The 55,257-nt window shown below is 72.3% G+C and carries 60 protein-coding genes and 2 pseudogenes; 30 read left to right on the plus strand and 32 right to left on the minus strand.

Annotated elements, in window-relative coordinates:
- Positions 1–305: 305 nt before the first annotated feature.
- A complete protein-coding gene (locus AB0K15_RS19650; RefSeq protein WP_364052008.1) occupies positions 306–1,346 on the minus strand; it encodes a bile acid:sodium symporter family protein in 1,041 nt (346 codons plus the stop codon).
- Positions 1,347–1,444: 98 nt separating this feature from the next.
- Between AB0K15_RS19650 and AB0K15_RS19655 the strand changes: the two genes are divergently transcribed.
- Positions 1,445–2,293, plus strand: coding sequence for a LysR substrate-binding domain-containing protein (locus tag AB0K15_RS19655; protein ID WP_364052011.1), 849 nt, complete (start codon positions 1,445–1,447; stop codon positions 2,291–2,293).
- Between the two features lie 120 nt (positions 2,294–2,413).
- Here AB0K15_RS19655 and AB0K15_RS19660 read toward each other — a convergent pair whose 3' ends face one another.
- From AB0K15_RS19660 to AB0K15_RS19670, 3 genes and pseudogenes are all read right to left on the minus strand, one after another.
- Complete coding sequence (locus tag AB0K15_RS19660; protein ID WP_364052014.1) at positions 2,414–2,659, minus strand: hypothetical protein; 246 nt, start codon at positions 2,657–2,659, stop codon at positions 2,414–2,416.
- Between the two features lie 31 nt (positions 2,660–2,690).
- Entirely contained in the window at positions 2,691–3,284 is a 594-nt protein-coding gene (gene shbA / locus AB0K15_RS19665; protein ID WP_364052902.1) for an RNA polymerase sigma factor ShbA, read from the minus strand.
- 153 nt (positions 3,285–3,437) lie between these two features.
- A pseudogene (locus AB0K15_RS19670) lies at positions 3,438–3,824 on the minus strand (sigma factor-like helix-turn-helix DNA-binding protein); the annotation flags it as partial.
- 349 nt (positions 3,825–4,173) lie between these two features.
- Between AB0K15_RS19670 and AB0K15_RS19675 the strand changes: the two are divergent.
- Complete coding sequence (locus AB0K15_RS19675) at positions 4,174–4,443, plus strand: WhiB family transcriptional regulator (protein WP_285974314.1); 270 nt, start codon at positions 4,174–4,176, stop codon at positions 4,441–4,443.
- Between the two features lie 130 nt (positions 4,444–4,573).
- Here AB0K15_RS19675 and AB0K15_RS19680 read toward each other — a convergent pair whose 3' ends face one another.
- From AB0K15_RS19680 to AB0K15_RS19690, 3 genes are read right to left on the minus strand one after another with little or no spacing between them, the layout of a single operon-like run.
- Complete coding sequence (locus AB0K15_RS19680) at positions 4,574–5,560, minus strand: RNA polymerase subunit sigma-70 (RefSeq protein WP_364052905.1); 987 nt, start codon at positions 5,558–5,560, stop codon at positions 4,574–4,576.
- Between the two features lie 9 nt (positions 5,561–5,569).
- Positions 5,570–7,126, minus strand: a complete 1,557-nt coding sequence (locus AB0K15_RS19685) for an MDR family MFS transporter (RefSeq protein ID WP_364052017.1) — start codon at positions 7,124–7,126, stop codon at positions 5,570–5,572.
- Positions 7,127–7,169: 43 nt separating this feature from the next.
- On the minus strand, positions 7,170–7,778 hold the full coding sequence (locus AB0K15_RS19690) for a TetR family transcriptional regulator (RefSeq protein ID WP_364052020.1): 609 nt from the start codon (positions 7,776–7,778) through the stop codon (positions 7,170–7,172).
- Between the two features lie 101 nt (positions 7,779–7,879).
- On the opposite strand from AB0K15_RS19690, the gene AB0K15_RS19695 reads away from it, so the two are divergent.
- Together AB0K15_RS19695 and AB0K15_RS19700 are read left to right on the plus strand one after the other, a co-directional pair.
- Positions 7,880–8,623, plus strand: a complete 744-nt coding sequence (locus tag AB0K15_RS19695) for an SDR family NAD(P)-dependent oxidoreductase (protein WP_364052023.1) — start codon at positions 7,880–7,882, stop codon at positions 8,621–8,623.
- 194 nt (positions 8,624–8,817) lie between these two features.
- Entirely contained in the window at positions 8,818–10,056 is a 1,239-nt protein-coding gene (locus AB0K15_RS19700; protein ID WP_364052026.1) for an LCP family protein, read from the plus strand.
- Between the two features lie 20 nt (positions 10,057–10,076).
- Here AB0K15_RS19700 and AB0K15_RS19705 read toward each other — a convergent pair whose 3' ends face one another.
- From AB0K15_RS19705 to AB0K15_RS19735, 7 genes are all read right to left on the minus strand, one after another.
- Complete coding sequence (locus AB0K15_RS19705; protein ID WP_364052029.1) at positions 10,077–11,282, minus strand: acyl-CoA dehydrogenase family protein; 1,206 nt, start codon at positions 11,280–11,282, stop codon at positions 10,077–10,079.
- A gap of 1 nt (position 11,283) precedes the next feature.
- Complete coding sequence (locus AB0K15_RS19710; RefSeq protein WP_364052032.1) at positions 11,284–12,291, minus strand: 3-hydroxyacyl-CoA dehydrogenase NAD-binding domain-containing protein; 1,008 nt, start codon at positions 12,289–12,291, stop codon at positions 11,284–11,286.
- On the minus strand, positions 12,288–13,034 hold the full coding sequence (locus tag AB0K15_RS19715) for an acetoacetate decarboxylase (protein WP_364052035.1): 747 nt from the start codon (positions 13,032–13,034) through the stop codon (positions 12,288–12,290). Before AB0K15_RS19715 ends, AB0K15_RS19710 begins: the two co-directional genes overlap by 4 nt.
- Positions 13,035–13,039: 5 nt before the next feature.
- Entirely contained in the window at positions 13,040–13,804 is a 765-nt protein-coding gene (locus tag AB0K15_RS19720; RefSeq protein WP_364052038.1) for a crotonase/enoyl-CoA hydratase family protein, read from the minus strand.
- Between the two features lie 29 nt (positions 13,805–13,833).
- Positions 13,834–14,994 (minus strand): CoA transferase, encoded by a 1,161-nt coding sequence (locus AB0K15_RS19725; protein ID WP_364052041.1) that lies wholly within the window; start codon positions 14,992–14,994, stop codon positions 13,834–13,836.
- 125 nt (positions 14,995–15,119) lie between these two features.
- On the minus strand, positions 15,120–16,028 hold the full coding sequence (locus AB0K15_RS19730; protein WP_364052044.1) for a LysR family transcriptional regulator: 909 nt from the start codon (positions 16,026–16,028) through the stop codon (positions 15,120–15,122).
- A gap of 9 nt (positions 16,029–16,037) precedes the next feature.
- On the minus strand, positions 16,038–16,604 hold the full coding sequence (locus AB0K15_RS19735; RefSeq protein WP_364052047.1) for a TetR/AcrR family transcriptional regulator: 567 nt from the start codon (positions 16,602–16,604) through the stop codon (positions 16,038–16,040).
- A gap of 56 nt (positions 16,605–16,660) precedes the next feature.
- Between AB0K15_RS19735 and AB0K15_RS19740 the strand changes: the two genes are divergently transcribed.
- Positions 16,661–17,062 carry an ester cyclase gene (locus AB0K15_RS19740; protein ID WP_364052050.1) on the plus strand — a complete coding sequence of 134 codons (402 nt, stop codon included), beginning with the start codon at positions 16,661–16,663 and terminating at the stop codon, positions 17,060–17,062.
- On the opposite strand, the gene AB0K15_RS19745 is transcribed toward AB0K15_RS19740, so the two are convergent.
- The 11 genes from AB0K15_RS19745 to AB0K15_RS19795 all read right to left on the minus strand — a co-directional run bounded on the left by AB0K15_RS19745 (position 17,016) and on the right by AB0K15_RS19795 (position 26,778).
- Positions 17,016–18,398, minus strand: coding sequence for a HAMP domain-containing sensor histidine kinase (locus AB0K15_RS19745; RefSeq protein ID WP_364052053.1), 1,383 nt, complete (start codon positions 18,396–18,398; stop codon positions 17,016–17,018). The genes AB0K15_RS19740 and AB0K15_RS19745 overlap by 47 nt on opposite strands.
- Positions 18,395–19,081: a response regulator transcription factor gene (locus AB0K15_RS19750; RefSeq protein ID WP_364052056.1), complete on the minus strand. Its 687-nt coding sequence runs from the start codon at positions 19,079–19,081 to the stop codon at positions 18,395–18,397. Before AB0K15_RS19750 ends, AB0K15_RS19745 begins: the two co-directional genes overlap by 4 nt.
- 241 nt (positions 19,082–19,322) lie before the next feature.
- Positions 19,323–19,511, minus strand: coding sequence for a hypothetical protein (locus AB0K15_RS19755; RefSeq protein WP_364052059.1), 189 nt, complete (start codon positions 19,509–19,511; stop codon positions 19,323–19,325).
- Positions 19,508–19,942 (minus strand): hypothetical protein, encoded by a 435-nt coding sequence (locus tag AB0K15_RS19760; protein ID WP_364052062.1) that lies wholly within the window; start codon positions 19,940–19,942, stop codon positions 19,508–19,510. The genes AB0K15_RS19755 and AB0K15_RS19760 overlap by 4 nt, the downstream gene beginning before the upstream one ends.
- Before the next feature lie 107 nt (positions 19,943–20,049).
- Positions 20,050–21,201 carry a M20 family metallopeptidase gene (locus AB0K15_RS19765; protein ID WP_364052065.1) on the minus strand — a complete coding sequence of 384 codons (1,152 nt, stop codon included), beginning with the start codon at positions 21,199–21,201 and terminating at the stop codon, positions 20,050–20,052.
- Positions 21,198–22,196: a 2-dehydropantoate 2-reductase gene (locus AB0K15_RS19770; protein ID WP_364052068.1), complete on the minus strand. Its 999-nt coding sequence runs from the start codon at positions 22,194–22,196 to the stop codon at positions 21,198–21,200. Before AB0K15_RS19770 ends, AB0K15_RS19765 begins: the two co-directional genes overlap by 4 nt.
- Positions 22,189–22,980, minus strand: coding sequence for an SDR family oxidoreductase (locus AB0K15_RS19775; RefSeq protein ID WP_364052071.1), 792 nt, complete (start codon positions 22,978–22,980; stop codon positions 22,189–22,191). Before AB0K15_RS19775 ends, AB0K15_RS19770 begins: the two co-directional genes overlap by 8 nt.
- Positions 22,980–24,281: an MFS transporter gene (locus AB0K15_RS19780; protein WP_364052074.1), complete on the minus strand. Its 1,302-nt coding sequence runs from the start codon at positions 24,279–24,281 to the stop codon at positions 22,980–22,982. The genes AB0K15_RS19775 and AB0K15_RS19780 overlap by 1 nt, the downstream gene beginning before the upstream one ends.
- Positions 24,278–25,174: a polysaccharide deacetylase gene (locus AB0K15_RS19785; RefSeq protein WP_364052077.1), complete on the minus strand. Its 897-nt coding sequence runs from the start codon at positions 25,172–25,174 to the stop codon at positions 24,278–24,280. Before AB0K15_RS19785 ends, AB0K15_RS19780 begins: the two co-directional genes overlap by 4 nt.
- On the minus strand, positions 25,171–26,181 hold the full coding sequence (locus AB0K15_RS19790; protein ID WP_364052080.1) for an Lrp/AsnC family transcriptional regulator: 1,011 nt from the start codon (positions 26,179–26,181) through the stop codon (positions 25,171–25,173). Before AB0K15_RS19790 ends, AB0K15_RS19785 begins: the two co-directional genes overlap by 4 nt.
- A gap of 39 nt (positions 26,182–26,220) precedes the next feature.
- The gene (locus tag AB0K15_RS19795) at positions 26,221–26,778 is read right to left on the minus strand and encodes a TetR/AcrR family transcriptional regulator (protein ID WP_364052083.1); all 558 of its coding nucleotides are present in this window, start codon (positions 26,776–26,778) and stop codon (positions 26,221–26,223) included.
- 50 nt (positions 26,779–26,828) lie between these two features.
- On the opposite strand from AB0K15_RS19795, the gene AB0K15_RS19800 reads away from it, so the two are divergent.
- The 3 genes from AB0K15_RS19800 to AB0K15_RS19810 all read left to right on the plus strand — a co-directional run bounded on the left by AB0K15_RS19800 (position 26,829) and on the right by AB0K15_RS19810 (position 28,140).
- Positions 26,829–27,263, plus strand: a complete 435-nt coding sequence (locus AB0K15_RS19800; protein ID WP_364052086.1) for an SRPBCC family protein — start codon at positions 26,829–26,831, stop codon at positions 27,261–27,263.
- 129 nt (positions 27,264–27,392) lie between these two features.
- Positions 27,393–27,764 carry a helix-turn-helix domain-containing protein gene (locus tag AB0K15_RS19805; protein ID WP_364052089.1) on the plus strand — a complete coding sequence of 124 codons (372 nt, stop codon included), beginning with the start codon at positions 27,393–27,395 and terminating at the stop codon, positions 27,762–27,764.
- Positions 27,765–27,786: 22 nt separating this feature from the next.
- Positions 27,787–28,140, plus strand: a complete 354-nt coding sequence (locus AB0K15_RS19810; RefSeq protein ID WP_364052092.1) for a VOC family protein — start codon at positions 27,787–27,789, stop codon at positions 28,138–28,140.
- A gap of 292 nt (positions 28,141–28,432) precedes the next feature.
- Here AB0K15_RS19810 and AB0K15_RS19815 read toward each other — a convergent pair.
- The 3 genes and pseudogenes from AB0K15_RS19815 to AB0K15_RS19825 form a co-directional block, all read right to left on the minus strand.
- Positions 28,433–28,744: pseudogene (locus tag AB0K15_RS19815) on the minus strand (alcohol dehydrogenase catalytic domain-containing protein); the annotation flags it as partial.
- 70 nt (positions 28,745–28,814) lie between these two features.
- Positions 28,815–29,465 carry a response regulator transcription factor gene (locus AB0K15_RS19820; protein WP_364052095.1) on the minus strand — a complete coding sequence of 217 codons (651 nt, stop codon included), beginning with the start codon at positions 29,463–29,465 and terminating at the stop codon, positions 28,815–28,817.
- On the minus strand, positions 29,462–30,673 hold the full coding sequence (locus AB0K15_RS19825) for a histidine kinase (RefSeq protein WP_364052098.1): 1,212 nt from the start codon (positions 30,671–30,673) through the stop codon (positions 29,462–29,464). Before AB0K15_RS19825 ends, AB0K15_RS19820 begins: the two co-directional genes overlap by 4 nt.
- Before the next feature lie 157 nt (positions 30,674–30,830).
- Here AB0K15_RS19825 and AB0K15_RS19830 point away from each other — a divergent pair, with 157 nt between their 5' ends.
- The 5 genes from AB0K15_RS19830 (at position 30,831) to AB0K15_RS19850 (ending at position 36,057) form a co-directional block, all read left to right on the plus strand.
- Complete coding sequence (locus AB0K15_RS19830) at positions 30,831–32,297, plus strand: glycosyltransferase family 39 protein (protein WP_364052101.1); 1,467 nt, start codon at positions 30,831–30,833, stop codon at positions 32,295–32,297.
- Positions 32,294–32,908 carry a GPP34 family phosphoprotein gene (locus tag AB0K15_RS19835; protein ID WP_364052104.1) on the plus strand — a complete coding sequence of 205 codons (615 nt, stop codon included), beginning with the start codon at positions 32,294–32,296 and terminating at the stop codon, positions 32,906–32,908. The genes AB0K15_RS19830 and AB0K15_RS19835 overlap by 4 nt, the downstream gene beginning before the upstream one ends.
- Positions 32,909–33,117: 209 nt before the next feature.
- A complete protein-coding gene (locus AB0K15_RS19840; protein ID WP_364052107.1) occupies positions 33,118–33,894 on the plus strand; it encodes an isocitrate lyase/phosphoenolpyruvate mutase family protein in 777 nt (258 codons plus the stop codon).
- Positions 33,895–34,337: 443 nt separating this feature from the next.
- Positions 34,338–35,351 carry an aminotransferase class V-fold PLP-dependent enzyme gene (locus tag AB0K15_RS19845; protein WP_364052110.1) on the plus strand — a complete coding sequence of 338 codons (1,014 nt, stop codon included), beginning with the start codon at positions 34,338–34,340 and terminating at the stop codon, positions 35,349–35,351.
- An 88-nt stretch (positions 35,352–35,439) separates the two neighbouring features.
- Positions 35,440–36,057 carry a hypothetical protein gene (locus tag AB0K15_RS19850; RefSeq protein ID WP_364052908.1) on the plus strand — a complete coding sequence of 206 codons (618 nt, stop codon included), beginning with the start codon at positions 35,440–35,442 and terminating at the stop codon, positions 36,055–36,057.
- Between the two features lie 65 nt (positions 36,058–36,122).
- On the opposite strand, the gene AB0K15_RS19855 is transcribed toward AB0K15_RS19850, so the two are convergent.
- Positions 36,123–37,040 (minus strand): ferritin-like domain-containing protein, encoded by a 918-nt coding sequence (locus tag AB0K15_RS19855; RefSeq protein WP_364052911.1) that lies wholly within the window; start codon positions 37,038–37,040, stop codon positions 36,123–36,125.
- Between the two features lie 134 nt (positions 37,041–37,174).
- On the opposite strand from AB0K15_RS19855, the gene rimP reads away from it, so the two are divergent.
- The 6 genes from rimP to rbfA all read left to right on the plus strand — a co-directional run bounded on the left by rimP (position 37,175) and on the right by rbfA (position 43,172).
- Positions 37,175–37,723: a ribosome maturation factor RimP gene (gene rimP, locus AB0K15_RS19860; RefSeq protein ID WP_364052113.1), complete on the plus strand. Its 549-nt coding sequence runs from the start codon at positions 37,175–37,177 to the stop codon at positions 37,721–37,723.
- Complete coding sequence (nusA, locus tag AB0K15_RS19865; RefSeq protein ID WP_364052116.1) at positions 37,720–38,766, plus strand: transcription termination factor NusA; 1,047 nt, start codon at positions 37,720–37,722, stop codon at positions 38,764–38,766. Before rimP ends, nusA begins: the two co-directional genes overlap by 4 nt.
- The gene (locus AB0K15_RS19870) at positions 38,763–39,140 is read left to right on the plus strand and encodes a YlxR family protein (protein ID WP_364052118.1); all 378 of its coding nucleotides are present in this window, start codon (positions 38,763–38,765) and stop codon (positions 39,138–39,140) included. Before nusA ends, AB0K15_RS19870 begins: the two co-directional genes overlap by 4 nt.
- Positions 39,141–39,261: 121 nt before the next feature.
- The gene (gene infB, locus AB0K15_RS19875) at positions 39,262–42,294 is read left to right on the plus strand and encodes a translation initiation factor IF-2 (RefSeq protein WP_364052120.1); all 3,033 of its coding nucleotides are present in this window, start codon (positions 39,262–39,264) and stop codon (positions 42,292–42,294) included.
- Between the two features lie 69 nt (positions 42,295–42,363).
- Positions 42,364–42,657 carry a DUF503 domain-containing protein gene (locus AB0K15_RS19880; RefSeq protein WP_220242307.1) on the plus strand — a complete coding sequence of 98 codons (294 nt, stop codon included), beginning with the start codon at positions 42,364–42,366 and terminating at the stop codon, positions 42,655–42,657.
- A 32-nt stretch (positions 42,658–42,689) separates the two neighbouring features.
- Complete coding sequence (gene rbfA, locus AB0K15_RS19885) at positions 42,690–43,172, plus strand: 30S ribosome-binding factor RbfA (protein ID WP_364052122.1); 483 nt, start codon at positions 42,690–42,692, stop codon at positions 43,170–43,172.
- A gap of 179 nt (positions 43,173–43,351) precedes the next feature.
- Here rbfA and AB0K15_RS19890 read toward each other — a convergent pair whose 3' ends face one another.
- On the minus strand, positions 43,352–43,834 hold the full coding sequence (locus AB0K15_RS19890) for a MarR family transcriptional regulator (RefSeq protein WP_364052124.1): 483 nt from the start codon (positions 43,832–43,834) through the stop codon (positions 43,352–43,354).
- Between the two features lie 41 nt (positions 43,835–43,875).
- Positions 43,876–44,172, minus strand: coding sequence for a hypothetical protein (locus AB0K15_RS19895; protein WP_364052127.1), 297 nt, complete (start codon positions 44,170–44,172; stop codon positions 43,876–43,878).
- A 40-nt stretch (positions 44,173–44,212) separates the two neighbouring features.
- Here AB0K15_RS19895 and AB0K15_RS19900 point away from each other — a divergent pair, with 40 nt between their 5' ends.
- Positions 44,213–44,878, plus strand: a complete 666-nt coding sequence (locus AB0K15_RS19900; protein ID WP_364052130.1) for an amidohydrolase family protein — start codon at positions 44,213–44,215, stop codon at positions 44,876–44,878.
- 13 nt (positions 44,879–44,891) lie between these two features.
- Here AB0K15_RS19900 and AB0K15_RS19905 read toward each other — a convergent pair whose 3' ends face one another.
- On the minus strand, positions 44,892–45,935 hold the full coding sequence (locus tag AB0K15_RS19905; protein WP_364052133.1) for an SAM-dependent methyltransferase: 1,044 nt from the start codon (positions 45,933–45,935) through the stop codon (positions 44,892–44,894).
- Positions 45,936–45,960: 25 nt separating this feature from the next.
- Here AB0K15_RS19905 and AB0K15_RS19910 point away from each other — a divergent pair, with 25 nt between their 5' ends.
- The 10 genes from AB0K15_RS19910 to rpsO all read left to right on the plus strand — a co-directional run bounded on the left by AB0K15_RS19910 (position 45,961) and on the right by rpsO (position 55,132).
- Entirely contained in the window at positions 45,961–46,986 is a 1,026-nt protein-coding gene (locus AB0K15_RS19910; RefSeq protein ID WP_364052136.1) for a bifunctional oligoribonuclease/PAP phosphatase NrnA, read from the plus strand.
- 280 nt (positions 46,987–47,266) lie between these two features.
- The gene (locus AB0K15_RS19915; RefSeq protein WP_364052139.1) at positions 47,267–47,923 is read left to right on the plus strand and encodes a cytochrome P450; all 657 of its coding nucleotides are present in this window, start codon (positions 47,267–47,269) and stop codon (positions 47,921–47,923) included.
- Positions 47,924–48,004: 81 nt separating this feature from the next.
- The gene (locus AB0K15_RS19920; protein ID WP_364052914.1) at positions 48,005–49,318 is read left to right on the plus strand and encodes an MATE family efflux transporter; all 1,314 of its coding nucleotides are present in this window, start codon (positions 48,005–48,007) and stop codon (positions 49,316–49,318) included.
- 21 nt (positions 49,319–49,339) lie between these two features.
- The gene (locus AB0K15_RS19925) at positions 49,340–50,158 is read left to right on the plus strand and encodes a PhzF family phenazine biosynthesis protein (RefSeq protein WP_364052142.1); all 819 of its coding nucleotides are present in this window, start codon (positions 49,340–49,342) and stop codon (positions 50,156–50,158) included.
- 122 nt (positions 50,159–50,280) lie between these two features.
- Positions 50,281–51,603 carry an MFS transporter gene (locus tag AB0K15_RS19930; protein ID WP_364052917.1) on the plus strand — a complete coding sequence of 441 codons (1,323 nt, stop codon included), beginning with the start codon at positions 50,281–50,283 and terminating at the stop codon, positions 51,601–51,603.
- Positions 51,604–51,649: 46 nt separating this feature from the next.
- Positions 51,650–52,564 carry a tRNA pseudouridine(55) synthase TruB gene (gene truB / locus AB0K15_RS19935; protein ID WP_364052145.1) on the plus strand — a complete coding sequence of 305 codons (915 nt, stop codon included), beginning with the start codon at positions 51,650–51,652 and terminating at the stop codon, positions 52,562–52,564.
- Positions 52,565–52,611: 47 nt separating this feature from the next.
- Positions 52,612–53,577 (plus strand): bifunctional riboflavin kinase/FAD synthetase, encoded by a 966-nt coding sequence (locus AB0K15_RS19940; protein ID WP_364052148.1) that lies wholly within the window; start codon positions 52,612–52,614, stop codon positions 53,575–53,577.
- 150 nt (positions 53,578–53,727) lie between these two features.
- Positions 53,728–54,201: a helix-turn-helix transcriptional regulator gene (locus AB0K15_RS19945; RefSeq protein ID WP_285965649.1), complete on the plus strand. Its 474-nt coding sequence runs from the start codon at positions 53,728–53,730 to the stop codon at positions 54,199–54,201.
- Between the two features lie 4 nt (positions 54,202–54,205).
- Complete coding sequence (thpR, locus tag AB0K15_RS19950; RefSeq protein ID WP_364052152.1) at positions 54,206–54,721, plus strand: RNA 2',3'-cyclic phosphodiesterase; 516 nt, start codon at positions 54,206–54,208, stop codon at positions 54,719–54,721.
- Positions 54,722–54,862: 141 nt separating this feature from the next.
- A complete protein-coding gene (gene rpsO / locus AB0K15_RS19955; protein WP_360602627.1) occupies positions 54,863–55,132 on the plus strand; it encodes a 30S ribosomal protein S15 in 270 nt (89 codons plus the stop codon).
- Positions 55,133–55,257 lie beyond the last annotated feature (125 nt).

The raw sequence follows: 55,257 nt of genomic DNA on the forward strand, positions 1-55,257 counted from the left end.
AACGGGTCCATCGCCATCGACAGCGCGTCCAGTGCCGTGCCGACCGCGCCCATCGCCACCGACGCCCAGTCACCCGACTCGATGGCCGTCGACAGGTCGTTCGCGGTCTCCAGGAGCGAAATACCCGAATACGCCTTGGTGGAGTCCTGCGTCTGCGCGATCAACGGATTACTCACATTGGCACGCTAGCAGCGCCGAGCCGTCCGTCCGGGCCCGAACTGCGGGGTTGCCTGATAGTCCCGCGTCCCCGAGCCCACCGTGCACAATCGTCCGGAAACGGCACCATCGGGTGAACCGTTCCGGGGTCAGCCGACTTCGGCGGGAACGAGCTCATCCGGCTCGCCGGCCGCGGCCTGGCGGGCGTAGCGGCGGGCCATCGCGGCGCACACGATCAGCTGGATCTGGTGGAACAGCATCAGCGGGAGCACGATCAGGCCCACCTGCCCGTGGCCGAAGAGCACGGTGGCCATCGGCAGGCCGCTGGCCAAGCTCTTCTTGGAGCCGCAGAACACGATCGTGATCCGGTCGGCGCGGTCGAAGCCGAGCAGCCGCGCGCCGACGCTCGTGGTGGTGAGCACGGCGGCGAGCAGCACCACGCACACGCCCAGCAGCACGAACAGCGGGCCGATGTCGAGCTGGTGCCAGATGCCTTCGGTCATGCCCTCGCTGAAGGCGGTGTAGACGACGAGCAGGATCGAGCCGCGGTCCACGAGCTTCAGTGGTGCCGAGTGGCGGCTGACCCAGCCGCCGATCCAGCGGCGGGCGAGCTGGCCCGCCACGAACGGCACGAGCAGCTGCAGCACGATGTCCAGCACCGCCTGACCGCTCACGCCCGGGCCGCCGGTCGAGAGCAGCAGCGCGACGAGCAGCGGCGTCAGCACGATGCCGAGCAGGTTCGACACCGAGGCGCTGCAGATGGCGGCCGCGACGTTGCCCTTCGCGATCGACGTGAACGCGATCGACGACTGCACCGTGGACGGCAGCAGGCACAGGAACAGCACGCCGGTGTAGAGCGGCGACGTGAGCAGCCCGGGGGAGAGGAACGACGCGGCGAGGCCCAGCAAAGGGAACAGCACGAATGTGGCGGACAGCACAGTGACGTGCAGGCGCCAGTGCTTCAGGCCGTCCACGGCCTCCTTGCTCGAAAGCCTTGCGCCGTAGAGGAAGAACAACAGCCCCACCGCGATGTTCGCCGCGATCCCGAAGCCGGTGGCGGTGCCACCCGAGGCGGGCAGGAGCGAAGCGATGCCCACCGTCAGCAGGATGGCGGCGATGAACGGGTCGATCCGCAGCTTGGCCAGCAGTGCGGAAACGGGGCGGGTCAGCGGGGCGAACACGGTCGTCATGGAACTCCTTTCCCACCCGATTCTCCGGTGCGGCACGGTCATTCGGAACCCCGATCACCGTACTCACTGTCATTGTCGGCGCCGATAAGATGTGACGCATGCTGGATTCGCGCCTGTGCCGCTCCTTCCTCGCGGTGGCGGAAACCCGCAGCTTCACCGCGGCGGCCCGGCGGCTGGGTGTGGGCCAGCCCACAGTCAGCCAGCACATCCGGCGCCTCGAAAGGGAAGCCGGCGGGCTGCTGTTCCAACGCGACACCCACGCGGTCGACCTCACCGCGCGCGGGCAGGCGATGCTGGGCTTCGCCCAGACCATTGTGGACACCGAAGAACGTGCTGCCCGCCACTTCCGCGGCACCCAGGTGCGCGGGCGCGTTCGCTTCGGAGTGTCCGAGGACTTCGTGCTCGACGAGGTGCCCGAGATCCTGCACCGGCTGCGGCGCAGCCACCCGCTCGTGGACGTGGAGCTCCACGTCGAACTGTCCGATGTGCTCGCCCGCCGCCTCGCCGAGGGCCGCCTCGACGTCGTGCTCGGCAAACGCCGCCCCGGCGACCCCGGCCCTGCCCGCGTCCTGCGGCGCGAACCCCTGGTGTGGATCGGCTCCACGGCCACCGTGCTCGAGCCAGGGCAGCCCGTGCCGCTCGTGCAGTACCCCATGCCCTCGGTCACGCGCCGGCTCGCCGTCGAGGCGCTCGAACGGGCGGGTCTCGAATGGCGCGCCGCGTGCCTCACCTCCAGCCTCACCGGCCTGCGCGCCGCGGCGGCCGCCGGCCTCGGCATCACCGTCCACGCCCGCAGCCTCCTCCCGGACGGCCTCCTCGAGCTCCCGGCCCACCTCGGCCTCCCGGACCCGGGCGCCGTGGAGTTCATGCTCCTCCTGCGCGACGCGACGGAAGGCCCGGCAGCGGCGCTGGCGGATTTCGTGGTGGCGAAGCTCGGGGAGGAATGATCGATTCGTCCGAACGGGCCTGCGGGACCCCTCGTGCCGGAGATCGACTCAAGGTCACCGTGGAGGTCACCTATATGGGTGAAGCACCGGCTGCCAGCGCGCCGGAGGACCGGTCGACGGTCACTGCCACCGCGTTCGGTCTGTTCGCCGACCAGGGTGCGAGCCGGACGCGACTTTCACCGCGACGACCGGTCCCGACAGGTCGCTCGCGACCACCGACGCGACCGGGTCCGTGACCGTCACCGCGGTACCCACCGGCACGTACCGCGCTTCGGTGCTCGGCGTGTGGAAGATCGCGCCCGGCTTCGAGCAGGCGTGGGTGACGGCGCCGCCGCATTCGCTCGGCACGTGGGAGTTCCAGGTCATCCCCAAGCAGTCCGCCGTTGCGGCGGGCCGGTCACCTCTGCCCGCCGTTCAGCAGGTTGCGCAGCCGCAGCAGGGCGCGGTGCTGGGACACGCGCACCGCGACCGGTGAGGAGCCCACCGCTTCCGCCGTTTCCTCGGCCGTCAGGCCGACCACCACGCGCAGCAGGACGATCTCGCGCTGCCGGTCCGGCAGAACGTCCAGCAGCCGCGCCAGGCGGGTGGTGAGCTCGGTGCGCAGGGCGTGTTGCTCGGGGCCGTCCGCGGGGTCCGCGCGGTCGGGTGGGTCGGCGACCGGGTCGGAGCGGTTGCGGGCGGCCGCGCGGTGGGCGTCGGCGACCTTGTGCTGCGCGATGCCGTACACGAAGGCCAGGAAGGGACGGCCCTGGTCGCGGTAGGTCGGCAGGGCGGCGAGCAGCGCGACGCACACGTCCTGGGCCACGTCGTCGGCGGAGGCGTAGGTGCGGTCGGAGCCGCCGAGGCGCCCGCGGCAGTAGCGGACGACCAGCGGGCGGACGGTCTCCAGCAGCCGCGCCGCGGCGAGGCGGTCGCCGGCCGCGGCGGCGGCGACGGGGCCGTCGAGGTGGTGCCAGTGGTCGGGGAAGCGCGGGGCGGTGCGGGACTTCACGTGCCGCAGCGCCGCGTCGACGTCGAGGCCGCGGCGCAGCGCTCCGGTCAGCGTCGCGTCGGCTTCCCGCAGCAGGGTCACCACGGCGTCCTCCCCGTTCGGCGAACCCGGCGAGCCAGGCAGCGGAGCCAGCCGGCGGTTGAGCCGTTCCCGCGCGTGGCGCAGGTTCGAGCGCACCGTGCTGGCCGGCATCCCGAGGGCGGTCCCGATGGCGGCCGGGGCGAAGCCGTCGAGCGACCACGCCAGCACGGTGCGCTGCGTGTCCGGCAGCGTCGCGAGCAGCTCGACCCCCAGGGCGTTCCGCTCGACGAGCGCGGTCAGGCCGTCGTCCGCCGGGACGCGCTCCCCGGCGAACCCCCGCACGCTCAGGCGCAACCGCGCGCGCGGATCGTCCGGCGGCGGCCACACCTGCGCCTCCTGCCGCAGCGCGTCGGCGGCGGCCTCGCGCGCCGCCGGCGGGTCCAGGCCCAGCTTGCAGCCGAAGGCCACGAGGGGCGGGAACTCGGCGCGGAAGAACCCGTCGAACTCGTCCACGCCCACCCCCGTCGTCCGCTCTGCCGAAGGAACAGGTGCGGTGAGGGCGGCGCCAGGTGTAACGATTCGATGTCGGCACCACGTGTGACGACGTGATCGCGCGGGTACCTCTGGTGGAACAACAAAAGATCAGTGTGAGCTGGGCCCGTAACTCTTAGGAACAACCGCCATCGGTGGTAAGTTGGAACTTCGGTTGTCCGCGGGCCGCCCTCATGGGGGCGCCGGCGGGGTCGGCCGAAAGTCCACCGAGCGTCACCCGAGCTGTACAGCTCCTTGTGAGTTGTGCTGCGCCGTGCGCCCGGAGAAGTCGGTTGACCGAGAAAAGACAATGTTCGACAGGAGGTGAAACGCAACAATGGAACTCACGAGCACCGGCTGGCTGTCCCGCGCAGCCTGCCAGGACGAGGATCCGGAACTGTTCTTCCCGATTTCGGACGTCGGCCCCGGAGCCCGTCAGGTCGGCGAGGCCAAGGCGGTCTGCGCGCGCTGCCCGGTTCGCGAAGCGTGCCTTTCCTACGCCCTGGACAACGGGCTGGACAACGGCATCTTCGGCGGAACCACGGAGCTGGAGCGCCGCAAGCTGGTCCGCACCCGCTCCGCCGCCGAACGGCATCAAGCCGCCTGACCGCGTACCGGTGACCATTCCCGGAGGCGAAGGCGAGACTTTCCCGGAAAACCCCACGGGGACCGGCTTGTGCCCGGGTGGGTGACCTGATCGAGGTCACCCACCCGGGCTCTTTTTTGCCCTGCGTGGCTCATTCCGAGAGCGTCTCCGGTAATCCGTACGGTGCGAACGATGCCGTTTCGAACGCCGCCACCGCCGTGACCAATCCGTGCTCGACCGTGAGCACGCTGATCCCGAACCGGCGGAACCCGCTCTCGCCGGGCCGGCGCACCCACGTGGCGACGGCGGGCTGCCGATTCGCACGCACGGCGACCATCCGGAACCAGCCCGTGAAATACGGCGACCGTGCGTCCATGCTCGTGCGCAGCGCGGCGACGATGCGCTCCCGGCTGTCGAACCAGAGCGAGTACGGCGGCATCACGGCCCGCGCGTCCTCGCGCAGCAGTTCCGCCACCGCGTTCGGATCGCCCGCTTCGTACGCGGCGATGAACCGGCGCAGCAACTCGGCTTCCTCCGCCGTGGTCGCGCCGGCGGAAGCCCACTCGGCACGCCGCGCGGGCAAGCGCGCACGCAGGGTTTCGCGGGCGCGCTGCAACGCGCTGTTCGCGGACGCCACCGAGGTCTCCAGCACCGCCGCGGTGTCCTTGGCGGACCAGTCCAGCACGTCGCGCAGGACGAGCGCCGCGCGCTGCCGGGGCGGCAGGTGCTGGATGGCGGCGAGGAACGCGAGCTCGATCGTCTCGCGTTCGACCACCGCGGCGCCGGTGTCGTCGGGCGCAGCGGGGTCGAGCTCCGCGTCGGGGATCGGGCCGAGCCACGGCACGTCGAGCGCGGCCGGGATACCGGCCGGGTCGGCGGCCGCGCCCAGCTCGTCCGGCAGGACGCGGCGGGGCCGGCGGGCCAGGGCGTCGAGGCACACGTTGGTGGCGATGCGGTACAGCCACGTCCGCACGCTCGCCCGGCCCTCGAACCCGCCCCGGCCCTTCCACGCCCGCAGGAACGCCTCCTGCGTGAGGTCCTCGGCTTCCTCGAACGAACCGCTCATCCGGTAGCAGTGCACTCGGATCTCGCGGCGGTGCCGTTCGAGGAGCGTGCCGAAGTCGTCGTCCACGCGCAGAACCGTAGCTCAGGCGCCTTCCTGCGCGAGGCGCTCGAGACCGCTCTGGGTCTTCAGCGGCAGGTGCTTGAGGAACACCACCGCCACCACCACGAGCAGCGCGATCGGGGCGGCGATGAGGAACAGGTCGCTCGTCGCGGTGCCGTAGGCCTCGCGGATCACGTTCGCGATCGGCGCGGGCAGGTCGGCGAGGTTCGGCACCTTCTCGCTGCCACCGCTGCTCATCCCCGGCATCGGGCCGAGGCCCTCGGTGATCAGCGCCGTGACCCGGTTGGCCAGCACCGCGCCCAGCGCGCTCACGCCGATCGAGCCGCCGAGGCTACGGAAAAACGACAGCGTGGAGGTCGCCGCGCCGAGGTCTTGGGCCGGCACGTCGTTCTGCGTCACCAGCACCAGGTTCTGCATCAGCATGCCGACGCCGACACCCAGCACGAGCATGAACAGGCTCAGCTCCAGCACGCTGGTGTGCGCGTCGATGAGCCCGAGCAGCCCGAGACCGGCGGTCAGCAGCACGGCACCCAGGATCAGGTGGCCCTTCCACCGCCCGGTCCGGCTGATCAGCTGGCCCGACACGGTCGAGGACACGAGCAGCCCGAAGATCATCGGCAGGCTCATCAGGCCGGCGACCGTGGGCGACTTGCCGAGCGAGAGCTGGAAGTACTGCGACAGGAACACCGTGCCGCCGAACATCGCGACACCCACGAAGAAGCTCGCGATCGTGGTCAGCGAAACCGTGCGGTTGCGGAACAGGCGCAGTGGGATGATCGGCTCGCGCACCTTCGTCTCCACGAACACCGCGACCGCCAGGACCACGACGCCGACCGGCACGAGCACGCCGGTCTGCCAGGAACCCCACGCGAACGACGAGCCGGCGAGCGACGACCAGACGAGCAAAGTGGACACTCCGAGCATGATCAGGAACGCCCCGAGGTAGTCCACGTGCGCCTCGCGCCGGACCGTCGGCAGCTTCAGAGTGCGCTGCAGCAGCAGGATCGCGGCGAGCGCGAACGGCACGCCGAGGAAGAAGCACCAGCGCCAGCCGAGCCACGAGGTGTCCACGAGCACGCCGCCGATCAGCGGCCCGGCCACCGTGCCCACGGCGAACACGGCGCCGAAGATGCCGGAGAACTTGCCGAGCTCACGCGGCGACACGATCGCCGCCATGATCACCTGCGCCAGCGCCGTGAGGCCACCACCGCCGATGCCCTGCGCCACGCGGCTGACGATGAGCAGCTCGATGTTCGGCGCGAAGCCGGCCACCAGCGAGCCCACCACGAACAGCCCGAGCGACAGCTGGATCAGCAGCTTCTTGTTGTACAGGTCGGAAAGCTTGCCCCACAGCGGAACCGTCGCCGTCATCGCGAGCAGCTCCGTGGTCACCACCCAGGTGTAGGACGACTGCGAGCCGCCCAGCTCGGACACGATCCGCGGCAGCGCGTTGGCCACCACGGTGGAGGCGAGGATGGCGACGAAGATGCCCATCATCAGCCCCGACATCGCCTGCAGCACCTGCTGCCGGCTCATCGCGCCCGAGGCGGCGGGCGCCTCGGTTTCGGACACGGTCATGAACGGATCCCCTTGGAGTGCGCGGGTGGGTGAGACGGGATTTTCAGTGCGGGTCGGTGAACCCGGCGGCCAGCGTGGCCACCGCTTCGTCGACCAGGTCCAGCAGCGGGCGCGACCCCCCGAGGTCGCGCCAGAGCATCAGGGAGGCGTTGAGCGCGCTGCCGAACGCCGAAAGCAGCAGGGACGGGTACAGGTCCTTGGCTCGGTCGGTGCCGGTGCGCTTCGCGATGGCGGCGATCGTCGGCTCGACGGCGTCGGAGTTGAGCGCCATGGCCCGCAGCGTCAGGCCGGGGTTCTCCTTGATGATCCGGATGCGGGTGAGCCACTCGTCGCGGTTCTCGTCGATCTCCGCCAGCTCCTCGCGCACGCTCGCGAGCAGGGCTTCGAGCGTGCCCATCGACGGCGGCAGCGCGGTCAGCCGCTCGGCCATCCGCAGGCTGCGTTCGGTGTGGTCGGCGTGTGCGATCACCACCGAGTCCTCTTTGGACGCGAAGTAGTTGAAGAAGGTGCGCGCCGAGACCCCCGCCTCCGCGGCGATGTCCTCCACGGTCACGTGGTCCAGACCGCGTTCGCCGACGAGCCGCACCGCGGCGGCCGTGAGCGTGCGGTGGGTTTCGAGCTTCTTGCGCTCGCGCAGGCCGGAGGAGGACACGGCGAGGAGCGTAACGCGAAACTTTCATAATCTGCAAAGTTGCAGTTTGTGAAACGGGCCACCTCGGGCGGGCGGTCGGCGGGGCTGGCAGACTGCCGCGCGTGAGCGGAACGGTGCTGGTGCTGGGCGGACGCAGCGAGATCGGGACGGCGGTCGCGCAGCGGCTCGCCGTGGGCGGGGCGAAGCGGTTCGTGCTGGCCGCGCGTCCGGGCGCCGACCTCAGTGAGCAGGTCACGACGCTGCGAGCCGCCGGCGCCGAGGTGGTCGAGACCGCCGGGTTCGACGCCGACGACCTGGCCGGGCACCGCCCGTTCCTCGACCGCGTCGTCGCCGAGCACGGTCCGCTGGAGGTCGTCGTGCTCGCCTTCGGCATCCTCGGCGACCAGGCCCGCGCGGAGACCGACGCCGAGCACGCGACGGCGATCGTGCACATCGACTACGTCGCCCAGGTCGCCGTGCTCACCCACACGGCCGAACTCCTGCGCGCGCAGGGCTCGGGCAGCCTCGTGGTGTTCTCCTCGGTCGCCGGCGTCCGCGTGCGGCGCGCCAACTACGTGTACGGCTCGGCCAAGGCCGGGCTCGACGGCTTCGCCTGCGGGCTGGCCGACGCGCTGCACGGCACCGGCGTGCACCTGCTGCTCGTGCGGCCCGGCTTCGTGATCGGCCGGATGACCGAGGGCATGTCGCCGGCGCCGTTCTCCAGCACCCCCGATCAGGTGGCCGACGCGACGGTGGCGGCGCTGCGGCGACGGCGCGCAGTCGTCTGGGTGCCGGGAGTACTCCGTCCGGTCTTCGCGGTGATGCGCCTGCTGCCGCGCGCGGTGTGGCGGCGCATGCCGCGCTGAGCGCTCCGCGTGCTCGGAATGCCACGCGGTGTCGCGGAACTCCGTGGCACAGCTCACTTTCGGCCCAGTGCAGGTCGGCCGAACGGGCATCATCACATCTTTGCGACAGGATTCTCAGGCTATTCCCAGCTAACGCGGTGATCCTCGAAGGCAGGCCCGCTCGGGCCCTTTCGGGGAAGCAAGGGGATTCTGTCGTGCTGCTCACGTCCCGGGGCCGCCGGATCGGCGGCCGTGTCGTGCTGGGGGTGGTGTCGACGCTGGTGCTGGGTGCCACCGGGTACGCGTGGTCGCAGCTGCACCGGCTCGACACCGGGATCGTCACGGCCGACGTCATCCCGCCCGCCGCCCAGATCCCCGAGGCGCCGACCGGGCAACCGCTGCAGGTGGCGCAGAACATCCTCCTGGTCGGGCTCGACTCGCGCACCGACGCCAACGGGAACCCGTTGCCACAGAACGTGCTCGACTCGTTGCACGCCGGCAGCAGTGACGACGGCGGCAGCACCACCGACACGATGATCGTGGTCCACGTGCCGGCGGGCGGCGCGGCCGCCACGGCGATCTCCATCCCGCGTGACTCCTATGTGGACGTCCCGGGCTACGGCAAGCACAAGATCAACTCGGCCTACAGCCGCGCGCGGGCGTCCGCGCGCTCGCACCTGTCGGGGCAGGGCCTCAGCGGCCCGCAGCTCGAGGTGGCCGCCGACGCCGAGGGCGCGAAGTCCGCGATCGCCACGGTCGAGGAGCTCACCGGGCTCACGATCAACCACTACGCGGCGGTGAACCTCGCCGGGTTCGCGGCGCTGAGCCAGGCCGTCGGTGGCGTGCAGGTGTGCCTCAACAACCCGGTGCACGACTCGTACTCCGGCGCGAACTTCCCGGCCGGCCCGCAGACGCTGTCCGGTGCTCAGGCCCTCGCGTTCGTGCGGCAGCGCCACGGCCTGGCAGGCGGCGACCTCGATCGCATCGCTCGCCAGCAGGCGTTCCTCGCCGGCATGGCGAAGAACGTGCTCGGGGCGGGCACGCTGACCAGCCCGGACAAGCTGTCTGCCCTCGTCGACGCGTTGCAGGGCTCGGTCGTGCTCGACAAGGGCTGGGACGTGCTGAGCTTCGCGCAGCAGCTGCACGGCATCAGCTCCGGCGCCATCGCGTTCGTCACGATCCCGGTGCAGAGCCTGTCGCTGGCCACGCCGGCCGACGGCGACGCGGTGAAGGTCAGCCCGCAGCAGGTCAAGACGTTCGTGCAGAACCAGTTGAGCTCGTCGTCGGTGTCGGCCTCCGGCGGATCCGGCGAGACCAGCTCACCGCCCGGCACCAACGCCGGCCGGGTGAAGCCGATCGCCGTCACCAAGTCCGTGAACCCGCCTTCGGACACGCCCGCCGGGGGAACGCCACAACAGCCGGTGGCGACGAACGCCACCGGCTGCGTGAACTGACCGGAGATCACACCGCGGCATCAGACGAAGGCGCTCTGCCCCGTGATCGCCTTGCCCACGATGAGCGTGTTCATCTCGCGGGTGCCCTCGAACGAGTAGATGGCCTCCGCGTCGGCGAAGAACCGCGCGATGTCGTGGTCGAGCACGATGCCGTTGCCGCCGAAGATCTCGCGGCCCCAGGCCACGACCTCACGCATCCGCGAGGTGACGAACGCCTTGGCGAGCGAGGAGTGCTCGTCCTTGAAGATCCCGGCGTCCTGCAGGCGGGCCAGCTGCACGAGCATGCCCCACGACGCGGTGATGTTGCCGAGGCTCTTCACGAGCAGGTCCTGCACCAGCTGGAACCGCGCGATCGGTCGGCCGAACTGCTTGCGCTCCTTGGCGTAGCCGAGAGCGAGCTCGTAGGCGCCGATCATCACGCCCAGCGCCTGCCACGCGACGCCGCCGCGGGTGGCGCGCAGGATCTCCGCGACGTCGCGGAAGGAGTCGATGCCCTGCAGGCGGTTGGCCTCCGGCACGCGCACGTCGGTGAGGGTGATCTCGGCGTTCTCGACGATGCGGAACGCGATCTTGTTCTCGATCTTCACCGGCGAGAAGCCCGGTGTGCCCTTCTCGACGACGAAGCCCTTCACGTTGTTGTCGTCGACGTCGCGCGCCCACACCACCACGTAGTCGGCGAAAGTCGCGTTCCCGATCCAGCGCTTGGCACCGTTGAGGATCCAGGAGTCACCGGAACCCTCTTTTGACACCCGCCGCGCCGTGGTGCGCATGCCACCGGCCACATCGGACCCGCCGAGCGGCTCGGTCATCGCGAACGCGCCGATCTTGTCCATCGCGGCCATCTCGGGGAGCCAGCGGTCACGCTGTTCCTGGCTGCCGCCGGAGTAGATCGAGTACATCGCGAGTCCGTTGTGGACACCGAAGAAGGTGGCGACCGACGCGTCGGTGCGGCTCATCTCCATGGCCATCATGCCGGTGAGCAGGTGGCTGGTGGCGGCGCGGTGCTCGCCGTAGCCCTCGTAGGGCAGGCCCGCGAGGCCGCTCTCGCGGAACTTCGCGATGAGCTCCTTCGGGAAGGTGCCGGCGGCCCAGTTCTCGTTCACCAGCGGCTTGACCTCGTTGCGCATGAAGCCGCGGGCTTTGACGAGCAGCTTGTGCTCTTCGTCGCTCAGCAGGGTTTCGTAGTCGTAGAAGTCGGCGACGAGCTGGTCTTCGAGCGTGGTCATGTCAGTTCTCCTCCTTGCTAGCCGCAGTCGGGGGGTCCAGGGGGGCTCGCCCCTCGGCTGGGGTCCGGGGTTTGGCCCCAGAAGACACAGCCAATGCAGACAGGACTGCGATCTGCTTGCGGTCGCGCGCCTCGGCGAGTTCCGAGTACGTGGAGGAGCCGTAAGCCTTTTCGACGGCTTCGACGAGCCGTTCGGTCTCTTCCGGGGTCTGCGAGGGCTGCCCGAGGCTCGCCCACATCTTCTTCATCGACGGGCCGATGTGCTCGGCCATGTGCCGGTAGCCGCCGGGGCCACCACCGAGGTGCGAGCCGAGGAACGGCCCGACCGTGGCCCAGCGGATGCCGAGCGAGTTGGTCATCACCTTGTCGAGGTCCTCGGGTGTCACCACACCCTGCTCGACGAGGTAGATCGCCTCGCGGCTGAGCGCGTTCTGCAGGCGGTTGCCGACGAAACCGGGGATTTCCTTGCGCTCCACCACCGGCACCCGGCCGAGGAAGGTGTAGAAGTCGACGGCCGCCTGGGTGGCGTCCTCACCGGTGCGTTCGCCGGGCACGACCTCGACGAGCGGGATGAGGTGCGGCGGGTTGAACGGGTGTCCGATGAGGACCCGGCTCGCGTCGGCCAGCTCGCCGGTGAAGGTGGTCGACGGGATCGCCGACGACGAGCTCAGCAGCAGCGCGTGCTTCGGCGCGGCCTCGACCAGCGTGGCGAACAGGTCCTTTTTGAACTCGACGCTCTCCGGGCCGTTCTCCTGCACCACGTCGGCGTCGCGGACGGCGTCGGCGACACTGCCGGCGATCTGCACGCGGCCGGCGATTCCGGCGACGTCCAGGCCCTGCGCGGCCAGATGCGGAGTGAACTCGGCCAGGGCGTTCGCGACCGCCTCGGCGAGGTCGGGGCGGGGGTCGGTGACCTTGACGGTGAGGCCGTGGCCGGCGAACAGCGCGGTCCAGGACAGGCCGATGGTGCCGGCTCCGATCACGGCGGCGGTCCGGAATTCGGTGCTCATCGCTGTGCTCCCTTCAGGTAGTCGTGGACCGGCGTGACGGGGGCGAGGGTCAGGTCGGTGATGATGTGGCTCGCGGAGACGATCTCGCGCACCGGCAGGTCGGCCAGCGGGGCGAGCACGTGCTCGAACAGCTGCAGCCGCGCGGGGCCGGTCCAGGCTTCCTTCACGACGACGTCGGTGATCTCGGTGCGGACGAGCTCCATCACGCGGGGCGCGCCGTCGTAGCCGGGGATGATCTTCAGCATGAACGTCGGCACGGTGATCTGGGCCTTCGCCTCGGCCGGGTCCAGCGCGAAGTGCTTGTAGCCCATGGTCGCGGTGGCCACGCGCAGCGTGCCGTAGTCCAGCGTGCCGACGAGCGCGCCGTTGTCGACATAGAGGTTCGGCGCCCCGATGGTCTTCGGGTAGGCGGCGACCTCGCGGCCCGACGCGGTCGCCGGGAAGTTGTCGAGGTACATCGAGTGCAGGTACTCGCCGCGCTCGCCGTCGAAGGTGACCGGGATGGCCTGGCCCGACTCGGTGTAGGGGCCGTAGCCGCTCACGTCGCCCATCTTCATGACCTCGAAACGCACCAGCGGTTCTTCGATCTGCAGGGGCTCCGGCACGACGGCGCGCAGGGCCTCGGCGTCGGTGCGGTAGACGATGTTGAGGTACTCCCGGTCGGTGAACCGCGGCACCATCGGCGCGAACGCGGGGTTCACGAGCGGCGTGGTCACGTGCCGCAGGACGTCTTCGTGCTTCATGGTCGTCACCGTCCGGTCCACTGGGGCGCGCGGCGCTCGGCGAAGGCGGTCATGCCCTCGCGGACGTCGGCGGAGGTCATCAGGGTCTTGAGCTCTTCACGCTGCGCGGCGAACGCCTCGGGCTCGGGGGTCCCGTCGGCGGCGCGCACGATCTTCTTCACGGCGGCCAGCGCGAGTGGCGCGTTGCGTGTGACCAGCTCGGCCAGCTGCAGCGCGACGGCGGTGGCGTCACCGGCCGGGACCACGCGGTTGGCCAGGCCCAGCTCACCGGCTCGGTGGCCGGTGATCGGCTCGCCGGTCAGCAGCAGCTCCATCGCGAGGTGGTGCGGGAGCCGCTTCGGCAGGCGGATCACGCCGCCGCCGGCGGCGACCAGGCCGCGCTTCACCTCGGGCAGCCCGAACTTCGCGTCTTCACCGGCGACGACCAGGTCGCAGCCCAGGGCGAGCTCGAACCCGCCGCCCATGGCCCAGCCCTCGACCGCGGCGATCAGCGGTTTGGTCAGCTCGGCCTCGGTCAGCCCGCCGAACCCGCGGCCCGGGATCTCCGGGCTCTCGCCGGCCAGCGCGGCCTTGAGGTCCATGCCGGCGCTGAAGGTGCCTTCGGCGCCGGTGAGGACACCCGCGCGCAGCGTCGGGTCGCTCTCCAGGGTGTCCAGCGCTTCCGCCAGCCCGGTCGCGACGGCCGCGTTCACGGCGTTGCGGGCCTGCGGGCGGTCGATCGTGATCAGCAGCGTGGTGCCGATCCGCTCGGTGCGCACTTCGGTGCTCATGACGTCACTTCTCTTCTGCGACTGGTGGTTCAGCGGTTCACGAGTTCCGCGAGGACTTCGGCGGTGTCCTGGCCGGCGACCGGGGCGGGGCGGCGGATCGAGCCGGGCGTGGCGGAGAAACGCACCGGGATGCCGACCGTGCGGATGGTGCCCTCCGTCGGGTGCTCGACGGTGTCGAGGAGGTGGCCTTCGCGGACGTAGTCGTCCTCGTGGGCGCGGTCCAGCTCCAGGACCGGCGCGAACGGGATGCTGTGCTTGGCGCAGACCTCGGCCCATTCGGCGGTGGTGAGCGCGGGGGCGCACTCGTCGATGAGCTCCGCGAGGGCGTCGACGTCGGCGTTGTCGATCGCCTCGCCGTTCACGCGCGGGTCCTCGACCAGGTCGGCGCGCCCGGCGGCGGAGAAGAAATCGCGGAAGTTCTGCGGGTTGTAGGGGATCACGCAGGCGAGGCCGTCCTTGGTCGGCGCCGCGCGGTGGCCCTGCGACATCGACAGCGGGAAGCCCGTCGGGCCCTGCGCCGGCTCGAACACGTGCCCGGCGAGGTGCTCGACCAGGTTGAACGCGATGAGCGTGTCGGTCATCGGGACCTCGATCTGCTGGCCGGTTCCGGTGCGGTCGCGGTGGTGCAGCGCGGCGAGCACGCTGTAGACGATCGTCAGCGAGGAAACCTTGTCGCCCAGGATGGTCGGGAGGTAGACCGGCTTGCCGATCGCGCGGTTCGCGATGTCGACCAGGCCCGAGGCGGCCTGCACGGTCTCGTCGTACGCCGCGTTGCCGGCGCGGTCGGAGTCGCTGCGGAAACCCTGGGCGTGGGCGTAGATCAGACCCGGGTTGCGCTGCGCGACCTCGGCGTAGTCCAGGCCGAGCCGGGCCAGGGCGCCGGGGCGCATGTTCGTGATCAGCACGTCGGCGGTGTCGATCAGCGCCAGCGCCCGCTCGCGCTCGCCGGCGTCCTTGAGGTTCAGGGCGACGCTGCGCTTGTTGCGGTTCACGTTGAGGTTGAGCGGGGTCATCCCCGGCGTGGTGCGGTACTGGCCCACCCGGACGGTGTCGGCAGGGGACTCGATCTTGATCACGTCGGCGCCCAGGTCGCCGAGGATCTGTGCCGCGTACGGGCCCATCACCACGGTCGAGAGGTCGATCACGCGCACCCCGTCCAGCGGTCCGGTGGCGGTGTTCTGCTCGTCCATCTTCGATCCTTTCGCACCTGCTGTTCTTGCTCTGCCACCGAAGTTAGTGGCGCAGGTGAAGAAAGGGAATGATCATGTTGCGAAGAATGGTATGACCGCAGCGATCACACCATTTTTTCGCTGTTTCAGCTGCTCAGGGGTCCGGCGAAGATCTCGCGCGCGGCGGCGACGAGCTCCGCCAGGTCGCCACTGTCGCCCCGGTCACGTCGCCAGAGCAGGTTGGTCTCCAGCTCGGGCTGGAAATCGGTGAACGGCAGCACGGCCACGTTCTCGAGCCGGTAGAGGTGCATGGGACTGGCCTCGTCGAGCATGGAAATGGAAAAAGCCAGCCCGGAGGAAATGATTTCCGAGACGCCCGAATATCCGGTGTTCGAGAGTTTGAGCCGTTTCTTGATGCCGAGCGACATCAATTGGTGGTCGAGCTGCTCGAAATACGCCGGCGTGGAATCCTCGGGCGAGGCGATGTAGGCGAACCCGGACAGCTCGGCCAGGCTCACCGAGTCGCGGCCGGCGAACTGGTCGGCGGGCACCACGGCCCCGAGCCGCTCGGACATCGCCGGCAGCGCTTCGAGGGCCGGATCGGTCACGGGCATGCGCGCCAGCGTCAACGCGAGCCGTCCGTCGAGCACGGCGTCGACGAGATCGGGGCTGGCGCCGGGCCAGCGCTTGAGCTCGAACCGCTCGCGCACCCGCTCGGCCAGCGCCGTGACGCGGTCGCGCAGGTCTGGGTGCACGCCCGCGGGCATGCCGAGGAACACGGTGCTGCGCTGGGGTTTCGTCGCCTCGCGCAGCCGCCAGGGGATCGAGTTCACCTGCTCCAGCACGTCGCGCGCGATCGGCAGCAGCGCCGCGCCCGCGGCGGTGAGGGTGACGTGGTGCGTGCTGCGGTCGAACAGCTTCTGGCCGAGCTCGTGCTCGAGGTCCTTGATCCGCTGGCTCAACGGCGACGCGGCCATGTGCAGCTTCCGCGCGGCCGCCGAGAAGTTCAGCTCTTCGGCGACGGCCACGAAGTAGCGCAGGTGCAGCATTTCCACGACGTGAGCTTAACCGGTGCGAGCTCGACCGGCGCCCGCCTGACCGGTGCCGGCGCTGCCCCGGCGGATCACGCTCAGCAGCCGTTCGGTGCGGGGTTTTTCCGCGCCGGACAAGGCGATGCCCGTCACGAGCACCAGCAGGTCGAGGGGCTCGACCTCCTCGGTGAGACCGGCGCGGGACGCCAGGGCGGTGGCTGTGTCGGTCATCACCCCGTGCCAGTGGGTGAAAAGCTCCTCGCGTTCGCCGCCGGGACCGTCCGTTATGGACAGTGCGAGCTCGCGTTTGTCCCGGACGTGGTCGAGGAAGAGCCCGAGCCACGTGAAGAGCGCGGTCTCGGGATCCTCGTGTGCCAGCAGGGTCTCACCCTCGGCCCGGAGGGTCTCGACCTCTTCGGCGTAGACCGCCGCGAGCAGGTCGCGCCGCCGGGGGAAGTGGCGGTAGAGCGTGGCGTTGCCGATGCCCGCGTGCTTGGCCACGTGGTCCAGCGGCGCATCGCCGCCCTCGGCCGCGAACACCTCACGGGCGGCGCGTACGAGCTGCGCCCGGTTGTCACGTGCGTCGGCCCGTGGCGTCACGGCCGGCCTCCTCGGGGATTGCCAAGTGGGGAGTTCCCCGCTTAGGGTACGCGGCCATGACCAGCGAACTCACCCCGGCCGAGGTACACCGCCGGATCGTCGAGACGGCGTTCACCGAGGAGGGCCTGAAGTACGTGGACCCGGACGTCGTCGATCACCGCGGTGGCGCCGGGGGAGACCACGTCGGCATCGCCGCGTGGCGCGAGAAGTGGGCCGCGATCAGCCGCGGCGAATTCCTCGCGGACTTCCGCGACCTGGCGGTGCGCGTCGAGCAGAACGTGAGCGAGGGCGAGTTCTCCGTGAACCGCTACACGAGCACCGGCACGCAGGTCTCCACCGGCCGTTCGTACGCCGTGACCAGCATGGACATGGTCCGGGTGCGCGACGGGCGGATCGTCGAGCACTGGGCGCTCATGGACGTGACGGACCGGGCGGCGCAGCTGCGAGCGGGAGGGTGATCGTGAACGCGGCCCCGCCCTCGGGGGCCGGCCCGGCCCGGAGCGCGCCGCCCATGCGCTCGACGAGGCCGTGGACCAGGGCCAGGCCGATGCCGGAGCCGACGGGCCGGCGGTCGCGGTAGCGCTTGTTGAGCACGCCGCGTTCGAAGGCCACTGCGTAGTCCTCCGGCGCGAGGCCGGGCCCGCCGTCGCGCACGGCGAGGTGCGCGTGCCCCTGGTCCACGACCAGGGAGAACACCATCGGCGCACCGGCCGGGGTCACGCGCAGGGCGTTCTCGGCGAGGCCGTCGACCACCTGCTGCAGGCGGCGCGCGTCGGCGGTGACGAGCACGGGCGCGGCGGGCGAATCGACGTAGAGGGGCACGTTTTCGCGTTCGCAGCGCAGCTGCCACACCTGCGCGCGGTCGCGGACCAGCGCGGCGAGGTCCAGCGTCGCGAGGTCGAGGCGGAACTCGTCGGCGCCGAGGCGGGCGAGTTCGAGCAGGTCGCTCACCAGGCGTTCGAGGCGCTGCGCCTCGCGGTGGATGGTCTCGCCCGCGCGGCGCGCGTCGGGACCCTCGGCGACACCGTCGGCGATGGCTTCGGCGAAGCCGGTCACGGCGGTGAGCGGGGTGCGCAGCTCGTGGGACACCGACAGGAGGAACTCCCGCTGGCGCGCCTCGCTGTGGGCCAGCGCGTCGGCCAGTTCGTTGAGCGAGCCCGCGACCTCGGCGACCTCGACGGGCCCTTCCACGGGCACGCGCACGTCTCGCCGGCCGGTGCGCAGGCTGACCGCCGCGGCGGCCGCCTTCCGCAGGGGCCGGCCGAGCAGGCGTCCGGACGCATACCCGGCGACGGCCGCCACCAGCAGCCCGATGCCCAGCGCGAGCGCGATGTTGCGGACCAGCGCGCGCTGTGTCGCCTCTCCGCTGCGCGCGGGCTGGACCAGCGCGAACGCCGCGGCGCGTGGCCCGACGGCACGGACCTCCACCAGGTACTGCTGCCCGTCCACGGTCACGCGGTCCGACCGGTTCTGGCCCGACGCGAGCCCGGCCCGTTCGGCCACGCGCGTGGACGTCGCGTCGCCGATGTCCTGGCCGCCGGGCCGCCGCACGACCACGGCGATGCCCTGGCCGCGCACCACGTCGGCGACCTTCCCGACGCCGAGGCGGTTGCCGATGCCGGTGTCGTCGAGCTGGGTCGCGACCACGTCGGCCTGGGATTTCAGCGACTGCTGCAGCACGGTGTCGGCGGTCGTGCGCACGAGGCGCGTCGCCACCAGGCCCGAGACGATCACGGCGATCCCCGCCACCGCCAGGCACACGACCGTGATGCGCAGGGCGAGCGTGCCCCTCATCCGGCGTCCGCCGCGTAGCCGATGCCGCGCACCGTCCTGATCGGACTGTGCGCACCGAGCTTCGCCCGCAGCTGGGCCACGTGCACGTCGACCGTGCGCGTGCCCGCCGCGGCGGCGTAGCCCCACACGGCGCTCAGCAGCTGGTCGCGCGAGAGCACGTGGCCGGGGTGGCGGACGAGGTGGGTGAGCAGGTCGAACTCCGTGGACGTCAGCGTGATCTCCTGCTCGCCCGCCCAGGCACGGCGGCTCGTCACGTCGACGCGCGCGCCGCCGCACTCGAACGTCTCCGCGGCCGGGGTGCCCCCGGACGCGCGGCGCAGCACCGTGCGCACGCGCGCCGCCAGCTCGCGCGGGCTGAACGGTTTGGTGAGGTAGTCGTCGGCGCCGATCTCGAGGCCGAGCAGGCGGTCGAGCTCGTCGTCGCGCGCGGTGACGAACAGCACCGGCGTCCAGTCACCGGCCGCGCGCAACGCCTTGCAGATCTCGATACCGTCCATTCCGGACAGTCCGATGTCGAGCACCACGGCCACCGGCCTGAGCCGGCGGACCGCGTCCAGCGCGGCGGCGCCGTCGGACTCCACGTGCACCCCGAACCCGTCGCGCCGCAAGTACATCGCGGCGAGCTCGGCGATCGCGGCCTCGTCCTCGACGACGAGGACGAGCCCACGCCCGGCTGACCCCATGCGGGCTCCCGTTCTCCCTGTCCGCCAACGTCGACCGAGAGGCTACGCGGCTCAGGGTGCGCCGTCGCCCGCCTGTCCGGCTTGCGGTGGGCTGTCGCCCGTGGTGGCTGTTTTGTGCCCGTGCTGTCCAGACGAGGTGAGCCGTCGCGGGCGGTGGGCAGGCGGTTGCCCGTGGTGGCTTGCTTACGGCGGGCTGTTGCCCCCCCGACGGCCGGCTCACCACGAGCGTCGCCGGCACGGGTCAGGGTGAGCCGTCGCCTGCCATGTCCGACTCGATGCTGTCGAGTGTCGACTGGATGCCGTTGAGCTCGCTCGTCGCCTGGGAGGCGCCGTCGGCCGGGGCCGCGGAGCCGCCGTTGTCGCAGGCGGCGCATCCGAGCGCCAGGAGGACGGCCGCCCCGGCCGCGGCCGCGAGCCGGGCGGCCCTCACTTCGTGCCCGCGGGCTTGCAGTGCGCCGAGGCGAAGGCGTCGAGCTTGCTCGTCGCGTCGCTGAGCTGGCTGATCCGGCTCTGCCGCTTGTCCGCGCGCTTCTGCAACCGGTCGGCCGCGGCGGTGTGGCCCTTGGCCTTCTGGTCGGCCGAGCGCGCCTTGAGGTTCGCGACGGACCCGGCGACCTCGGCGCCGCCGTTGATGCGGTCGGTGAGGTTCTTCGCCCGCTTCTGCAGCTTGGGCACCCAGTCGCCGCAGAGCTGCTGCGACTCCTCGGGGCTGAGCGTGATCGGGGCCACCGGCGCCGCGCTCGACGACGGGGCCGGGGGAGCGCTGGTGTCCGCGACGGCCAGCGGCGTCACGGCCAGCAGCCCGGCCGCGACACCGCCGCCCGCCAACGCCAGCCGCCGGGTCCAGGTGGTTCCTCGCATCGCTCGTACTCCCTCTCGTGACCGGTGAGTTCCGGGTACGGGCAGTACCTTCTCGTCCCGGTGTACGAGGGGTGTGGGGCGAATGTTCGGGCTTCGTAAAGCCCCGCCTACTCGGTGCCGAGCCGGTGCAGGACCGCGGCCGCCAGCGCGGTGCGTTCGAGCATGCCCTCGACGCTGATGTGCTCGTGGCGCGCGTGGGCGCCGTCGCCGACGGCGCCGAAGCCGTCGAGGACCGGGTGGCCCAGGGCGGCCACGAAGTTGCCGTCGCTGGCGCCGCCGACGGAGCATTCGCGCAGGGTCACGCCGAGCTCGGCCGCGAGGTCGCGCGCGAGCTCGTAGAGCCGCGCGATGCCCTCGGAACGCTCCATCACGGGCCGGTTCCAGCCGCCCTCCACGGTGACGGTGGCACGCGGGTCGTGGGCCGTGATGGCCGCGACGCCCGCGTCGATGCGGGCGGCTTCCGCGGCGCTGGACACGCGCACGTCGATCTCGCCGCGCGCCGACCCGGCGATTACGTTCTGCCTGCTGCCGCCGGAGATCACGCCGACGTTCACGGTGGTCCCGGCGTCGAGGTCGGTCAGCGCGTGCAGCGCGAGGATCGCGCGGGCCAGCTCGTCGATCGCGCTCGCGCCCTTCGTCGGGTCGAGGCCCGCGTGCGACTCCACGCCTTTCGCGTGCACCTGGAACAGGCCCACGCCCTTGCGGGAGGTCTTGACCGCACCGTCGGCGCCGGCCTCGAACACCAGGGTCGCGCGAGTGCCCGCGGCCGCCTCCTCGATCGTCGGCCGCGAGGCGGGGCTGCCGAGTTCCTCGTCGCCGTTGAGGACCAGCCGGATCGCCGGGCGCGGCAGGCCGGCGGCATCGAGCGCGCGCAGCGCCCACACGGCGTGGACCAGCCCCGACTTCATGTCGAAGATCCCCGGCCCGGTCGCGCGGTCGCCGTCGACGGTGAACGGCCACTCGGCGAGCGTGCCCAGCGGCCACACGGTGTCGTAGTGGCAGAGCAACAGGACCGGCTGCTCACCGGCACCGGGGTAGTCGTAGACCTTGATGTCGCCGTGGCGGCCGCCGTCGACGTCGCGCACGGCCGCCGGCTCGCCCAGCCGGGAACGCAGCCAGCCGTCCACCCAGGACAGTCCGCGCGTGAGACTTTCCTTGTCGTCACTGGGAGTCTCGATGCCGACGTACTCGGCGAGGTCGGCGAGCAGGTCGTCGCGGTGCGCGCGCACCCACTCGTGCAGCTCGCGGATCCCGGTCACAGGTGTGCCTCCAGTTCGGTGAGGTGGTCCTCGGACATCGCGGCGCCGGCCTCGACGTCGCCCAGGCGTTTCAGCACGGCGGTGAGCAGCGGCAGGCCGATCCCCAGCGCAGCGGCTTCGTCGAGCACCGGTGCGTAGTGGTGGAAGACCTCCACCGGACGGTGGCGCACGGCGATGTCGCGCCAGATCCCGCTGCGGTCCTTCGGCTGCGTCCGCAGCCAGGCCACGAGCCGGTCCGTCGCCGCTTCCCGCCCGGCCGCGCCCGCCACGTACGCGGCGGGGTCGAACTGGTCGAACGGCTCCAGCACCCGCGAACCGGCCGCGGCGAACACCTCGGCCGCGAGCGCGTGCATCAGCGGCCGGTGCCGGTCGATGAGGTCGGCCATCGGTGCGTCGGCCAGCGCGGTCGTGGTCAGCATCGCGCCGAACCCGAGCTTGGCCCACAGGTAGCCCTCGACGTTGGCGGTCGCCTTCGCCGGGCCCCAGGCCTGCAGGTCGGCCACGACGTCCTCGACGCGCCCGGTAATCCGGCCGTCGGGCTCGCCGACGACCAGAGCGCCGGCCCCGCCGTCGCGCACCACGCCGGGCTCGGCGACGTCGGCGAACAGGTTCACGAACGCGCCCACCGTGCGCTCGGCGCCGACGAACGACGCGATGAGCTGCTCGTTGAGCCCGTTCTGCAGCGACACCACGAACCCGTCGGCGGCCAGGCGCGGTTCGAGCCACTGCATGGCGTGTTCCGTGGCCTGGGCCTTCACCGCGAGCAGCACGCGGCCCAGCTCCGGCGGCCCCTCCTCAGGGACGAACGCGGGAAGGTCCACGCGTTCCTCGCCCCCGGGCCGCACGAGCGTCAGCCCGCGCTGGTTGATCGCGGCCACGTGTGCCGCGTCGGCGTCGACCAGCACCACCGGGTGCCCGGCCTTGGCGAGGTGGAACGCGAGCGTGCCGCCGATCGCGCCGCCTCCCACCACTGTGTAAGAGCGGCGCTCAGCCATGAGTGATTCCTCCTGTTTGGACTGTGGTCTCGCCGGACCAGTGCAGCGGCAGGCCCGCGGCGCCGGCGGTCGAGCCGCCGTCGACCCGCAGCACGGTGCCGGTGATCCACCCGGCCTCCGGGCCGGCGAGCCAGAACACGGCGTCGGCGATCTCGCCGGGCGCGCCGCGGCGGCCGAGCGGGTTCACGGACACGGCCGCCGCATAGGCCTCGGTCACGGGATTGGCTTCGCTGTCGACCGTGACGAATCCGGGGCTCACGGCGTTGACGCGGATCCCGTGCGGCCCGAGCTCCACCGCGCACGCCTTGGTCGCCATCTCCAGCGCGGCCTTCGACGTCGCGTAGTGCGCGGCGCCGGGCCGCGCGCGGGTGGCGGCACCGGAGGAGATGTTCACGACCGTGCCGGTGGTGCCCGCGGCCACGTGCTTGCGTCCGAACGCGACGGTGGTGAGCACCGCGGCCCGCACGTTCACGTCCTGCACGCGGTCCCACCGCTGCGCCGTCATGTCGAGCAGCCGCGTGGCGGGGTAGATACCGGCGGCGTTGACCAGCACGTCGACCGCACCGGCCGCGTCCACCAGCGCTTCGGCGTAGGCCGCGTCGGCGAGGTCGCCGGGCAGCTCGGTCACGGGCACGCGGTGGTCGGCGCGCAGCTTTTCGGCCACGGTGGACAGTTCGGCCGGCCGCAGGTCCGACACGGCCAGCCGGTCGTCCGCGGCGGCGAAGCGGGCCGCGATCGCGGCCCCGATCCCGCCCGCGGCCCCGGTGACGAGGACGGTGCGCACTAGAGCTGCTTTCCCTTCGTCTCGGGCATCGTGAGGTACACCGCGACGCCGATCAACGCGGCGACGGCGACGTAGATCCACACGAGGTCACCGTGGTGGTTGGCGTTGAGCCAGGTCGTGACATACGGCGCGGTGCCGCCGAACACGGCGACGGCCAGCGCGTAGGGCAGCCCGATGCCGGTGGTGCGCACCTCGGGCGGGAACTGCTCGGCCATGATCACCGCGCAGTTGGCCGAGTAGCCGACGATCAGCACGAGCCCGATGAGCTCGATCACGAACACGTTCCAGAACCCGTTGGCCAGGAAGTGGAACGCGGGCCACGCGAAGATCACGAACCCGGCGGCGAACGCCGTCATCGTGGGTTTGCGGCCGATGCGGTCGGACAGCAGGCCGCCGAAGGGCAGCAGGCAGATGAACACGAGCATCGCCAGCGTGTTGGCCAGCAGCGCGGTCTTGAGCGGGATGCCGGTGGCGAGGTGGGCGTAGGCCGGCATGTAGCTGACCCACACGTAGTAGATGAGCGTGCCCGCGATCGTCACGCCGGCCACGCGCAGCGCCGCGCCCGGGTGGTCGCGGAACATCGCGACGACGGGGTTGCGGCGCGGTCCGGCGGTGGTGGTCTTGCCGAACGCCTCCGTCTCGTGCACCGAACGGCGCAGCCACAGGCCGACCAGGCCCAGCAGCCCGGCGACGCCGAACGCGAGCCGCCAGCCCCAGCCGTGCAGGGCCGCGTCGGACAGTGTCGAGTTGAGGATGGTGCCGAGCAGGGCCGCGATGAGCGTGCCGGCGCCGACGGACACCTGCTGCCAGGACCCGGCGAACGCCCGGCGCCCGGTGGCGGCCGACTCGATCAGGAACGCCGACGACGAACCGAACTCGCCGCCCGCCGAGAAGCCCTGCACCAGCCGCGCGAGCAGCAGGACGATCGGGGCGCCGACGCCGATCTGGGTGTAGGTGGGGCAGACCGCGATCACGATCGACGCGCCCGCCATCAGCGAGATGGTGAGCGTGAGGCCCTTCTTGCGGCCGCGCCGGTCGGCGTACGCGCCGAGCACCGCGCCGCCGATCGGGCGCATCACGAAGCCGACGGCGAACACGGCCAACGTGGACAGCAGCGCCGCGGTTTCGTTGCCGCCCGCGAAGAACTGGCCGGCGAAGATGGGGGAGAACGTGGCATACACCGCCCAGTCGACCCACTCGACGGTGTTGCCGATGGAGCCGGCGACGATCGCCTTGCGCTGCTGCGGGTTCAGCCGGTGGGCGGCGACGGAGGTGTCCGAAGTGGACGGGACCGTGGTCATGGGCGGGCCTCCCCGCGGGCGAGGACGTGGTCGACGACCTGGGCGTGGGTGGCGAACCACACGCCGTCGTGGCCGCTGATGTGGTCGAGCAGCTCGGCGAGGATCGCGACGCGCGATCGGTGCCCGATGATGTGCGGGTGCATGGTGAGCTGGAAGAGCCCGCCTTCGGCGTACGCGGCGTCGAACTCGTCGCGCCAGATCGAGAGCACCCCGCGCGGCGGTGTGTACGGCCGCAGCGAGGCGAAGCGGTCCATCATGAAGTACGGCGCGTCGTCGCGGATCCACTCCACGGGCAGCTCGACGACGCCGGTGGGCTCGCCGTTCTCGAGCAGCTCGTAGCAGTCGTCGTCGGCCATCAGCGAGGAGTCGTACTTCAGGCCGAGCTCACGGGTGATGGTGAGGGTGTGGGCCGAGAAGTCCCACGACGGTGTGCGGATGCCGACCGGACGCGTGCCGGTGAGGCCTTCCAGCACGTCGGCGGCGCGGAAGGCGAGGTCGCGTTCCTCGGTCTCGGTGAGGGCGGTGTTGCGTTCGTGGATCCAGCCGTGCAGCGCCACCTCGTGCCCGGCGTCCACATACGACTTCACCTCGCCGTCGTGCAGCAGGGCCGACACGGCGGGAACGAAGAAGGACGCGGGCGCATGGAAGCGGTCGAGCAGCTTGAGGAGCCTGGGGACGCCGACGCGGGCGCCGTACTCGCCTTGCGCGAGCTTGCCGGGCAGCACTTCGCCGTCGCGCAGGGCGGGCGTCTCGTGGTCGGAGTCGAAGGACAGCGCCACGGCCACCTTCGCGCCGCCGGGCCACGACGCCGGGCGCAGCGAGCGGCCGGCGCGGACGTGCTCGACGTGTCCCCGCCAGGTCTTCTCGTCCCAGAGCCACGGTTGTTCGGTCATGCTTCCTCCCAGGTTGCTGCGGCCGCCGGCGTGGGCGACCAGGCGCGTTTGAGGGTCGAGACCTGCAGGGTCACGTCGGCTTCCCGCAGGCCGGGGAGGGCGCCGACGACGTCGGTGGTGTGGCGGTAGAGCTCGCCGTAGTGGCGCAGCACGATCTGGCCGACGAGGTTGAACCGGCCGGTGGTCGCGCTGAGGTACTTGGTGCCCGCGTGCGCGGCGAGCTGCTGCCCGGCGCGGTCGAGCTCGGCCGGGACGACCGAGAGCCAGAGCATGAACTCCAGCGCGTAGCCGAACATCGCGGGCTCGGCGAGGGTGCGGAACCGCAGGCACCCGCGGCGGACGAGGGAGTCGACGCGGCGGGCGACGGTGGACTCGCTCGTGCCGACCTGGCGTGAGACCTCCTTGAACGACAGCCGGCCGTCTTCGCCGAGTGCGGCGCTGATCGCGAGGTCCAGTTCGTCGAGCTGCTCCGGCGGGCGTTCCCAGTGCTGTTCCTCGAACGGGCGCACCTCGCCGCCGCGCAGCTCGGCCGCCGCCTCCGCGCTGAGCTCGCCGGAGTTCCAGTCGTGGTTGGAGGTGAACGTGCGCATCACGGCGAAGGTCTCGGCGTCGCGGACGTTGTCGGCGGCGGGGAAGTCGCCCTGCAGGCGGGCGACGTCGCGATAGGTCGGGAGCACGAACTCGGCGGAGCAGTCGGCGCTGCCGGCGAGCACGGTGGCGTAGCGGACCTCGGGCCGCGCGGCCAGCGCCTCGGCGACGGCGGCCGCCGTGCCGGGCCGGCACCGCAGCCGGGCCAGCACCGGCACGCCGAGACCGCAGCGCAGCACGTCGACCACACCGATCACGCGCAGCTGGCCGGATTCCGTCAGCTGGCCGGCGCGGCGCAGCACAGTGGACTCGCTCGTGCCCACGTGCCGCGCGATCGCTCCCCACGACGCCCGCCCGTTGAGCTGCAGCGCGGCGACGATGCGCCGGTCCAGATCGCTGACTTTGGCTTCGTCGGGCATGCCCTGCATCGTGGATGCAGGAAAACGTCAAGTCAAGGGTCAAGTCTGCAAGAAACCGGCGTTCTGCAGGGTCAGGAAGCGTTCCATCGCCGCGTCGACGGCGTCCCGGTCACCGGTGGTGACGAGATCGAGCAGCAGCCCGCGCGCCACGGCCAGGCCGAGCCGGGCCTGCGTCGCGCGGTGCCGCTCGGGCACGCCGAGCCGTTCGAGCAGCGCCTCGACCGGTGCGAGCCAGCCGTCGATCACGCCGTCGAGGAACTCCGCAGTGCCGGGTGCGCCGCCGAGGGCTTGGCCGTAGAGCTGGAAGAAGAGCTTTTCGTTGTGGCGCAGCGCTTCGTCGGTGAGCCGGCGCCAGAACACCCGTGCCAGCTCGTCCGCGGGCAGGCTCGCGTCGAGGTCGGCGAGCACCGCGCGCTGCCGGCGTTCCACCTCGCGCGCGACCTCCGTGAGCAGGCCTTCTTTGGAGCCGAAGTGGTAGATGAGCATCCGGTGGCTCGTGCCGAGCGCCGTCGCGAGCGCGCGGAGGCTGTGGTCGGCCCCGTTTCGCGCGATGTGCTCGACGGCCGCGTCGAGGAGCCTTGCCCTTGCCTCCGCCATGTACCAGATGGTACATGTACCACGTGGTACATGCTTCTCGAGGAGGCCTGATGCAGCGAATCTCGGTCCGGGCCCGCACGTCCGCCGACCCGGCGACGGTCTACGCGTTGCTGCGCGACGGCGAAAGCTGGCCTCGCTGGTCGCCGCTGGGCTCGTTCGAGCTGGCCCGTGCTGGCTCGTCCGAACGCGAGGGGCTGGGCGCGCTGCGGGTGTTCCGCACCGGGCGCACCCGCTCGTGCGAGGAGGTGATCGAACTGGTTCCCGACCGCCGGTTCGGCTACGCCCTGCGCAGCGGCCTGCCCCTCCGCGACTACCGCGCGTACGTCGACTTGACCCCGGTCGACGGCGGCACGGAGATCCACTGGCACTCGTCGTTCACGGGCAAGGTGCCGGGGACGGGGTGGTTCTACCGGCTGGTGCTGGGGCGGTTCATCGGCCGGGTGGTGTCGGGTTTGGTGGCGGAGACTTCGCGGGTCGCCCGGTAGGGTCCGCCGCTCGGGTTCGGGCAACGCCGCGCTGGGGGTGCGGCGGTGCCCGCGGGTCGTCCCGGCCGGGGCGCGGTGGCGTCCAGGAGTGTTACTCTCTTGGGGAGAGTGACTTCGAGGAGGCCTGTGGTGCTGGGAAACCCTTACGACCGCGACTGCCCGACTCGTCAGCTCCTCGACCGGATCGGTGACCAGTGGACCGTCCTCATCGTCGGCTCGCTCCGCGACGGACCGCTGCGCTTCACTCAGATCGGCAAGTGCGTCGAAGGAATCTCCCAGAAGGTCCTGACGCAGACGCTGCGCAGCCTCGTCCGCGACGGCATTCTCACGCGCACCGCGTACCCCGTCATCCCGCCTCGTGTGGAGTACGAGCTGACGCCGCTGGGCCGCGACCTGGCCGAGCCCCTCGACATGCTCGACCGCTGGGCCCGGCACCACATGGCCCAGGTGACCGCCGCCCGCGCGGCGTTCGACGCGGAGCACACGCCGGCTACGGCTTGAGCGCCGCGGGAGAGCCGGCGGCATGACGAACCGATGGGTCGGAGTGACCGTCGACTGCCTCGACGTGGACCGGGTCGCGGGGTTCTGGAGCGCTCTGCTGGACCGCCCGCAGGACCGGTCCCGGCCCGGCTGGGTCTACCTCGGTCACCCCGGCGACCCGCAGCCCCGCCTCGTCTTCCAGCCCGTGCCCGAGCCGAACCACGGCAAGGTGCGCCTGCACCTCGACGTCGCGGTCGACGACATCGACCGGGGCATCGCCCAGGTCCTCGCTCTGGGCGGCCGGTCGACCGGTGAACGGCACGACTACGTCGAAGGCGTCGTCGTGGTGATGGCCGACCCCGAACAGCACGAGTTCTGCCTGGTCCAGTACTTCTGATCCCGGGCTCACCACAGCAGCGCGGCGCGCCCGGGAAAGGATCCGCGACCGGATCCGCTCGTGCACGGACGGCACCTCCTCCGGCCCGACCACGGCTCACCAGCCGCCGGACCCGCCCGGAGGTGACCGGTGCGGCGGCGAGCCCGACCCCGCCGCCGGCCGCGAGCACCGCGACCCGCGTCCGCGGTCCGAGCCCCGCGCGGCGGGTGATGTGCACCGGAGTCGCGACGGCGTCGGGAATCGTGGTCGCGGCCACGGGGTTCACCTCGCGTGCGACCTCGATCGCGTTGAGGGACGGCAGAACCGCGTATTCGGCATAACCGCCGTCGATCGCGACGCCGACGTTGCCGCGGAAGTTCAGGCATGTGGACTCTCGCGACGCCAGGTATTCGCGGCACGTGCCGCACACGAGGTAGAAGTACGCCATCACGCGCCGGCCCACCGGTGCCGGATCGGTGCCGGGGCCCATGGCTTCGACGATCCCCACCAGCTCGTGCCCGGGCACCCGGGGTAAGTGGGACTCCTCCGAGCCGAGCTGCCGTTCATGCACTGCAGGAGATCCGCAACGCCCGCACGTCTCCTCCGTGCAGCAGCGCTCAGGCACTGCAATCGTTCGCAAGACGCGACGGCCGAACGCGTTGCCGGTCAAGTGCTGCCGGTGATCCGGACGAACCTCAGCGGCTCACCAATCCGGCCTCATGCGCCAGCAGCCCCGCCTGCGTCCGGTTCGTGCACTCCAGCTTCACCAGCATCCGCGACACGTAGCTCTTCACCGTCGCCTCCGCGAGGTGCAGGCGGGCGGCGATGTCCGCATTGGACAGTCCCTCGCCGAGGCAGGTGAGGACGTCGCGTTCGCGGTCGGTGAGGGCGCCGACGCGGCGCAGCGCCGAGTCGGTGCGGGCGTGGCCGTCGGCCGAGAGCGCGACGAGGCGGCGGGCCGCGGAGGGGGACAGGACGGTGTGGCCGTCGGCGGCGACGCGGACGAGGCCGATGAGGTCTTCGGGCGGCGTGGACTTCACGAGGAAACCCGCGGCGCCCGCGCGCAGGGCCCGGATGACGTAGGTGTCGGCGTCGAAGGTGGTCAGCGCGACGACCGCGGGCGGGTCCGGCAGCGCGACGATGCGGGCGATCGCCGTGAGACCGTCGACGCCCGGCATGCGCAGGTCCATGAGCACCACGTCGGGGCGGTACCGGACGACGGCCTCGACCGCTTCGGCACCGTCGCGAGCCGAAGCGACCACCGAAAGGTCGTCGGCCGAGTCCAGGATCGTGCGCAGGTGCGCGCAGACCATCGGCTCGTCGTCGGCCACGACCACCGTGATCACCGGGGAGCACCTTCCGTCGTCGGGACGTAGGCGGGAAGTATCGCACCGACGCGGAACCCGCCGCCGGGCTCGGGGCCGGACTCGAGCTGCCCGCCGACGAGCTCGACGCGCTGCCGGAGCCCGCTCAGGCCGGCACCCGAGCCGCTGCCGGCGAGCGTCGGGTCGGGCGGCAGGCACCCGCGGGTGTTGGTGACGCACACGTCGAGACCACCCGAGTGGTACCGCAGCGACACGGCGGCCGACGAACCCGGCGCGTGCTTGCGGACGTTCGTCAGCGCCTCCTGCACCACGCGGTACGCCGTGCGCGCCACCGTCGGCGACACCTGGTCCGGGTCCCCGCTGACCGAAAGCTCCGTGGCCACGCCGACGGCCACCGACTCGGCCACGAGGTCCGCGGGAGAGGCGACCGGGGCCGGCGAAGCGGCTGGGAGCTCGATGCTCGAACCGTCGCGCAGCACGCCCACCAGATCACGCAGCTCGTCGAGCGCGTGCGCGCCCTCGCGGCGGATGTCCTCGGCCGCCGAGCGCACGGACGGGTCCGTCGACACCACGCCGAGCGCGCCCGCGTGCAGCACCATGAGGCTCAGCCGGTGGGTCACCACGTCGTGCATCTCGCCCGCGAGCCGCCGCCGTTCCTCGGCGCGGGCCCGCTCCGCGAGCAGGTGCTGCTCGCGTTCGGCGCGCTCGGCCCGGTCGCGCAGCGAACGCAGAAGGTCCCGGCGCGCCACGAAGTACAGCGCCACCGCCACCGGCAGTGCGGTGCTCAGCAGCCCGAACGGCGTGGTGTTCCACGCCGGGTTCCACGGTCGCGTCGCCAGCACCGCCAGCACCCCGCCGATCCACAACAGGCGCCGCCGGTCCATCACGCGCGGGAGCTGGCTCAGCACCAGCGGCGTGATGGTGGGCACCGTCATCAGGCTCGGCTGGTGCGCGGGGACCAGCAGCCCGGGCCAGAACAGGTCCGACGCCAGCATCGCCAGCGACGCCACCACGAGCACCCCGGCCACCGCGTCGGGGAAGCGGAACACCGCCAGCAGCGTGAAGTCGCACGCGAGCCGCAGCACCAGCCCGGCGTACGGCCCGAGGACCCCGCTCGTCGGCCCGGCCCAGTGCAACGCGAAGTCGAGCCCGGCGAACACGAGCGCCGCGGCCAGCAGCCAGCCCATGTCGGCCGGCCGGGGCCAGGATCCACGCCGCACTTCGCTCACGCCCGTCACGGTAACGGCTGGTCCGGACCGCCGCGGCGGAATCGCATCGGCCGGGGGAGGACCCGCAACGAAAGTTGCGCGCGGGACAACGTTCGTCGTCCGCGCCGGCTACCGATCACCGTTACGCCGGCCCGGGCCGGTGCGGTGGACTCGGATCATGACGAGCCTCATGACGAGCCGCGAGACCGGTACGGGGGAGATCACCCCGTTCGCCCGGCTGCCGGTGCTCACCGTGGCCGTGCTGGCGGCGGCGCTGCTCGCGATCACGAGCGTCCGCTACGCCCACGGGTTCGACGAGCTCTACTTCCTGGTGGCTGGTCGAGATCATCCGGCCTGGGGGTATTTCGACCAGCCGCCGCTCGTCCCCCTGCTGGCGGGCACGCTCGACCGCCTGTTCCCCGGTTCGCTGCTCGCGTTCCGGCTGCCGATGGCGCTCGCGGTCGGCGCCGGCGTGGTGGTCACCGCGCTGATCGCCCGGGAACTGGGCGGACGCCGCCCCGCGCAGCTGATGGCGGCCGGGCTGTACGCCACGTCCGACCTGGTGGTCCTCAGCCACTGGGTCTCCACCTACGCGCTGGACCCGTTCCTGTGGACGGTCGTGGTCTTCCTGCTGGTCCGCTGGACGCGCACGCGCCGCGACGGCCTGCTCGTGTGGGCGGGCGTGGTCACGGCGGTGTCGCTGGAGGTCAAGTTCCTGATCCCGGCGCTGTGGGCGGCTGTCCTGGTGTCGGCGGCGATCCTCGGCCCGCGGCGCCTGCCGAGCCGCCCGAAGCTGTGGCTGGGCGCGCTGATCGCGGTGCTCGCCACGGTCCCCGCGCTCGTCTGGCAGGCCACGCACGACTGGCCGTACACGCACATGGCCGACGTCGTCGCCGCCGAGTTCCCCGGCTACTTCGCCTTCGCGCGCGACGGGCTGCTCGGCGCGGGCATGGGCGTCGGTGTGCTGGCCCTGCTCTACGGTGTGTGGCGCCTGTTCCGCTCGCCCGAGCTGCGCCCGTACCGCTACCTCGCCTTGGCGTTGCTGCTGGTCACCGTCGTGGTGCTGCTGACGCACGGTCGCTCGTACTACCTGATGAGCCTCTACGCGCTGCCGTTCGCCGCCGCGGCCACGGAGCTGAGCCGGCGCGACCTGGTGCGCTGGTGGCGGATCCCCGTGGGGATCGCGTTCGGGCTGTCGGCCGCCGTCACCGTCGCCGCGCTGCCGGTGTGGCCGGCGTCGGTCACGGCGACGTCGTTCGGGCCGTTTTCGCTCGGCACTGTGTTCGCGGGCGGCGAGACGGCGCAGAAGCAGGTCGCCGACGTCGTCGGGCGGACGTACTCGGCGCTGCCACCCGCGGTGAAGGCGCAGACGGCGGTGTACGCGGAGATCTACCCGTTCGCCGCGGCCGTCGAGTACTACGGGCCGCGGTACGGGATCACCGACGTCTACAGTGGACACCGCGGCTACTGGTACTTCGACCGGCCACCGGACCGGGCGTGGAACGTGCTTTTCACCGGCTTCGACCCGACGCTGCTGAAGCCCTGCTTCGCGTCGGTGACCGAGGTCGTACCGGGACTCGTGTGGCTCTACACCGGAAGGACGCAATCGTGGGACCGGATCTGGCCGTGGGTGAAACGGCAATGACCCCTTCGCTGGCCGCCCAGGCCTACCTGCTCGCGGGTGATCCGGACAAGGGCCGCATCCGGAGACGCGGCCGTGCCGCGCTCCTCGTGCGCGCCGCCGCCGTCACCGACCTCCTGCTGCGCGGCCGCCTGACGGTCGCCGGCGGCCGGGTCTCGGCGACCGGCCGCGGCCCCACCGGCGACCTGCTGCTCGACGACCTGCTCGCCGACCTCGCCGACGAGGGCCCGACCCGCTGGCGGCGCCTGCTGCGCCGCGACTCGGCCGACACCCTCCGCTCCCTGGAGCTGCAGCTGGCCGCCGCGGGAATCCTGCGGCCGCACGTCACGCCGGTGCTGCGCCGGAAGGTGCTGCACCTGGCCGACCGGTCGCCGGCTGTCGACGCACGCGCCACTGTGGACCGAGCGCTGCGTGCGCCGCTGTCCGAAGTGGACACCCGTGCCGCGGTGCTGACCGCTCTCGCCGCGGCGGCCGAGGTGGGGTTCACCCGCCGTTCGTCCCGCCGCCACGCCGAACGCCTCGCGGAGCTGGACGGGGTCGCGGGCTCGGCGGCGGCCGAGCTGCGCGGACTGCTGCGCGCCCGCCGGGCGGCGATCATGGCGGGCGGGAGCTGAGTCGGCGGCCGATCGCGACAGGGTGGCGGTCAGGCGGCAGCCGATTCCGGAAGGCGGCGGTGGGGCGCCGCCTTCGGTGGCTGCCGAACCTCGCGGGGGAGCGCTGGGGGAGGTCGAGCGCTCAGCTCGGCGGCCGGCGAGCTGTCACCGCGGCAGTCGAGGGCGTTGCTTCGGCGGCCACCGAAGCAACGCGCGCGTAGGTTACGGGCATGACTTCGTTCGCGGCCCTGCACGTGCCCGGGAAACCGTTGCTGCTGCCCAATGTGTGGGAGTTCGGCTTCGCGGCCGCGCTCGCCGCGGCGGGGCACCCGGCGGTCGGCACGACGAGCCTGGGCGTCTCGGCCGCCACCGGCCTGGCCGACGGCGCCCCCGCTTCGCGCGCGGCGACGGTGGCGCTGACCCGCGCGCTGGCACCGCTGGACGTGCTGGTGAGCGTGGACATCGCCGACGGCTTCAGCGCGGACCCGGCCGAGGTCGCCGACCTGGTCGCGGAACTCGCCGACGCGGGCGCCGTGGGCGTGAACCTCGAAGACGGCCGCGCCGACGGCACCCTCGCACCGGTGGAGGTCCAGAGCGCGGTGCTCGCGGCCGTCCGCTCTTCGTCCCCCGGCGTCTTCCTGAACGCGCGCACCGACACCCACTGGCTCGGCGCCGGCCCGGTTTCCCTCGCGCTCGACCGGGCCCGTGCCTACCGCGACGCCGGCGCCGACGGGGTGTTCGTGCCGGGCCTGGCCGACCCGGGCGAGGTCGCGGAGGTGGTGGCGGCGGTGGACGTGCCGCTCAACGTCCTGTTCCTGCCGGGCCGCGTCACCCTGGCCGGCCTCGCCGAACTGGGGGTGGCGAGGGTGAGCCTGGGCTCGACGCCCTACCGCGTCGCGCTGGCCGCCGCCCTGGCGACCGTGGACGCCGCCCGCGACGGGACCGCGCTGCCCCTGCCTCCGCCGTCCTACGCCGAGGTGGCCGGGTTGCTGCCACCGGCCAGGTAGGGCGCGGGACGGCCGTTTCTCCACAGGACGGCACTGCTTCGGCCCTCCTGCGCCGATGGGGCGGCCGGCCGCCACTTGGCTGGGCTGAGGCCATGCGCGACAGGGGGGCCGTTGCTGCGTCCGCCCTCCTACGGCGAGGTGGCGGGATTGCTGCCGCCGGTGCGGATGCGCTGGGGATGCGCGCTTCGCCGTAAGACGGCGCTCTTGCGCCGATGCGGCGGGCTGCCGCCGTGGGCGCCGCCCGGCTGGGCCTGGGGTGTTGCCGCCTCAGCCGTCCGACACCAAGTGGCCGGGGTGCTTCCTCCGGTTCAGCGGCGCTATTCGGGGGCTGCCCTCCAGCGGCTCAGCCGGGCTGGAGGCATGTGCGCCTCGGGTGCCGCTGACGTGGCCCTCCTCCGCCCACGTCGCCGATTTACCACCACCGGTTCAGTAGCGTCGAGGGCATGCGCGCCTTCGGAGCCGAGTTCGCTGTTCCCGCCGGGTATCTCAACACGCCGAGCATCGGGATCCCGCCGGAGCCCGTCGCGGGTGCCGTGGCGGCGGCCGTGCGGCGCTGGCGGGTGGGCGGGGACCTGCCGGGTGGGTTCGACGAGGCCGTGGCGCGCTCGCGCGACGCCTTCGCGCGGCTGGCCGGCGTGCCGGCGGACCGGGTGGCCATCGGCGCGTCCGTGTCCCAGCTGATCGCCAACGTCGCGCTCGGCCTGCCCGCGGGCGCGCGCGTCCTGACCGCGGCCGGGGACTTCACGAGTGTCACGTTCCCGTTCGCCGCGCGGCCCGATCTGGAGGTGACCGAGCGGCCGCCGGCGGAGCTGGCCGAGCACGTCGAGGGCCACGACCTCGTGGCGGTGAGCCTGGTGCAGTCCGCCGACGGCACCGTCCTGGACACCGAGCGCCTGCGCGAAGCCGCCGAGGCCGGGGGCACGGCGGTGCTGTTCGACGTGACGCAGGCCGCCGGCTGGCTGCCGCTCGACGTGGCGTGGGCCGACTGGGTGGTGTGCGCGGGCTACAAGTGGCTGTTCTCGCCGCGCGGGTGTGCCTGGCTGGCCGTGCACCCGCGTGCCCACGAGCACACGCGGCCGGTCGCCGCCGGGTGGTACGCGGGTGACGATCCCTGGACCACCGTCTACGGCCTGCCCCTGCGCCTGGCCCGTGACGCCCGCGCCTTCGACCTCTCCCCGGTCTGGCTCGCCCACACCGGCGCGGCGGAGGCGCTGGAGTACGTCGCCGGCCTCGACCTCACCGCGGTCCACGACCACAACGTCGCCCTCGCGGACTCCCTGCTCGCCGCCCTGGACCTGCCCCCGCGCGGCACCGCCATCGTGTCGCTGGACGCGGACCCCGGACGGCTCGCCCCGGCGGGCCTCGTCGTGAGCGTCCGCGCCGGCCGCGTCCGCGCCGGGTTCCACCTCTACAACACCCCTGACGACGTCGAACGCCTTCTCACCGCATTCGGCTGAAGGCGCTCAGCGCGGTGAACTACCGTATGTGCCCGTGGTCGGTCCCCAATTCACCCCCGGTCCCTCGGACACGGCACCGCTCGCCGCGGTGCCCGCGCAGCCGGGTTCGCCGCCCGGTGGCGGCTCAACCCCGCAGCGGGACACCAAGGCGTTGCTGCTGCGCGGCGCGGGGCTGGTCGCGATCGCCGTCGTGGCGGGGCTGGTCTGGTTCCTCATCCGGCACGACAGCACGCCCGAACCGGTGGCGCAGGAGCCGGTGAAGACGAACCCCTTCGACTACAAGCTGGTGGAAGGCCCGAACAAGTCCACCGACTGCGCGGCGAAGGCCTACGACGACACCAAGAAGTTCTTCCAGGCCAACCCGTGCTCGGCCCTCGCACGCGGGCTCTACACCGTGAAATACGGCGACGCGAAGGCGCTTGTCTCGGTCGTCAAGGTCAGCATGCCGACCGCGGCGCAGGCGGCGCAGCTCAAGGCCCTGACCGACCAGGACGGCACCGGCAACGTGAGCGACCTGGTGCGCGACGGCACGTACAAGGCCGCGGGCGCGCCCAAGGTGAGCGGCGACCAGGCGGAGTACGAGTCCCGGGTCACGGGCACCGACGTCACCATCGTCCTGGCCGATTTCTACGCCAAGCACCGCGACGACGTGCTGCTCAAGCGCATCGCCACCAACGCGCTGGACCTCGGCGCCGACCTGCACTGACCCCTTCGGCAAAGCCAAGGGCCGTTCCCGGAAGACCGGGAACGGCCCTCTTTTTCACCGGGAACTCAAGCCGGCTGCCCCGGCATCGCCAGCGCCGTCGGCTTCTCGTTCGCCTCCTGGCGCCACGGCGTGCCCCGCCGGGCCGCGGCGATCAACGCCTGCAACGCCATCTTCCGCAGCCCCGCGTCGTCCGTGTGGGTCACGACGCCCAGCCACGCGGCCGCCGAGTCCTCCTCGGCGCTCGCCACCAGCGCGGCGGCCGAAGCGGTGTCGTTGACCGGCTTCGGCGGCACGTACGCCGCTTCCGGGGCCACCGGTGTGCCGCCCGCGGCCTCGATCATCTGGGTGACGACGTCGCGGCGCGCGGTGTGCTCGGCGCGCCCGGCCTTCAGGGCGTCGCCGAACTCGCCCGGCAGGAAGGCCGTGACCAGCCCGTACACCCACAGTGCGGCGTGCTCCGAGGCCAGTGCCTTCTGCAGGGGGTCGACGGCGTCGGACGAGGCGGTCCCGGCGGGCGCGACCACGGCCTGGGCGTCTTCGCCGGGCCCGAGCGTCGAGGCGATGCGCTGCAGGCCCGCGCAGCCCGCCGCGACGCCGGCGACCAGGCCGGCGCGGTACGCGGGGAGGCCGGGCACGAGGTCCTCGGCCTGCTTGCGGGCCGTCGCCAGGCGCTCCTTGAACGCGCTCAGGTCGGCGGGCGCGGCCGGGGGCGGCGTGGTCGGCTTGGGCCGGTTCAGCCGGTCCACCTCGGGTTTCAGGGCGGCGGCCTGGGCGGCGCGCGCATCGGCGACCTGCCCGGCGACCGCGCCGCCGAGGGCTTTGGCCGCGGCGGCGTCCGCGTCGGCGGCGGACAGCAGCGGGGCGAGCGGGTCGGGGCTCTCGTCGTATCCCCCGGAACAGGCCGCCAGCGGGAGGGCCACGGCGGCGACGGCGCCCAGGCGCAGAACGCCGCGCCGGGAAAGGTCGGTCGATCTTGCGGTCACGTCGGCCCATCCTGCCAGGCCCGGCACCGGCACCGCCGCTCGCGCGTCCTCGCGGGGGCGCAGGATAAGCTGGTCCACCACCGACCACTGTCGTGACCAGCCCGCGTCACCTCGGCCGAACAGGAGTGCTCCACGTGCCCAACGAACTCGCCAGCCGGCTTCAGCCGATAGTGGCCGAAGCCGTCACCGCCGCGGGTTTCGACCTCGACTCGTTCGAGGTGCAGCAGGCCGGCCGCAAGCAGCTGGTCAAGGTCGTCGTCGACTCCGACGACGGGGTCGGGCTGGACGAGGTCGCCGAGATCAGCCGCAAGGTGTCGGCGGCGCTCGACGAGAACGAGCACGTGCTCGCGAGCGCCTACACCCTCGAGGTCACCTCGCCGGGGCTGGACCGGCCGCTCGCGCAGCCGCGCCACTGGCGCCGCGCGAAGTTCCGCCTGGTCCGCATCACGCCGGCGGAAGGCGCGGAGTTCGTCGCGCGGGTGGGCCACGCCGGCGAGGACCGCGTGACGGTGCTCGTCGAGGGCCGGCTGAAGGACGTGCACTACAAGTCGGTGGCGAAGGCCGTGGTGGAGATCGAGTTCAAGCAACCACCCGCCGATGAGCTCAAACTGTTGGAAGAAGACGCGTCCGGCAAGAGCAGCACCCCTGCCGGCCAGACCGAAGCGAAGGAGGAGCCGAAGTGAACGTGGACATCGCCGCGCTGCGGGCGATCGAACGGGACAAGGACATCCCCTTCGACACGGTGATCGAGGCCATCGAGACGGCCCTGCTCACCGCCTACAAGCACACCGAAGGGCACCAGCCCCACGCCCGCATCGACATCGACAAGAAGACCGGCCTCGTCCGCGTCCTCGCGCACACCCTCACGCCCGAGGGCGAGGTCGACGAGGAGTGGGACGACACGCCGGAGGGCTTCGGCCGGATCGCCGCGACGACCGCCCGCCAGGTCATCCTGCAGCGGCTGCGCGACGCCGAGCACGAGAAGACCTTCGGCGAGTTCTCCGCCAAGGAGGGCGAGATCGTGGCCGGCGTGGTGCAGCGCGACGCGCGCGCCAACGCCCGCGGCATGGTCGTGGTCCAGGTCGGCGACACGGAGGGGATCCTGCCCTCGGGCGAGCAGGTCGCGGGGGAGTCCTACGAGCACGGCACGCGCATCAAGGCGTTCGTGGTCGGCGTCTCCCGGAGCAACCGCGGGCCGCAGATCATGCTCTCGCGCACGCACCCCAACCTGGTGCGCAAGCTCTTCGCGCTGGAGGTCCCCGAGATCGCCGACGGCACGGTCGAGATCGCCGCCGTGGCGCGCGAATCGGGACACCGCACCAAGATCGCGGTGCGCTCCACCGTGCCCGGGGTGAACGCCAAGGGCGCCTGCATCGGCCCGATGGGCGCGCGCGTGCGCAACGTGATGAGCGAGCTGGCCGGTGAGAAGATCGACATCATCGACTACTCGGAGGATCCGGCCCGCTTCGTGGGGAATGCATTGTCCCCGGCGAAGGTTGTTTCCGTACGTGTCGTGGACGAGCGGGCGAAGACGGCCCGCGTCGTCGTGCCCGATTTCCAGCTCTCCCTCGCCATCGGCAAGGAGGGCCAGAACGCGCGGCTCGCGGCCCGGCTCACGGGCTGGCGCATCGACATCCGCAGCGACGCCGCACCCGCCGATCCGGTGGGTGATCAAGACCACGCCGGACAGGCGCGGCCCGCCGCGACAACCGGTTCGGCTGAGTGAAGGTCGAAGCGCTAGACTCATCACTGGTTCAGGGTCCGCCGCGGGGATGTGGCGACACGACCGACCTCCAGCGCCACCGGCACTTCCCGGAGCGCACGTGTGTCGGTTGCCGGCAACGGGTCCTGATCGGTGAGCTGCTGCGAGTGGTCGCGGTGGCCGGACGGCTGGTCGTCGACGAACGTCGGCGGCTGCCGGGGCGGGGGGCGTGGCTGCACCCCGCACCGGGTTGTCTGGCCAAGGCCGAGCGGAAGCGGGCATTTCCCCGGGCACTTCGGGCCCAGGGCACGCTCGACACCGCGGAGCTGCGCGAGCATGCGGCATTCGCGGCGCCCGCCACGGAGATCGGCTCCGGGACCCACCCGGAACCGCAGTGAAACAAGGAAGCAGGTCGACCCGTCATGAGTCAGCCGTGAAGCCGACGCCATGAACGCGCGACGATAAGGACGAGGTCAGCGGGTCTCTTCACCGCCTGGCCTCCCCTAGATGAGGAGAGCTGTGCCAGGCAAGGCCCGTGTACACGAGCTCGCGAAAGAGCTCGGCATCACCAGCAAGGAAGTTCTCGCCAAGCTCAAGGAGCAGGGCGAGTTCGTCAAGTCCGCGTCATCCACGGTCGAGGCGCCCGTCGCCCGCCGTCTGCGTGACGCTTACCCCGCCAAGGGCGGGAAGAAGTCCGGCCCGACGCCCGGCCCGCGGCCCACGCCGCCCGCCGCCGGCTCGGGCAACTCGAACGCTGCCGCGCCCGCTCCGCAGGCCCCCCGGCCCGCGGCCGCGCCCGCTCCGCAGCAGCCCCAGCAGCAGGCGCCGGCGGCCAAGGCCGCTCCGCCCGCCGCTCCGCAGCAGTCCGGCCCGCGTCCGGCCACCCCGGGCAGCCGTCCGGGACCCGGCCCGCGTCCCGGCCCGCGTCCGGCGACTCCGGCTCCGGCGCAGCCGCAGCCCCAGGTCCAGGCCCCCGCGGCCAAGGCCGAGCCGTCCGGTGGCAGCACCGCGGCGCCGAAGCCCGCTCCGAAGCAGGACGCCGCTGCGTCCTCTTCGTCCGGCTCGGTCGTGCCGCCGAAGCCGCAGGGCCCCAAGCCCGGCGGTCCCAAGCCCGGCCCGCGCACCCCGCGCGTCGGCAACAACCCGTTCGGCGTCGGTTCCGGCGCCCCGGCCCCGCGTCCGCCGGCCCAGCGCCCCGGTCCGGGTCAGGGCGGCGACAACCGTCCGCCGCGTCCCGGCGGTGCCGGTGGCGGCGGTGACCGGCCCGCGCCGCGTCCCGGCGGTGGCGCCGGTGGCAACCGGCCGAGCCCGGGCAACATGCCCCCGCGGCCGAACCCCGGCATGATGCCGGGCCGCACCCCGCGGCCGGCCGGTCCGGGCGGTGGCGCTCGTGGCGGCCCCGGCGGCGGCGCTCGTGGCGGCCCCGGTGGCGGCGGTCGTCCCGGCGGCGGTGGCGGCGGTTTCCGCCCCGGTGGCGGCGGCGGTGGCGGTGGCTTCCGCGGCGGTCCCGGTGGTGGCGGCGGCGGTGGCGGCTTCCGTCCCGGTGGCGGCACCGGTGCTCCTGCCGGCGGTGGCGGTGGCTTCCGCGGTGGCGGCGGCGGTCGTGGCGGCCCCGGTGGCCGTGGCGGTACCGCGGGTGCCTTCGGGCGTCCCGGTGGCCCCTCGCGCAAGGGTCGCAAGTCGAAGCGGCAGAAGCGCCAGGAGTACATGGACAACATGCAGGCGCCCAGCGTCGGCGGCGTCCGCCTGCCCAAGGGCAGCGGCGAGACGATCCGGCTGCCGCGTGGTGCCTCGCTGACCGACTTCGCCGAGAAGATCGACGCCAACCCGGCTTCGCTGGTGCAGGTGCTCTTCCACCTCGGCGAGATGGTCACGGCGACGCAGTCGGTGTCCGACGACATCCTGGAACTGCTCGGCGGCGAGATGAACTACAACGTTCAGGTCGTCAGCCCCGAGGAGGAGGACCGCGAGCTCCTCGAGACCTTCGACATCACCTACGGTGAGGACGAGGGTGGCGAGGAAGACCTGCAGGTCCGGCCGCCGGTCGTGACCATCATGGGTCACGTCGACCACGGTAAGACCCGCCTGCTGGACACGATCCGGAAGACGAAGGTGCGCGAGAGTGAAGCCGGTGGCATCACCCAGCACATCGGCGCCTACCAGATCGAGACCGAGCTCGAGGGCACGCCGCGGCTGATCACCTTCATCGACACCCCGGGTCACGAGGCGTTCACCGCCATGCGTGCCCGTGGTGCGAACTCGACGGACATCGCGGTGATCGTGGTGGCCGCCGACGACGGGGTCATGCCGCAGACGGTCGAGGCGATCAACCACGCGCAGGCCGCCAAGGCGCCGATCGTGGTCGCGGTCAACAAGATCGACAAGGAAGGCGCCAACCCGCAGAAGATCCGCCAGCAGCTCACCGAGTACAACCTGGTCGCCGAGGAGTACGGCGGCGACACGATGTTCGTGGACATCTCCGCACGGGAGAACATCAACATCGACGGGCTGCTCGAGGCGATCCTGCTGACGGCCGACGCCGCACTGGACCTCCGGGCCAACCCGGACATGGAGGCCCAGGGTGTCGCGATCGAGGCACACCTCGACCGCGGCCGCGGCCCGGTGGCCACGGTGCTGGTGCAGCGAGGCACGCTGCGCGTCGGCGACTCCGTCGTCGCGGGCGACGCCTACGGCCGCGTCCGCCGCATGGTGGACGAGCACAACGTGGACGTCACCGAGGCGCTGCCCTCGCGTCCCGTCCAGGTCATCGGGTTCACCTCGGTGCCGGGCGCGGGCGACACCTTCCTGGTGGTCGACGAGGACCGCGTCGCCCGACAGATCGCCGAGCGCCGCTCCGCTCGCACCCGCAACGCGCTCAACGCGTCGCGCCGCAAGCGGGTCAGCCTCGAGGACCTCGACTCCGCCTTGAAGGAGACGAGCAGCCTCAACCTGATCATCAAGGGTGACAACTCGGGTACCGTCGAGGCGCTCGAGGCGGCACTGCTCCAGCTGGACGTCGGCGACGACGTCGAGCTGCACGTGGTGCACCGCGGTGTCGGTGGCGTGACCGAGTCGGACATCGACCTGGCGACCGCGTCCGACGCGATCGTGCTCGGGTTCAACGTCCGGGCCCAGGGCAAGGCGACCGAGCGGGCCACCCGCGAGGGCGTCGACGTCCGGTACTACACGGTCATCTACCAGGCGATCGACGAGATCGAGCAGGCCCTGAAGGGCATGCTCAAGCCGGAGTACGAAGAGGTCGAGCTGGGCCGCGCGGAGGTTCGCGAGGTCTTCAAGTCCTCCAAGATCGGCACGATCGCGGGTTGCCTGGTCATGTCCGGCGAGATCCGGCGCAACGCCAAGGCGCGCCTGCTCCGCGACGGCACCGTCGTGGCCGAGAACCTGCCCGTCAGCTCGCTGCGGCGGTTCAAGGACGACGTGGTCGAGGTCCGTGAAGGGTACGAATGCGGTCTGACGCTGGGTTCGTACAGTGACATCAAGGTCGACGACGTGATCGAGACCTATGAACAGCGGGAGAAGCCCCGTGCGTGAGTGACCGGTCCGGGGTGCGCTGTACACGGCGCACCCCGGACCGTGCCTCGCGGCACAACTTCATTGCCTATGTACGTCGGAGCTCTCGAGCTCGACATCCTGCTCGACGACATTCATTCGTTGAAGCAGAAGAGATCCGTGATCAAGCCGGTCGTGGCGGAGGTGCGCAAGCGCTTCGCCGTCTCGGTGTCCGAAGCCGGTCACCTCGACCTGCACCGGCGAGCCCTGATCGGGGTGGCCGTGGTCGCCGCGGGTGGCGAACACGTCCGGGACGTGCTCGACTCGTGCGAGCGGTTCGTGGCCTCGCGACCGGAGTTCGTCCTGCTGTCGGCACACCGCCGGCTGCTGGGTCCGGACGACTAGACCGGAGAACAGTTCAGAAGGAGACACCTCCCATGGCCGATCCTGCTCGGGCTCGCAAGCTCGCCAAGCGGATCTCGCAGATCGTGGCGTCGGCGATCGAGCACGACGTCAAGGATCCGCGGCTCGGTGCCGTGACCATCACGGACACGAAGATCACCGCGGACCTGCACGACGCCACGGTGTACTACACGGTGCTGGGTGAGAGCCTCGACTCGGCGCCGGACTTCGCGGGTGCCGCGGCGGCCCTGGAGTCCGCCCGGGGCGTCCTGCGCACCAAGGTCGGGCAGGGCACGGGGGTCCGCTACACCCCGACCCTCACCTTCGTCGCCGACAGCATCCCCGACGACGCACGCCGCATCGAAGAACTGCTCGCCAAGGCCCGTGAGGCCGACGCCGAGGTGGCCCGCCGGGCCACGGGCGCCCAGCACGCCGGCGACGCGGACCCGTACAAGGCCCCGCGTGAAGACGAGGACGAGGACGACCTCGCCGAAGCCGAAGAGGAGACCCGAGGCTGAACCGCTCCGGAGGATCCCCGACATCCCACGACGCGGCGCGCTGTTCGGTGGCGCCGCGCCGTTCGTCGCCACCTCCTCCGGGCGCTCCGCCCCGCTGGGTACGCCGCCCGCGCCTGCCCCGCCCACCAGCCCGCCGGCCCTGAACGCACGACGTTCGGGGCCGGCGGTTTTTTGTCCGGTCAGTCCGCCGGCCGCGTGGCGGTCACGGCGGCGGTCAGCGCTTTCAGCAGGTCCACCGCCTGGGGCCGCAGCTCGGCCGGCAGCAGGTCCCACGCCGCGCGCTGGTTGTCGCGCAGGCGGGTGCGGGCGCGGTCCCAGTGGGCGCGGCCGCGGTCGGTGAGGCCGACGACGACCCGGCGGTCGTCGCGGGCGTGCGGGGTGCGGCGGACCAAACCGGCGGACTCCAGCGCCTTCACCGAGCGCGTGACGGTGGGCTGGGCGAGCTTCGCCTCCTGCGCGAGCTCGCCGATGGTCATGGCGCCGAGACGGGCCAGGGGAGTCACGAGCTGGGCCTGCGAGTCGCTGAGGGCGGAGGCGGCCGCGGCCTGCGCGTCGAGGCGGGCGCGGTTGGTGCGCATCGCCGAATAGAGCGCGTTGCAGACGTCGGCGAATCGGTCGACGTCGGTGTCGGCGGGTTCGGAAGACCCGGAGGGCACGGTCACCCGGAAAGATTAGATCACCGAAGTACATAGCATGCTATCTATCAGTCCACGGAACCGAGGGGAGACGCAGCATGGTCCGCAAGATCGCCCTCGAGGAACACTTCGGCACTGCCGATCCCGACATCGTCGAGCAGTCGCGCGAGCACTTCACCGAGCAGACGTGGCCGCCGCATCGCCGCCGGTTGCTGGACGTCCAGGACGAGCGCCTGAGGCTGATGGACGAAGCCGGCATCGAGATCGTCGTGCTTTCCTTGCTGGCGCCCGGAATCCAGGGCCTGCCCGACCGCGCGCAGGCCGTGGACTGGGCGCGCCGCACCAACGACGTCGCCGCGCGGCACGTGGAGCCGAGACCGGATCGCCTCGCCGCGTTCGCCGCGCTTGGCGTTGCAGGACCCCGAAGAAGCCGTCGTCGAGCTGCGCCGCGCGGTGACCGAACTCGGGTTCAAGGGCGCGCTGGTGAACGGGTTCTCCGAAGTGGACGGTGACCGGATCGCCTACCTGGACGAGCCGCGGTACCGGCCGTTCTGGGCGGCCGTCGAAGACCCGGGCGTGCCCGTGTACCTGCACCCGCGCGATCCGCTGCCGCGGGACAGCCGGATGCTCGAAGGTCACCCGTGGCTCTACGGCTCGGCGTGGGGTTTCTCGATCGAAACCGGCACGCACGCGTTGCGGCTCATGGCCAGTGGCCTGTTCGACGAGCACCCGGGTGTGCAGGTGATCCTCGGGCACCTGGGCGAGCTGCTGCCGTTCAACATCTGGCGCACCGACCACCGGCTCAAGGTCAAACCCGCCGGCATCCCGGCGCGCAAACCCTTGCGCGAGTACCTGTGCGAGAACTTCCACGTCACCACGAGCGGCAACTTCGCCACGCCCGAGCTGCTGTTCACGATCGACGAGATCGGGGCCGACCGCGTGCTGTTCTCCGCGGACCATCCGTTCGAGTCGATGGGCGAGGCCGCCACGTGGTTCGACGCGCTGGACCTCGACCGCGAGGTGCACGAGAAGATCACGGAAGGCAACGCGCGCAAGCTCCTCGGCCGCTGACCGCGAAGGATGGTCAGACGGGCTTGGCCGCCACCACGAGGTCGCGCTCGATCGCCTGGTCCACGCGGTGGGCGAACTCCTCGTACGGCCCGCCTTCGCGCACGTCGAGGCCGGCTCGCGCGAGCACCGCGACGAGCTCTTCGCGCGGCAGGACGTTCAGGTTCCAGGAGATCCCGAGCGCCCCGCCCGGGCGGAGCACGCGCGTCCACACGGGAACGGCCGCCGCCAGCAGGTCGCGCGGGCTGCGCGCGAGGCTCGCGTCCTGCGTGCGGTGGCTGCCGTGCTGCACGCCGTACGGGGCGTCGGTCACGATCACGTCCACCGAGTTCGCCCGCAGGAGCTCGTCGGTGGTGAGGGTGTCGGCGTTGAAGTAGGTGAGCCGGCGCGTCTGGCCGCCCTTGTAGTCGTCCTTGTCGAACGCGTACTCGACGTCGAGGCGGCGCCCGAGGCGGACCTTGTTGCGCCGCAGCTGCCCCGAGTCGGCGGTGTGCTTCACGCGCTTGGTGCGCAGCCAGGTCTTGAGGAACTGCTCGTAGGCCTCGAAGTCCTTGCCGTCCACGTCGAGGCCGGTGGCGTCGAAGCCGTACATCACGGCCTGGTTGAGCGTGGTGCCGCGCCCGCACAGCGGGTCGAGCAGCGTCCGCGGGCGCTCGAGCCACCCGGCCGGGTCGGCGGTGGCGAGCAGGGTGACGTTGAGCAGCAGCTTCGTGAACTGCTCATTGGTCTTGCCCGCGTACTTCTGGATCGTCAGCAGGTCCGAGTCGGTCTTCGCCAGCGGCCGCACCAGGACGGGGCGCAGCACGCCGTCGCCCAGCTCGAACAGGGCGTAGAGGGAGGACAGGTTGGACAGCAGCGCGACGTCCGGCTCGGTCAGGGGCGCCGGTGTCGCGAACTTGACGTAGCCCACGCCGCCGAGCTCCACCTCCTCGGCCGCCGACAGCTCGGCGGACAGCCCGGCCGCGCCGAACACCGCCAGCTCGGCTCGCAGCAGCGCGGGCGACGAGGCGGCGTAGACCCGGTTGGCGGACGGGTGAACGAGGATCGCGTACTCAGGCATCCCGCAGAGCGTAGCGTGACGCACTGTGACAGCTACTTTGGCGCAGGACATCGAAGCCGCCGCCGCCCTGCTCACCGGGGCCACCGACGTGACGCTGCTGGGCCACGTGCGCCCGGACGCCGACGCACTCGGCAGCGCACTGGCCCTCGGCCACGTGCTGCACCGGCGCGGCGCCCGTGTGCGCGTGTCCTTCGGCGAGCCCGACGAAGCCCCGGAGACCTTGACCTGGCTCGACGTCGACGGGCTCCTGACCCGCCCGGACGAACTGCCCGCGTCGGAGCAGCTGCTGGTCGCGCTCGACACCCCGGTGCCGGCGCGGCTGGGCCGGCTCGCCTCGCGCGTCGACGCCGTCCGAGCCGCCGGGGGCGCCGTGCTGGTCGTGGACCACCACGCCACCAACGCGTTCTACGGCACGCACCACGTGGTCGACGAGGCCACCGAGGCGACGGCGGTGCTCGTCGCGCAGATCATCGAGGCCATGGGCGTCGAGCTGGACGAGCCGGCCGCGCGCTGCCTGTACGCGGGGATCGTCACGGACACCAGCGGGTTCCGCCGTGCCCGCCCCGAAACCCACCGGATCGCCGCGCGCCTGCTGGAGGCCGGCGTCGACCCGACGGAGGTCGCGCGCCGGATCGTGGACGACCACCCGTTCGCGTGGCTGCCGATGCTCTCGGCGGTGCTGTCGGAAGCGGAGCTGGAGCCGGAGGCCGCGCAGGGCTTCGGGTTCGTGCACGCGGTGGTGCGCTCGGCCGTGGCCGCGAGCGTGCGGCCGGAAGAGGTGGAGTCGGTGATCGACGTGGTCCGCGCGACGCGCGAGGCCGGCGTCGCGGGGGTGCTGAAGGAGTTCGCGCCCGCCGCGCGGGGTTCCGTGTGGACGGTCTCGCTGCGGTCCGCGGGCCGGGTCGACGTGTCGGCGGTGGCCTCGGAGTTCGGCGGTGGCGGGCACCGGATGGCCGCGGGCTGCACGATGGAGGGCACGTCGGACGACGTGCTGGCGCGGCTGCGGGACGCGCTGGGCAGGGCGCCCCTGCTGGGGAACCGGAGTGCCTGAACCCGTCCGGTTCGACGACGAGTTCCTGGCCGGCCCGATGTGCACGTAGGCCCGGCTGCGCGCCCCGTGCACCGCGCGGAGTCGCCCGACGGCGCGCCGATCTGGCTGGTCACGCGCTACGCCGAGGTCAAAGCCGGCCTCGGCTCCTGCTGGAAAAGAGGCACTCGTCGGGCGGCTACCGCGGCCTCGCGCTGCCGCCGGCGCTCGACAAGAACCTGCCCAACCTCGACGCCGCCGGGCGCACCCGCCTGCGCCGGCTGCTCGGGCGCGCTTTCACGCCATGCCACGTCGCGTCGAGGCGCTGCGGCCGGCGGTCGCGCGCATCACCCCGGACCTCACCGACGACGAGCTGCTCAGCGCCGCGTTCCTGCTGCCGGCGGGGTACGAGAACGTGGCGCACGTGCTTGGCAACGGCCTGCACGAGCTGCTCACGGGTCCGGCGCCGCGCTCGGCGCCCGCGGTGTCCTTTGTGGACGAGATCCCGCCCCACGCCTCCCCGGTCCAGCTCGCCCTCGCCTCCGCCCACCGTGACGGCACGGTGGGCGGCGACCCGGACACCTTCGACGCCGATCGTCCGGACAACCTCCACCTCGCCTTCGGCCATGGCCCGCACGTCTGCCTCGGCGCGCCCCTGGCCCGCCTCGAGCTGAAGATCGGCTTCGACACCCCTTTTCACCGCTACCCGGCGATGACCCCGGCGGGCGACCCGGTGTGGCGCTCGTCGTTCCGCAGCCGTGGGCCGGCCACTCTGCCGGTGATCCTGCGCTTGACGTCCGGATGGTTTCGCGGGCGGCGGTGGGGGTTGGCTCGCCCGCGGCGCTCGGCCGCCGTGGGCGGATGGCTGGGGCTTGCGGCCCTCGCGTGCTCCGCTGCGGCGGCGTTGCCGGTTCTGCCGAGCGCGGGTCGGGCAGCCGTGGGCCGACCACTGTGCCGGTGATCCTGCGCGCTTGACGTCCGGAATGTCGGCCGCGGTCGTTACGCTCCCCGGGTGCCTGACGAAGCCCCGCCTGCCCCGCCCCTGAGCTCCGAAGACCGGATCCCCGCGCGCCGCGTGCTCGGGCTTGCCGTGCCCGCGCTGGGGGTGCTGGCGGCGGAGCCGTTGTACGTGCTGGTGGACACCGCGGTGGTGGGGCACCTCGGTGCGCTGCCGCTGGCGGGGCTGGCGCTGGGCGGGGTGGTGCTGTCACAGATCTCCACGCAGCTCACGTTCCTCTCCTACGGCACGACCTCGCGCACCGCGCGGCTGCACGGCGCCGGGCGGCGGCGGGACGCGGTGAGCGAAGGCGTCCAGGCCACGTGGCTCGCGGTGCTGGTGGGGCTGGTGCTGCTGGTGGCGGGCCAGCTGCTGGCGGGGCCGATCGCCCGGGCGCTGTCGGGCAGTGACGAGATCGCGGCGGCGGCCGTGTCGTGGCTGCGGATCGCGCTGTTCGGGGCGCCGCTGATCCTGGTCACCATGGCCGGCAACGGCTGGATGCGCGGCGTGCAGGACGCGGCGCGCCCGCTGCGGTACGTGCTGGCGGGCAACGGCATCTCGGCCGTCCTGTGCCCGGTGCTCGTCTACGTCGCCGGGCTGGGCCTGGAGGGCTCGGCGATCGCCAACGTGGTGGCGCAGGTGGTGTCGGCGTCGCTGTTCTTCGCGGCGCTGGTGCGCGAGCGCGTGCCGCTGCGGCCGGACTTCGGCGTGATGCGCGCGCAGCTGAGCCTGGGCCGCGACCTCGTGCTGCGCAGCCTGGCGTTCCAGGCGTGCTTCGTCTCGGCGGCGGCCGTGGCCGCGCGGACGTCGACGGAGGCCGTCGGCGCGCACCAGGTCGTGCTGCAGCTGTGGACGTTCCTCTCGCTCGTGCTCGACTCCGTCGCGATCGCGGCGCAGTCGCTCGTCGGCGCGGCACTGGGCGGGGGAGCCGAGCGGCAGGCGCGCGGCGTCGCGAACCAGATCGTCGCCTACGGGCTGGTGCTCGGCTGCGTCCTGTGCGTGCTCTTCGGCGCGTTGTGGAGCACGCTGCCGCACGCGTTCACGTCCGATCCGGGCGTGCTCGCCCAGATCCCGCACGCGTGGTGGTTCTTCGTGGCGCTGCAACCGATCGCGGGCGTGGTGTTCGCGCTCGACGGCGTGCTGCTGGGCGCCGGCGACGCCGCGTTCCTGCGCACGGCCACGCTCGTCAGCGCGGGCCTGGGGTTCCTGCCGCTGATCTGGCTGTCGCTCGCGTTCGGCTGGGGGCTTCTGGGCATCTGGACGGGCCTGTCGCTGTTCATGGTGTTCCGCCTCGCCGCCGTGCTGATCCGCTGGCGTTCCGGCCGCTGGGCGGTGGTCGGGGCCGTCCGCGGCGCCTGAGCCCCGTGCCAAGGTGGAGGCATGCGCTTCAGCCAGGTCGACGTCTTCACCGATGAGCTCACCCTCGGCAACGCACTCGCCGTGGTGCACGATGCCGAAGACCTCCCCGACGACGAGATGGCCGCGTTCGCGCGGTGGACCAACCTCAGCGAGACCACGTTCCTGCTCCCGCCGGCGCGCGCCGAGGCCGACTACCGCGTGCGGATCTTCACCGTCGAGCGCGAGCTGCCCTTCGCCGGGCACCCCACGCTGGGCTCGGCCCGCGCGTGGCTCGAAGCCGGCGGCACGCCGAAGGGCGAAGACCTCGTGCAGGAGTGCGGCGCCGGCCTGGTCCGCGTGCGGCGCACCGGGGAGCGGCTCGCCTTCGCCGCACCGCCGCTCACGCGCGGCGGCCCTGTCGCGCCCGAGGACCTCGCCGCCGTCCGGACGGCCCTGCGCCTGGCCGAGAGCGACGTCGTCGACGCGCAGTGGGCCGACAACGGTCCCGGCTGGCTCGCCGTCCTCCTCACCGACGCCGAGGCCGTCCTCGCGGTCGAACGCGACGTGGTGGCCCTCGGGAAGTACAAGGTCGGCGTCGTCGGACCGCACCCGGCCGGATCGCCCGCGGCGTTCGAGGTCCGGGCGTTCACGGGCCTGGTCGAGGACCCGGTGACCGGCAGCCTCAACGCCGCGATCGGCCAGTGGCTCATCGGCTCGGGCCGCGCGCCGGAGTCCTACGTGGCCGCGCAGGGCACCCGGCTCGGCCGGCGCGGGCGCGTGCACGTCGAGCGCGCGGACGGCGAGGTCTGGGTGGGCGGCGACACAGTGGTGGGAATCGCAGGCCGGGTGGCGCTGCGGTGAACGGGTGATGTGGCGAACCCCACCGAGATAACGGCTATGTTTCGAGCTTGCTGAGGCGATACAACGATCGAGGCGGCAGTGTCGTCGTCTTCCCCGACGACCGCTACCCGCAGGAGGAAACCTTGTCGCCCGGCCGCGCCACCGTCCGGTCCTGGCTCATCTGGCTCACCGCCGTGTTCGTGTACCTGCTCGCCGTGTTCCACCGCACCTCGTTCGGGGTCGCGGGCCTGGAAGCGGCGGACCGGTTCGGCGTCGGCGCCGCGGCGCTCGGCACGTTCACCGTGCTGCAGGTCGGGGTCTACGCCGCCATGCAGATCCCCACCGGCGTGCTCGTCGACCGCTACGGCCCCCGCCGCGTGCTCACCGCCGCCGTGCTCATCCTGGGGACCGGGCAGCTGCTGCTCGGTCTCGCCGAGAGCTACGGCGTCGGCCTGCTCGCCCGCGGCGTGCTCGGCCTGGGCGACGCGCTCACGTTCGTCAGCGTGCTGCGCCTGATCGCCGCCCACTTCCCGGCGCGGCAGTACGCGTTGATCACGTCCTTCACCTCGGCGGTCGGCTACATCGGCAACCTCGCCGCCACCGTGCCGCTCACCCTGCTGCTCGCCGGTCCCGGGTGGACGGTCACGTTCGTCTCGGTCGGCGCGCTCACCCTCCTGGTCTCGGTGCCGGTGGTGCTGCGCGTGCGCGACACCCCGATCGGCGTCCCCGAGCCCGAGCGCAAGCCGGTGAACCCGGCGCTGCTCGCGCGCCAGATCCGCGCCGCCTGGCGTGTGCCCGGCACCCGGCTCGGGTTCTGGACGCACTTCAGCACGATGTTCGCGCCCAACGTGCTCACGCTGCTCTGGGGCGTTCCCTTTCTCGTGGAGGGCCAAGGAGTCACGGCCGCCACGGCGAGCGCGATGCTGACCGTGTTCGTGTTCGGCTCCCTGGCCGGCGGCCCGGTGCTGGGCGCGGTGATCAGCCGCCACCCGGAGCTGCGGATGCCGATCGTCGGCGGGTACCTCGGTGCCGCCGCCCTGACGTGGGCCGTGCTGCTCGGCTGGAACGGGCACGTCCCGCTCGGGGTGCTCGGGCCCGCGTTCGCGCTGCTGTCGCTCGGCGGCCCGGTGTCGATGATCGGCTTCGCGCTGGCGCGGGACTACAACCCGATCGAGCGCGTCGGCACGGCGACCGGCCTCGTGAACGTCGCCGGGTTCGTGGCCACCACGGTCACCTCGCTCGTGGTCGGCGTGCTGCTGCAGTGGACGGGCGGGAACTTCCGCGTGTCGCTGCTGAGCATCGTGGTCGTGCTCGCGCTGGGCACGTGGCGGATGCTCGTGTGGTGGCGCCGCGCCAGGGCGCACGTGTTCGCCGCCGAAGCACGCGGCGAGGACGTCCCGGTGCGGCTCACGCGCCGGCGTTGGGACGGTGAGCTGCCGGCCGAAGCCGCGGCCGTCGCCGCCTGACAGGTGCTCGCCGGTCCGAACCGGACGTCTCGATAGGGTTCGCCCCGTGTCTCGCCCGAAAGAACCGCGCCGCCCCGCTCCGCCGCCCGGTCTGCTCATCGTCGACAAACCGGCCGGAATGACGTCGCACGACGTCGTCGCCAGAGCGCGCCGGATCATGGGCACCCGCAAGGTCGGCCACGCCGGCACGCTCGACCCGATGGCCACCGGCGTGCTGGTGCTCGGCATCGAGCGCGCCACCAAGCTGCTGGGCCACCTGGCGCTCGACCGCAAGACCTACCTCGCGACGCTGTCGCTGGGCAGCTCCACCACCACCGACGACGCCGAGGGCGAAGTGCTCGCCGAGGGCGACCCGGCCGCGCTCGCGAAGATCACGGACGAACAGCTCGCCGCCGGCGTCGCCGAGCTCACCGGCGACATCCAGCAGGTGCCCAGCGCCGTGAGCGCCGTGAAGATCGACGGCAAGCGCGCCTACGCACGGGTACGCGCGGGGGAGGACGTGGTGCTCCCGCCGCGGCCCGTGACCGTCTACCGCTTCGACGTGCTGGCCACGCGCCGCGAGGACGACCGGATCGAGCTCGACGCCGTGGTCGAGTGCTCGTCGGGCACCTACGTGCGCGCGCTGGCCCGCGACCTCGGCGCCGGGCTCGGCGTCGGCGGGCACCTGCTCGCGTTGCGGCGCACCACGGTCGGGCCCTTCACGCTCGCCCGGGCGCGCACGCTGGAGAAGCTCGAGGAGACGCCCGAGCTGTCGCTGGACCTCGACGCCGCCGTCGCCGCGGCCTTCCCGCGCCGCGACGTCGACGCCGCCGAAGCGCAGGCCGTGCGCCACGGCCGGGCCATCCCGGCGGCCGGCATCGACGGGACCTACGGCCTCTTCGCGCCCGACGGCCGCGTGCTCGCCCTGGCCGCCGACACCGAGGGCGTGGCCCGGTCGGTGGTGGTCCTGCTGCCCGCATAGGGTGGTCGCGGTTGGGCGAGAGACCGGCGCGGGGAGAGTTGACGACAGTGCAGCGGTGGCGTGGCCTCGGGGATCTCCCGGGCGGCTGGGGACGGTGCGTGGTCACCATCGGCGTGTTCGACGGCGTGCACCGCGGGCACCAGGTGCTCATCTCGCGCACGGTGCGCGCGGCGGCCGAGCGCGGCGTGCCGAGCGTGGTGCTCACGTTCGACCCGCACCCGTCGGAGGTCCTGCGCCCGGGCAGCCACCCGGCGCAGCTGACCACGCTGCGGCGCAAGGCCGAGCTCGTGGAGGAGCTGGGCGTCGACGTGTTCGCCGTGCTGCCCTTCACCCTCGAGCTCTCGCGCCTGTCACCGCACGAGTTCGTGCACGAGGTGCTGGTGGACCGGCTGCACGCCGCCGCCGTGCTGGTGGGCGACAACTTCACCTTCGGCGCCAAGGCCGCGGGCGACGTCACGCTGCTGCGCAAGCTCGGCAGCCGCTTCGGTTTCGTGGCCTACGGCGCGGAGCTGCAAGGCCGTTCGCTCGCCGACGACCGCGTCGCCAACGACATCACCTTCTCCTCCACGTACGTGCGCTCGTGCATCGACGCCGGCGACGTGGTGGCCGCGGCCGACGCGCTCGGGCGCCCGCACCGGCTCGAGGGCATCGTCGTGCGCGGCGACGGCCGGGGCCACGACCTCGGGTACCCGACCGCGAACCTGTCGACGCCGCGGTTCGCCGCGGTGCCCGCCGACGGCGTCTACACAGCGTGGTTCACCCGCCTGTCGGACCCGGGCCGGCGGCTGCGCGCCGCGGTGTCGGTGGGCACGAACCCGACGTTCTCGGGCCGCGAGCGCACGGTCGAGGCGTTCGTGCTCGACGTCGACGAGGACTTCTACGGCCAGCACGTGGCGCTGGACTTCGTCACGCGGTTGCGCGACCAGGAGCGGTTCAGTCAGTCCGAGCAGCTCGTGGAGCGGATCGACGACGACGTGGCACGCACCCGCGAGGCGCTGGGCGCCGAAGACTGACGTCGTTCCCCCGGACGGGGCCCGCCCGGGGGCGGAATGGGCGGTTCCGGCCGCCCGGCCGCGGGTCCGGTGGCAAGATGCTCACGGGCGGGTGAAGCGGTCCGGACACGCCGGTCCGGCCGGACGAGGGGACCAAGGGGAGCGGAACTGGTGGAGGACCACAAGATCGTCCAGCGGAACGTCGCGCTGCAGCGGGAGTGGTACGGCGAACCGCTGGGTGACCGGGTGCGCCGGCTCGTCGTGGCCTTCGACATCTCGCAGGCCTACCTCGCCGAGGTCCTCGGCATCAGTGCCCCCATGCTCAGTCAGGTGATGAGCGGCCGGCGCGCCAAGATCGGCAACCCCGTGGTGCTCGCCCGCATGATCATGCTGGAGCGCAAGATCCTCGTGCCCGACGTCGCGGCGGGCAACCGCGACGCGATGCAGGCGGCACTGGAGGACGTGCGCGACTCGCGGCCCACGGTCGGGCGCGACAACATCCCGGTCGGCTCCGACGAGCGGCTCGTGCTCGCCGCGCTGCGCGAGGTCGCCGAGGAGGAGGATCTCACCGAGGCCGCGAAGCGCCTCGACGACGACTTCCCGATCCTCGCCGAGCTCCTGCGCCGCGCCGGGGCCAGCCACTAGCCGCGTGCGGCTGTTCACGGCGCTGCGCCCGCCGCCCGACGTCGTGGCCGCGGTGGCGCTGTCTCTGGGCGAATCCCTCGGCGAACCCGGTCCCGGCCTGCGCTGGTCGCCGCCGGCGGACTGGCACGTCACGCTCGCGTACTACGGCGAAGCCGACCCGGAAGAACGGGCCGCCGAGCTCGTTCCCGCGCTGGCCGGCCGGCCGCCCGTCGACGTCCGGCTGACCGGTCCGGGAACCTTTCCCGGCGTGCTGTGGTTGGGCGTCGCGGGGGAGGGCCTGACGCGGCTCGCGGAAGCGGCCGGCGCGGACCAGGAGGAGCGGCCGTACCGGGCGCACCTCACGCTGGCGCGGTACGCGCGCGACCGCCGGGGCGCGGCCGAACCGTGGACGCGGCGGCTGGCCGGGTTCTCCAGCCGCGAGTGGACCGCCGGCGAGGTGGTGCTCATGGGCAGCACCGGCACGGCGGGCCCGCGCTACCGGGAGCTGCGGACATTCCCGCTGAGTCCTGCCGGAACGTGAACCGCGCCGGAAGGCACTGATCACACGGCTGGTAGCCTTGACAATCGGGTCCGGCTGCAGTCCGTGGCGGCCGAGACCGACTACCCGGCCGCGCAGCGCGGTGCGGGCCCCACGGCACTGATTCAATGAGGAGCAACACCAGTGGCGCTGTCCACCGATGAGAAGAAGTCGATCCTGGCCGAGTACGGCGTGCACGACTCGGACACCGGATCCCCCGAGGCCCAGGTCGCGCTGCTGACCAAGCGCATCGTCGGCCTCACCGAGCACCTCAAGGCTCACAAGCACGACCACCACTCGCGTCGCGGGCTCCTGCTGCTGGTCGGCCGTCGCCGCCGGCTGCTGAACTACGTGATGAAGGTGGACATCGAGCGGTACCGGTCGCTGATCCAGCGGCTCGGCCTGCGCCGATAGCGTGACCCGAGGGGGAGTGACCGGTCCGGTCGCTCCCCCTCGGTGCCAGAAGAGAAGAAACGGCGCGAGCGCGCTGGAGGATCCGTCCGCCGGTCCTCGGTAGTGGTTCCCGGGTGAGAAGACTG

It is taken from the genome of Amycolatopsis sp. NPDC049253, from assembly GCF_040678995.1.
GTDB lineage: Bacteria > Actinomycetota > Actinomycetes > Mycobacteriales > Pseudonocardiaceae > Amycolatopsis.

Bases quoted from the DNA above. Each gene is read 5' to 3' on its own strand.
- AB0K15_RS19880 (WP_220242307.1), top strand. From the start codon at position 42,364: ATGTACGTCGGAGCTCTCGAGCTCGACATCCTGCTCGACGACATTCAT.
- AB0K15_RS19715 (WP_364052035.1), bottom strand. From the start codon at position 13,034: ATGAAGCACGAAGACGTCCTGCGGCACGTGACCACGCCGCTCGTGAAC.
- AB0K15_RS19705 (WP_364052029.1), bottom strand. From the start codon at position 11,282: ATGACCACGCTCGAAGACCAGCTCGTCGCCGACTTCTACGACTACGAA.
- AB0K15_RS19710 (WP_364052032.1), bottom strand. From the start codon at position 12,291: ATGAGCACCGAATTCCGGACCGCCGCCGTGATCGGAGCCGGCACCATC.
- AB0K15_RS19655 (WP_364052011.1), top strand. From the start codon at position 1,445: ATGCTGGATTCGCGCCTGTGCCGCTCCTTCCTCGCGGTGGCGGAAACC.
- AB0K15_RS19650 (WP_364052008.1), bottom strand. From the start codon at position 1,346: ATGACGACCGTGTTCGCCCCGCTGACCCGCCCCGTTTCCGCACTGCTG.
- AB0K15_RS19740 (WP_364052050.1), top strand. From the start codon at position 16,661: ATGACCAGCGAACTCACCCCGGCCGAGGTACACCGCCGGATCGTCGAG.
- AB0K15_RS19720 (WP_364052038.1), bottom strand. From the start codon at position 13,804: ATGAGCACCGAAGTGCGCACCGAGCGGATCGGCACCACGCTGCTGATC.
- AB0K15_RS19745 (WP_364052053.1), bottom strand. From the start codon at position 18,398: ATGAGGGGCACGCTCGCCCTGCGCATCACGGTCGTGTGCCTGGCGGTG.
- AB0K15_RS19830 (WP_364052101.1), top strand. From the start codon at position 30,831: ATGACGAGCCTCATGACGAGCCGCGAGACCGGTACGGGGGAGATCACC.
- AB0K15_RS19800 (WP_364052086.1), top strand. From the start codon at position 26,829: ATGCAGCGAATCTCGGTCCGGGCCCGCACGTCCGCCGACCCGGCGACG.
- AB0K15_RS19845 (WP_364052110.1), top strand. From the start codon at position 34,338: ATGCGCGCCTTCGGAGCCGAGTTCGCTGTTCCCGCCGGGTATCTCAAC.
- AB0K15_RS19840 (WP_364052107.1), top strand. From the start codon at position 33,118: ATGACTTCGTTCGCGGCCCTGCACGTGCCCGGGAAACCGTTGCTGCTG.
- AB0K15_RS19770 (WP_364052068.1), bottom strand. From the start codon at position 22,196: ATGGCTGAGCGCCGCTCTTACACAGTGGTGGGAGGCGGCGCGATCGGC.
- rbfA (WP_364052122.1), top strand. From the start codon at position 42,690: ATGGCCGATCCTGCTCGGGCTCGCAAGCTCGCCAAGCGGATCTCGCAG.
- AB0K15_RS19835 (WP_364052104.1), top strand. From the start codon at position 32,294: ATGACCCCTTCGCTGGCCGCCCAGGCCTACCTGCTCGCGGGTGATCCG.
- AB0K15_RS19725 (WP_364052041.1), bottom strand. From the start codon at position 14,994: ATGGACGAGCAGAACACCGCCACCGGACCGCTGGACGGGGTGCGCGTG.
- AB0K15_RS19915 (WP_364052139.1), top strand. From the start codon at position 47,267: ATGCCACGTCGCGTCGAGGCGCTGCGGCCGGCGGTCGCGCGCATCACC.
- AB0K15_RS19760 (WP_364052062.1), bottom strand. From the start codon at position 19,942: ATGCGAGGAACCACCTGGACCCGGCGGCTGGCGTTGGCGGGCGGCGGT.
- AB0K15_RS19795 (WP_364052083.1), bottom strand. From the start codon at position 26,778: ATGGCGGAGGCAAGGGCAAGGCTCCTCGACGCGGCCGTCGAGCACATC.
- AB0K15_RS19660 (WP_364052014.1), bottom strand. From the start codon at position 2,659: ATGACCTGGAACTCCCACGTGCCGAGCGAATGCGGCGGCGCCGTCACC.
- AB0K15_RS19750 (WP_364052056.1), bottom strand. From the start codon at position 19,081: ATGGGGTCAGCCGGGCGTGGGCTCGTCCTCGTCGTCGAGGACGAGGCC.
- AB0K15_RS19790 (WP_364052080.1), bottom strand. From the start codon at position 26,181: ATGCCCGACGAAGCCAAAGTCAGCGATCTGGACCGGCGCATCGTCGCC.
- AB0K15_RS19925 (WP_364052142.1), top strand. From the start codon at position 49,340: ATGCGCTTCAGCCAGGTCGACGTCTTCACCGATGAGCTCACCCTCGGC.
- AB0K15_RS19685 (WP_364052017.1), bottom strand. From the start codon at position 7,126: ATGACCGTGTCCGAAACCGAGGCGCCCGCCGCCTCGGGCGCGATGAGC.
- AB0K15_RS19905 (WP_364052133.1), bottom strand. From the start codon at position 45,935: ATGCCTGAGTACGCGATCCTCGTTCACCCGTCCGCCAACCGGGTCTAC.
- AB0K15_RS19780 (WP_364052074.1), bottom strand. From the start codon at position 24,281: ATGACCACGGTCCCGTCCACTTCGGACACCTCCGTCGCCGCCCACCGG.
- AB0K15_RS19675 (WP_285974314.1), top strand. From the start codon at position 4,174: ATGGAACTCACGAGCACCGGCTGGCTGTCCCGCGCAGCCTGCCAGGAC.
- AB0K15_RS19810 (WP_364052092.1), top strand. From the start codon at position 27,787: ATGACGAACCGATGGGTCGGAGTGACCGTCGACTGCCTCGACGTGGAC.
- AB0K15_RS19785 (WP_364052077.1), bottom strand. From the start codon at position 25,174: ATGACCGAACAACCGTGGCTCTGGGACGAGAAGACCTGGCGGGGACAC.